This is a genomic window from Paracoccus sp. (in: a-proteobacteria) (assembly GCF_030538655.1).
Taxonomy (GTDB): domain Bacteria; phylum Pseudomonadota; class Alphaproteobacteria; order Rhodobacterales; family Rhodobacteraceae; genus Paracoccus.
This window is the reverse complement of record NZ_JAUNTO010000004.1, coordinates 54,890-111,528: the sequence shown is the minus strand read 5'-3', so window position 1 is coordinate 111,528 and position 56,639 is coordinate 54,890. Positions and strand designations below refer to the sequence as shown.

Sequence of the window (56,639 nt, the reverse complement as noted above, 5' to 3'; positions counted from 1 at the left end):
CGACAAAGGCGACCGCAGGGCTAAAGCTGAACAGCACGATGCCACCGACGGTCAGCAACGCGATACAGGTTATCACCTGCGCCGCGCCCAGGCCGAAAATCTGCCCGCGCATCCGCCACAGGGTCTGCGGGCGCAGTTCCAGCCCGATGACGAACAGGAACATGACAACGCCCAGTTCGGCGAAATGCAGGATCGAGGCCGGATCAGAGAACAGCCCGAACACCGAAGGTCCGACCAGCGCCCCGGCGGCGAAATAGCCCAGAACCGAGCCAAGCCCAAGCCAGCGGAACAGAGGCACCGCCGTGACCGCCGCGCCCATCAGCACGACCACCGGCCCGATCGTATGCGCAAGCCCTGCTGCCTCTGCCATGTTCGTCCCCCATCATTGTTTGCGTTATCAGACGTTAATTCCCAGACAACCGCAAGGGGGGAACAGCCCCCTCAGCCGCCATAAAGCCCCGTGGCCGCAACAAAAACAGCCGCCGCCACGGTGGCGGCGATCAGCGCCAGTTCCTGCCCGAACGGCGGCAGGTTGGGCATCCGCCGCCGCGCCCCTATAATCAGCAGCGGCGTGGCCCAGATCTGCGCCAGCGCGATCATGGTGATCGCCGCGGTCACGCCGAACTGCGTCAGCGCCAGCGGCAGGCCCACCAACATGACAGCCGCCGAAATCATCGAGACAAAGGCAACATTGCGGCTTTGCCCCTCGGCCAGAAGGAACATCGCATAGGGGGTCGTGCGCGCGCACAAAAAGCGGAACGACAGCAGCGAAACCATCCAGCCCGCCGCGTGATATTCGGGGGTATACAGCGCCTGGATCAGCAGCGGGCCGATAAAGAACCCGCCCAGAAATGTGACCAGAACCAGCGCCGCAAAGGCACGCATGACCTTGCGGAACACCTGGTCAAAATGATCGCGGGCGGTGCGCAGCTTTTCGGCAAAGCCCGCCAGCGCGATCTGCGATCCGACCATGGAAATCAGGTTCATCCCCGCCTCGATCCACAAAGCGGCGATGACGTAGATGCCAAAGGTGGTCTTGTCCAGAAACGCACCCAAAATCAGCCGGTCGCCCTGATTGGCCACAAAGGTTGACAGCGATGACACGATCAGCCAGCGCCCGTATTGCCACAGATCGGCAGCAATTTCGCGATCCCAGACCCAGCGCATCGGCGTATCGCGAAAGGCGATATGGGTCCAGATCATGCGCTGAAACGCGCCCAGCATCATCCCCAGCAACAGCACCCAGACAGTGGCCTTCCATTGCGCCAGCAGCACCATCAGGATGATGACGATGATCTGGTTGCCGATGTCGATCTGCGTGATCTTGCCCAGCATCAGCCGCCGTCTGGCCAGTGCGACCCCGGCCGATTCACAGCCCTTGAACAGCATCGCCAGCGACGACACCACGATCAGCCATGGCAGTTGCGGGTCGGCGTAAACACTGTCGGGCGGGGCCAAACGCGGCCCCAAAACCCCGATACCCAGCCCCGCAGCCGCCACCACTGCGGTAATCAACGTCGTTCGCACAATCTGCACCGACCATGCCGCGCGCAGGTAATACAGCTGATCGCCACGCTCGGACCGGATGATGCTTTGATGGACGCCGATGTCGGACAGCATCGTGACCAGAATATGCACCACCACCACCATCGCCATCAGGCCGAACGCCTCGGGCACCAGCAGGCGCGTCATGATGAGGTTGCTGACAAGACTGAGGCTGCGCTGTGTCACAATTCCGCCCACAGTAATAACCGAGGCGCGAATGCTGCGTGCCCGCAACGAACCGGAATCACCCGTCAGGCGGCGAAAGAACGATGGAATCTGCATGAAACGATGACGCACAAACTTACAGGAAAACAGCTTTCCGGCGCAGCTTGTGCCGCCTTTGCAGATCAAAGTCGATAGCCGATTGCCGGGGCAGGTAAACGATTGGCAAACATACGCGCAAGGTCACGGCGCTGCGCCCTCGATCACATAGATATAGGCCGACGCCCCCGGCAGCCCGCAATCCGGCGCACCACTGTCGGCCCCGCCGATCCTTAGCAGCCCGTCACGGATCAGGGCCGGGTCCAACGCGATTTCGTCGATCACCGGGGCGGGACCAGTGGTGAAGTTATCATCATAAGCCCCGCCGGTGCGGATCAGGCGCAGCGACCCGGCGCGCGTGACAGGCAAGGCCACCTCGACCGGGGTGCAGGCGTCGGTGCCATCAGGCGTGTCGGGCACCTGTCGCGACAACGCAAAAACGGTCAGTCGGTCATCATGACGGGCCGCGTAAACCGCGATTTGCGGCGCGCGGCGCACGGCGGCACGCCTTTCGGCCTTGCGCAGACGCTGAGTCGGCATATCGCCCGAGGCCGTAACGGCCAGCATCTCACCCGCGCCGTGGCGGTTCATGGCGGCCAGCAGGTTCCACGCCGGATAGCCCGCGCCGCCGTCATACCAGTTCTGATGCGAGCGCCAGTATTCGCCCGGACCAAAGGTGAAAAAGTTCTGCACCGTCATGCCCAATTGCCGCTGCATCAGGAAGGTATCCAGTGTCGCCACACCAGCGGCGCGGCTTTTCATCACCTGTTCCTGTTCGCGCTGCTGTTCGGGTGACAGCTTCGCGCCATTCAGCCCGTTCATCACATAGCCCGGCCCGGCCTCATACGTGCCGATCAGCGGGCGGCGCCCGGTCTGTGTGGAAACATCTTCAGCGCCCTTTGACACCTGTTCGATCCGCTGCGGCGTGACCTGAAGCACCTGATTGAGCAGGTTCATAAAGCTGGCCCTGTTGCGCCGCGGCGGGCCTTCGTTTTCATCCCAGCCGCCGTTATAGGCCGCAATGCTTAACAGATCGGCGGCATCGGCAGGCGCGGCCATCTGCGCCGCGCGACTGCCGAAATCGAAACCCGCGCGACCGCCGATGACGAAAATCATCTTGTCCTCAAGCCCTGCGCTATCCCACCATGGGCTGGACCGCAAAATCTGCGCCACATGGGCCTGAAACAGACCGTAAACCTGCCCGCTGTCATATTGCGTGCCGGTCGCAGCATCCGTCATGCCACGAAACACCCACGGGCGAAAAATCGGGTTCCAGGTTTCGTTGCCGACCTCGAAATAGATGCGGTCGAACTGATCGGTCCAGGGGGCTGCCCGCCCCTGTGCCGCCCGCAGCGCAGCCCAGGGCTTGTCAGCAGGGTCATCCGTCGCCGGATCAAAGGGGGCGGCCAGATATTCGATCAGTCCGCGCCATTCCTCATCGTTCAGATGCGGTTCGATCTGAAGCCATGGGTCTGCCGCCGCATCCTGCGCCCAGCCCAGAGAATCAGGCATTCCGGCCATCTGCTGATGCCGCAACCGGAACCCGCCGCTGCGCAGAAGCGCGGGCAGATCATAGGTGTCGGTCCCGGTGCGCACCATTCCGTGAAACCGCAGCGCCGAGATCCCGGCATCGTGCAGGGCTGTGCTGTCTTCGGCGCTCAGCGCCAGAAAGGGGATGTCGCTGCGGTGAACGCGCACATCATCCACATCGACCCAGCCCGGTCCCTGAAAGGCCAGCACCATCTGGCCGACAGGCCGCGCCTCGGTCAGCATCTCGGGCACGGTAAAGGTGGCGCTGACATTTGCCCATTCCGTGCCGTAATCCAGCGGCACGGCGGGCAAATCCTGATATGCGGTGCCCAGCAGGCGGAACTGCGCCCGGCCCGCACGCGCGCCGCGCAGACGTGCGGTCACGGTGTATTCCACGCCGGGGCGCAGCACCTGATACCAGCTTTGCCCGGTTCCCGCATGATTATACGCGCCAAGGGAAAACCGTGTCCGGCCCGGCAGTTCGACATGCAGATAGCTGCGCCCGCCCCATGTCCGCGCCGGATCGGGATCATGCGGGCGAAGCGACCATTTCGCATCACCCTGCGCATCATAGAAATCCGGCGTCATACGGCGCAGCCAACTGGAAGCGGCACCTGCGTTCCACACCCGGTCCGAGACCAGTTTCGTGCGGTCAGGCTGTTCGATCAGCTTGCGCAACACGATCAGATCGCCGCGTCGCACAGGCTCACCCGATGCGGCGTCGGTCAGGGTCAGGCCAAAGCCGCGCATCTGTTCGGGCGCGACATAGGACTGATAGACCATCACCCCCACAATGTCATCGTCATCGGCAGGCAAATCCCAGGTCAGCTGCACCTTGGCACCAGAGTCCATCCGCGCGCTTACCCCCTCGGGGGCAAGCGGCCCGCGCGGATCGGTGGCGGCATAGGGATCATCGACCGATGGCGGCCCTTCCGAGGGCCGGTCGGGATCGTCGCGGCTGGCCTGATCGCGCAGATCCTGTGGCACATCGACCCGTGCGGGAACGGCATAATCCGACAGGCGGCCCTGACTGTCATAGGTGCGCACGGTGAACCAGCGCGGCACGCCGGGGCGTTCCCAATCGGCGATCCAGACCGTCGCACGGCCCAGACCGGGATGCACCGAGATCATGCCGCCCGTCAGCGGCAACCACCCCGAAACCGCATGGCCGCCGGGGGCCACAGTGCCGCTGCGCACCTCGTGGAACCGGCCGTTCTCGACCCGCAATACCTGCACATCGGCAGCATCCAGCGCGCCATCGCGCAACACATCCCAACGGCTGACATCCTGCGCACTGACCACGATCCGTCCCGGCTGATCCACAGGCGAATCGTCCGCCGCATAGAACCAGTCGCGATGAATGATCGGTTCAAAGTCCCCGCCAGGGAAAAACGTGCTGCCCTCGCCCATGCTGTCAACCGTCGCCGTCACCCCTTGGGCGGCTGGCGCAACAACCTGATCGCTGACAGAAAAACGCGCCGGACCTGCGGACGCAGGCAACCCCGCCACAGCCAGAAGCGACGCCAAAGCCCCCCCAAGGCACAGCGCGCGCCACCATAAATGAAACAACATCGAACCGTCTCCGTCAGGTTGGGCATGCGACCGTTGCCCTAGCACAGGCACCCGCCACTGTCTTGCCGAGGCGGCGGCTTATCGCCGTAACACTGTCTGCTGCGGCTTAAAATCGCGTAAATTTGCAGGCAAACACTTCGTCTTGACGGCGATTGGTGGCATGATACGGCGTCCGCTGTCACCATTGGTCGCCCTTAGGTTCATTGTCATGGTCTATCTTGCCCTGTTCAGCTATCCGCTGGTGGCCATCCTGCTGTTCCGGCGGATGCAACTGGTGCCGGCGCTGATCTGGACATTCCTGTTGGGCCAGATGTTTCTGCCGCAAAGGTTTGTCATCAACATCCCCCTGCTGCCAGATCTGGACAAAACCACCATGCCCGCCGCCTGCGCGCTGGTGCTGGCGCTGAGCCGGGGGCGCGAAGAAATGCGCCGGGCCGCGCGTTCGACGGTTCGGGCCGCCGGATCGGTTCGCGAAACAGTCGCTGGAAAACTGGCGCATCGCAAACGGCATCCGATTTTTCTGCTGCTGATGCTGAGCTTTGTTCTGACACCGCTGGCAATCGCATTTACCAATATGGATGCGTTCAGCGTTGGCCCGGTAACAATGCTGCCAATGCGGATGTTTGACGGCTTTTCCATGATGCAGGACGCGATCATGACGCTGATCCCGTTCTTTCTGGCCCGCCGCTTTCTGGGCACACCCGAGGCGCAGCTGACATTTCTGCGCATCCTCGTGACCGCCGCGCTGATCTATTCGGTCTTCATGCTGTGGGAGGTGCGTTTCAGCCCGCAGTTGCACCGCCTGACTTACGGCTATCACCAGCACAGCTTTGTTCAGCATGTGCGCGATGGCTTTCGCCCGATGGTGTTCATGTCGCACGGGCTGGCGGTCGGTATTTTCTGCGCAATGTGCTGTCTGGCGACGGCGGCGCTGTGGCGGGTGTCATCGGATCGTCTGAAACAGGCGACCCAGGCGCGGCGCCAGAATCAACGCGGGCGCGCACCCGTGGCACTGGACGTCGCGGATGACACGGCAGCCGTTCAGGAAACCGCCGCGCGATCGAGGCGCGAAACGGCCCCGCGACGCGGCGCGAAACAGGCGCGTGATCCGCTGCGTAACCCGACACGCTGGGTGCTGACGCTGATGTGGCTGATGTTCATCACCTTTATCAGCCGGAATATGGGGGCAACCGCCATCGCGGCCGCGCTGTTGCCGTTTATCATTTTCGGCGGCATTCGCCTGCAACTGATGGCTGCCGCTCTGATCGGGCTGTTCATTCTGACCTTCCCGATGATGCGCAGTGCCGGGTTGGTGCCGCTGGATACGGTTCTGGAATGGTCGGGAAAAATCAACGAGCAGCGTGCAGATTCCCTAGCCTATCGTATCCGGAACGAGGATATGCTGCTGGAAAAGGCCAACGAACGGCCACTGTTCGGCTGGGGCAGCTGGGGGCGCAACCGGGTCCGCGATCAGGTCACGGGGCAAGACATCAGCGTGACCGATGGCGGTTGGATCATCACCTTGGGCACATCCGGCTGGGTCGGCTATCTGTCGTATTACGGCTTGCTGATCGTGCCGGTCGCGCTGCTGGCGCGGCGTCGCCGGGGGGATCTGGACACAGCATCCGCGGCGCTGTCGCTGATGCTGATCGCCAATATGATTGACGCGGTTCCCAATTCCAACATCACGCCGCTGACATGGTTGATCGCCGGATCGCTGGCCGGACGGGTGGAATTTACCTCTCGCGTTGCCGCACCGTCGCGTCGTGCCGCAGCAGCCTTGGTCGGCACCGCACGAGAACGGCACGCCGTGGCGTAAACGGGGTGAAGCGTCGCTCCCCGGCTGCCAGTCTTGAGCGGTGGCCGACGCAAAAGCAGCCCTTCGGTCCATCTGACCACTGCGCCACCCTTGCGCAGCCATGAAGTTATCTGGTGGGGCGTAAATCTTTACGATGCCACCGGCGGCCGCAGCGTCGGCGGCAGATCACTGGCCAGACTGCCCCGGAACAGATCCGCCAGCCATGCCGCTTCGGATGTGATAGCATAGTCGGCGCGCACCTTGTCGCGCCCGACCTGCCCCATGCGATCCCGCAGTTCGGGGTCAGACAGCAGCGCATCCAGCCGCGCGACCAGCGAATCCAGATCACCGGGCGGCACCAGATAGCCCGATGCGCCATCCTCGACCAATTCGCCAATCCCGGCGATGCGGGTTGTCACGACGGGCAGCCCTGCCGCCATCGCCTCCATCAGCACGACGGGCACACCTTCGGCAAAGCTGGGCAGCGCCAGCAGGTCGGCCTTGGCCAGATGCGCGGCGACCTGATCCTGTGTTTGCGTGCCGGTAAACGCCACCGCAGCATCGACCCCAAGCGTCCGTGCCTGCGATTCCAGCGCAGGCCGTTCCGGGCCGTCGCCGACCATCACCAGACGCGCATCGGGGTGCTGCGGCAACAGGGCGGCCAGCGCCTCGATCATCAGGGGCGCGCCCTTGACACCCGACATGCGCCCGATGAACACCATGGTCTTGCCCGGCGGGCTCACACGCGGCCCGGCATAGCGTTCGGGCTGAATGCCGCAATGCACGATCCGCATCCGGTTCCAGTGGCTGCGATCCGAAAACAGCATCCCCTGCGACCGGGCGAAGTGGCTGATATAGGCGGAAAAGGCGCTGCGGGCGATCTTTTCATCCAGACGCCAGCGGTGCGGCTCATACAGCTCGGTCGGGCCGTGCAGGGTAAAGCTGAACGGTGTGCCGTTCATTTCCGAAGCGAGCATTGCCACGGAACAGCTTGAATCCATGAAATGATTGTGCAGATGCCGTGCGCAGATCCGGTGCAGGTGATCGGCCAGCACCCCGGCTTCGAGGAAATAGAACATCTGCCACAGCGCCGCCTTGACCCCAGGCGAGCGGGTGCGCCAGGCCAACCCCAAGGCCCGCGCCCATCCACGCGGATTGCGCCGCAGCGCGCCCAGATGCGCGCCAATCAGCCGCAGCGGATGTTTTGCCTGCGACAGCACATAAAAGGTCTGCGCCAGTTCGGCCTGTTCGGCATCGCCCGCAACCTCATGCGCGGGGGGGCGGCGGATCGAACAGGTGCGGATGTCCAGCCCCAGATCACGCAGCGCCGCAACCTCGCGCTGAATGAACGTGTGTGACACCTTGGGGTAATCGCCCGTCAGATAGGCGATTGTCGGCGTTTCGGTCTGCTCTGTCATCACGGCCACCATTTACCTGAATACGCGCGGGCTGTAGCGCCTTTACCACCTGCCCCGCAACCCTAGCGCCCCCTGCTCCACCCGCCGTCACCGCGGCCTGCGCGGGTGGCGACATGCACAGCCAGATAGGTCAGCATCGACAGCGGCCGCGTCAGCCCCAGCCGCATCAGCAGGCCGGGGGTGACGCGGCCCTTACCCTCGTTTTGCAGCAGATCGGGCCAATGCTCGGCCAGTTGCGTGACACCGGCATCCTGACGCCGCCGCACACGCACCAGCGGCCCGAACCCCTCGATCATCGGCCAGATATAGCGGGCAGGCACCTCGACCCGCTCATCCGGGGTGAAGTGCAGCCGCACAAAGGTATCGTCGGAAATGATGTCGGGGAATGCCCCCCACCGTGCCCGCCCGGCGGCGTTGATCGCAAACAGCCCGGCACCGACCGCACCGCCCTTGACGAAGGGCAGCTTTGTCCAGATGCGGGCATAGCGACGGGTGGTGCCGGTGCGTGCCGGCGCGACCTGCAAGGTGCCGGTGGCATAGCGTGGCTGCGGCACCGCCAATGCGCCGCGCAACTGCCCCAGCAGGGCCGGTTCGCAGATCACATCGGCATCCAGAAACACGCGCGGCGCATCGGGGGTAGCCACCGCCTCGGCCCGGTTCAGCGCGTTCACCTTGCCCGGTTCGGGAATCGACAGCAGCAGCAAGTCCCATCCACGATCAGCAAAGCGCCCGGTCCAACCGCGCACCTTGTCCTCGGTCGCATCTTTGCAGGCGTTGGCGGCGACGATCACCTGCACCCGCCCCGCCGCCTGATCCTGTGCCAGCAGCGCGGCAAGGCAGGGGTCGATGTAATCCTGTTCATTGCTGGCCGGGATAATCACCGTCAGATCGGGGGAACCGGGAACCATTTGTCATAACCTCACTTTACCGCCAATGCGTCAGTTACACATATTTTCCGTTGCCATGGATCATGCTATCCGAGGATGCAAGACAGTTGCTGTCCGTGTTGATCTGTAAATATCAAGGGTAACCAAGTGATGAATCAGCGGCAAGAATCCGTGCGGATTCCGGTCTTTGCCAATGGCCGGTCCGAAACAATCCGCATAACCGCCCCCACCCGCGCCGGTTTGCTGGCCGATCTGGAACGGCTGATGGCGGCGCGACAGGGCTTTACGCTGGCGACGCTGAATCTGGATCATCTGGTCAAGCTGCGCAAAGATGCCGATTTCATGGCCGCTTATCAGGCACATAGCCATATCGTCGCCGATGGAAACCCGATCATCTGGCTGTCACGGCTGGCCGGGCAGCCGGTCGATCTGATTCCGGGATCGGAACTGGTGCAGCCGCTGGCCGCACTGGCCGCGCGCACCGGCACGCGGGTCGGTCTGCTAGGCTCGACCGACGAGGTGCTGGCGCTGACGGCGCAGCGGCTGGAATCCGCGCATCCCGGCCTGAACGTGGCGCTGCGTCATGCGCCGCCCTTTGGCTTTGACCCCACGGGGGCGGCAGCGGATCATGCGATCAATTTGTTGCGCGAACAGGATATTGGCCTGTGCTTTCTGGCCCTTGGCGCACCCAAGCAGGAAATTTTCGCCGCCTATGCCGCGCAATCCGTGCCGCAATGCGGCTTTGCCTCGGTCGGGGCGGGGCTGGATTTCATTGCGGGCAGTCAGGTCCGTGCACCGAAGTGGGTGCAGTCGATTGCGATGGAATGGGCCTGGCGCATGGCCAGCAATCCGCGCCGGCTGGCGCGCCGTTATGCCGATTGCTTTGCGATTCTGCCGGGCTTGGCCCTGCAAGCGCGCCGCAACCGGGCAGCCGCACAAAAGGAAACTTGATCGCATTTTCAGCATTTGCCGCTGTTTTTTTGCAGGACAAAGGTTTATGTTGCCCGCGTTTCAGAGTGCCGGAAAAGTTCCCAGATGACCGATACCACCGCCCCCCGCAGCAGTTTTGCGCTTGCCGACTGGATGCGCCCCGGCCCGTTCTGGCTGGTGTTGTCAATCGTGGCGGCCTTTGCCTTTTTCAGCGATGGCATCAACGCCCTGCTGCGCGCGTGGCAATTGCCGGAATACAGCCACGGGCCGCTGATCCCGGTGCTGTCGGCACTGCTGTTCCTGCGCCAGCTTAAGGAAGAACCCGTTCGCGATGGCCCGGTCACAGATCGCTGGCCGGGGGTGGTGCTGCTGATCGTGGCGATGTTGTTTGGCGCGCTTGGCACCTTGTCCGGAATCGACGACGTGGTGGCCTATGCGCTGATCCTGTGGGTCGGCGCGGTTCTGCTGATCTCGTTCGGCTGGTCGCAGGGCAAGCATTTCTGGCCGCCGGTGCTGCATCTGGTCTATATGCTGCCGCTGCCCGGTGTGCTGTATTTCAAGATGTCCACCTGGCTTCAGCTGATTTCGTCTGAACTGGGCGTGTTCTTCCTGCGCCTGATCGACGTGCCGGTGTTCCTTGAAGGCAATATCATCGACCTTGGCGTATATAAGCTGCATGTGGCCGAGGCATGTTCGGGCCTGCGTTACCTGTTCCCGATTCTGTCGTTCAGCTATATCTTTGCGGTGCTGTATCGTGGCCCGGTCTGGCACAAGGCCGTGCTGCTGCTGGCTGCGGCACCAATCACCGTGCTGATGAACTCGGTCCGCATCGCCTTTGCGGGCTGGATTGTGAATTATGTCGGGCTGGAACATCTGGAAGGCTTCACCCACTTTTTCGAAGGTTGGGTGGTGTTTCTGCTGTGCGTGCTGATGCTGTTCCTGCTGGCATGGCTGTTGCTGTTCCTGCGCCGCGACCGGCTGAGCCTGGTGGACGCGCTGGATCTGAACACGTCGGGCCTTGGCACCCAGTTCAGCCGTCTGCGCCTGATCGAGCCGTCCAAGGCGCTGATCGGGGCCACCGTCCTGCTGATCGCCGGTGCTATTGCGGTTCAGATGCGCCCGGAAATGCAGACCGTTCAGGTTGACCGCACGCCGCTGACGCTGTTCCCGACGCGGATCGGCGAATGGCGGTCGGACGGGCCAGTGCCGCTGGACCCGGCGATTGCGCGGTCGCTGGCCGCGGATGACTATATCTCGGCATCCTATGTGCATCCCGATTCCAGCACGCCGGTGCAGTTCTTTTCGGCCTATTACTACGATCAGTCCAAGGGCGGCATCCATTCGCCTGAGATCTGCCTGCCCGGTTCCGGCTGGGAAATCGCCTGGCTTCAACGCGAGGATATTGCACCGCAACTGGGTCTGGATCAGCCGTTCAATCTGAACCGCGCCATCATCCAGCAGGGCAATACGCGGATGATGGTGTATTACTGGTTCGAACAGCATGGCCGCCGCACGGCATGGGATTTCGCCGCCAAGATGTGGCTGCTGTGGGACGCGATCACCATTCAGCGCACTGATGGCGCCTTGGTGCGGATCATCACCCCGATCAATCCCGGTGAGTCGGATCAACAGGCCGAAGCGAGACTTCAGGAACTACTGAAAGACAGCCTGCCGCTGTTGCCACGCTATATCCCCGGCCTGTGACGGTTTTTGCCGTCACACTGGCATGGCAGCTTGCGATGGCCTCCGAATCTGGGTGATTTGATCCATTTGCCACTTGTGCATAACACACTTATCGGTTAGCATAACAAATGCTGCATTTGGCTGTTGTGCCAGAAGCGGCTGCTTTACGCCCGTTTCCGGGGTGACGCTTGGCAGAAATGCGCCGTTCAGGCGCAACATTCTGCCACGGTGATGGCTCTGAGCGCATTATTGTTGTCGCAGATTTTCCCGAAATCTACGTTGGCGCTGGGCAACCGCACGGTTGTTCACTGCTGTAACAAGATTGGGCAATTCAATGGTTCCTTCTATCTTCAAAACAGTAGCGGTCGCTGGCGCTGTGACGCTGGCATCTTTGACCGCGGCATCTGCGGCGACGACAATCGCCGCAGATAACACTTATCTCAGCGTCGGCGGCATTGTGTCGGCGCCGGGCACGTCGTTCCAATACGACTATATCGCGTCCGAGGATCTGACCGTCGATCAAATCGCGCTCAGCGCGGTTGGTGGGGCAACCGATGTCGGCAAAATCACCGCAACGCTGGTCGGCACGTCGCAAAGCGTGGTCATGTCGCCCTATACCAGCGGCCTGGTCTCGTTCGGCGGCGGCTTTTTGTCTGGCTTTGCACTGAAAGCGGGCGAAAGTTTTTCGATCCTGTTCGACGTGCTGGCAGGCAACACGCTGGCGAATGGCGTCGGGGTTCAGGTCAGCTTTGACACCATGGCCCCGGCCCCCGTGCCGGTGCCTGCAGCGGCTGGTCTGCTGGCGACCGCGCTTGGCGCACTGGGTTTTGCCGCCCGTCGCAAGCGCAAATCGGCCTGATCCCGACCCCACCCCGGCAAGGAAAGGCGGCTGTCATGGCCGCCTTTCGTCAATCCAGCGCCGCCATGCGTGACAACAGCAATTCCGATGAAATTTCGCCCACATGGACGCTGCGCAGCACCCCGTCGCGTCCGACAAACAGCGTCGCGGGCAGGCCGATGGCGGCATAATGCCGACCAAAGCGCCCATACCGATCCAGCACCACATTGGGCAGGCTGATCCCCTCGGTCGCCAGATAGGTGGCGATCCGGGCGGCATCCTCGCGCTGATTGACGAACAGAAACACCGTTTCGGGGTTGTCGCGCGCGACCTGCGCCATCATCGGCATTTCGCGTCGGCAGGGGCCACACCACGTCGCCCACAGGTTCACCACCACCGGCTGGCCGGTCAGACGGGCCGGGATCAGGCCCTGCCCGTCCAGCGTCTGAAACGGCTCATCCGGCAACACGGCAGGGGGGACGCTGCCGGTCCACAGGATCAGCACCACCGCCGTCGCCAGACCAGCGGCCGCAGGCGGAACCGCCCAGCGCAGCAAGGCCCCGTGCCGCCGCAGATAAACAAAGGTGAACACGATCATCGCGACAATACCGTTCGACACCTTGAACCCGCCCTGCCAAAAGGCCAGCGCGCGCCATGGTTGCGCGGCGAAGGTATCCAGATATTCCAGCACATGCCCGAACCGCGCCGCCAGCACAAAAACCAGCACCGACAGCCAGGCCCATGTCGCCAGCCGGGGGTGCACACGCCGCGCCAGCAATTCAGACAGCAGCACAAACACCGCCAGCGCGGCAATGGCGGTAAAGCGATCGGCGGAAAAGACCAGAGGACCAAGGGCAACAGCGTTCATGCCCCCGGCTTGGCCCGCCCCCCGCCAAAAGTCCACCCCCGGCCCGTTGACAATCGCGCCACCCCTGGCCTTTGATCCGCGCTGCACAAGGGGACGCGCATGGCCGATTTTCTGCTGCTGTTCATTGCCGGAATTCTGGGCGGTATCCTGAATGCCGTCGCGGGCGGTGGCACCTTCATCACCTTTCCGGCGCTGGTGTTCACCGGCGTGCCGCCCGTTGCCGCCAATGCCACCACCACGGTTGCGGCGCTGCCCGGCTATCTGGCCGCCGCCATCGGTTTTCGTCGCGACATCGCCTCTTTACCCAAAGCGCCGCTGATCCGGGTCACGGTCTGGACGATGATCGGCGGTGCTGTCGGCTCGGGCCTGCTGCTGGTCAGCTCGAACAAGGTCTTTGCGATTCTGGTGCCGTTTCTGCTGCTGGCCGCGACGCTGATCTTTATGAACGGGCCGCGCATCCGGCGAATGGCGGCGGGCTGGCGGCACGCAGTTGCGCCGTTCGGGCTGGGCACCCTGCTGCCGGTGGCGATCTATGGCGGCTATTTCAACGGCGGATTGGGGATCATTCTGCTGGCGATGTTTTCCATGTGGGGCATGACCGACTTGCATCAGATGAACGGGCTGAAAAGCTGGCTGTCTTTTGCACTGGCGGTGATCGCCTTTGCGGTCTTTGCAGCCGGGGGACAGGTGGTCTGGATACCGGCGGCGATCATGTCAGGGGGCACGATCATTGGCGGTGCCCTGGGTGCGCCAGTGGCCCGGCGCATCCCGATGCCCGCGCTTCGCCTGTTGATCGCCGCGGTCGGATTCGGCATGACAGCAATATTCTTTTGGCGCCTGTGGAGCGGAGCATAAACATGAGTGACATCAAACGGATCGAAACCGGCCAGCGGATGAGCCAGGCCGTCATCCATAACGGCATCGTCTATCTGGCCGGTCAGGTCGGAGAGCCGGGCGCGTCAGTGACCGATCAGACCAAGACTGTTCTGGCCCAGATCGACCGCCTGCTGGCCGAGGCCGGCACCGACAAGACCCGCATTCTGACCGCACAGGTCTGGATGGCCGACATGGCGGATTTCGCGGAAATGAACGCGGTCTGGGACGGCTGGGTCGCCCCCGGCCATGCACCTGCCCGCGCCACCGGCGAATCGGCCCTGGCTACGCCGGATTACAAGGTGGAAATCATCGTGGTTGCGGCGCAGTAATCGCCGCCAGAACAGATCGGGCCGCCCGATGGCCGGGCGGTTCGCCCCCCTGCCCCAGCCGCCGCATCGTCAGGGCCATGGCATCCAGTTGCGCCTGTCGCGCCGCCCCGCCGCGCAGCAGATCGACCAAGGCATCCGCCATCGGCGCAGGACGACAGTTTGCGGCGATGAATTCAGGCACGGCACGGGTCTCGCTGACCAGATTGACCAGCGTGACCGTATCGGTCAGCATCATACGCAGAATGATCCAGCGGCTGAGCGGTGCCATATCATAGGCAATCACCATCGGCACCGCATTCAGCGCCAGTTCCAGCGACACCGTGCCCGAGGCGGCCAAGGCCGCGTCCGCCGCCGCAAAAGCCGCCAGTTTGTCATCCGCGCCCGTGACAATCAGCGGGACGAGCGGCCAGTTCCGGGTCATGGCTTCGATCTCGGGGCGCAGATTATCCAGTGTCGGCAATACCACCCGCAGCCCCGGCACCTGCGCGGCCACCAGCCCCAACGTTTCGCCGAAGCGCGCCGTCAACTGCCGGATTTCGCCCCGGCGTGATCCGGGCAGGCACAGCACCAGCGGCGCATCTGCGGCGATGCCGTGGGCTGCGCGAAACGCCGCCGCTTGATCCGCGCTGGCCGGGGTTGCCGTGGCGATCGGATGGCCGACGAAATCGCAACTCATCCCGGCGGCCTGCATATAGGGCGGCTCGAACGGCAGCAGCGCCAGAACGTGATCGACGACAGGCGCCATCTTTGCCGCCCGCCCCGGCCGCCACGCCCAGACCGAGGGCGCGACATAGTGGATCACCCGCAAATCCGGCCACAGCGCCCGCGCCCGCCGCGCCACCCGCAGACAAAAGTCGGGACTGTCGATGGTAATCAGCGCCGCGGGCCGCTCCGCCGCCACCGCCTGCGCGGTTTCCTCGATCCGGCGTTTCAGGTGGAAATAGCGGGGCAGCACCTCGGTCAGCCCCATCAGCGTCAGTTCCTGCATGGGAAAGCGGCTGACCAACCCCTGTCCCTGCATCAGCGGCCCGCCGATGCCGTCAAAGGCAACCCCCGGCGACAGATCACGCAGCCCCGCCATCAGCGCCGCGCCAAGGGCATCGCCAGACGGCTCGCCCGCGATCAAAAAAAATCTCATGCCGATGGCCTCGTGGCGCCCAAAGTTGCGTATTCAGACAAACAGGAAGCGGGCTTCCTGCCTGGATAAAGGCCCATTATTCCGCCCGCGCCCACAAAAACAGCCCCTGCGCATCGGCACGGCGGATCGTTTCGTCGCGGTTCAGAACGATAACGCCCGCCGCCTGCCACGCAATGCCCGACAGCCCGGCGGCAGCGGCCTGATCGACGGTATCGGGGCCAATGGTTGGCAGGTCGACCCGACGGTCCTGCCCCGGTTTGGGGGCTTTATACAGCACGCCACCGCGCGGGTTTCTGCGCAGCGACTGATGGCGGACCACAAATTCCAGCATCGCCTGCGTGCCCGGCAGAGTTTCGATGGCAAGGCACAGCCCGCTCACCACAACACAGCCTTGCCCGATGTCCAACGGCCCGGTGGTGTTCAAAATGGTCGCGGCGCGTTCGGCATCGGCCGTGTCTTGCGAGGATGGGTCGCCGCACAGCAGGCCCCGCCCCGGCACCAGATCAGGGGCAATGTCGGGCAGCGCGCAGATGGTCAGGCCGGATTCCTCGAAAATCTCCAGCAGAGTCCGCAGCGCGGCGTCATCACCCGATTGCAGCGCCATCAGCATGCGCGGCACCAGCTGCGCGGTGCGCGGATCGAACATCTCGGGGTCAAGCCGTGGGCGCTGCACCGCCCCGGCAAAGATCACCCGCGTGATGCCGGTATCCGCCAGATGATCCAGAAACGGCACCAGACGTTCCAGCCGAAAGGGCGTGGCCGGAATCGATGGCGCAAACCCCTCTAGCGCATAGACCGGCGCATCGGGCAGTCGCGCGGCCAGATCAGGGGCCAGTGCCCCCTGCCCGGCGATGATGGCAAGATCGCTCATCCCGGATGCGGGGTCAGAAAGCTGCGGTCCGAGGGGCCGAGAATGAAATCCAGCACCTCGCGCTGCATCGGGGTCACGTTGTTACAGGCTGCCCCACGTGCCTTTTCGCGAAAACTGCCGCTTCCAAGCGCTGTCAGCAGGTCACGCAGCGCAGCAATGTCGGCACGCGTAGCGCCGCGCCGCTTTAGCCCGACAAGGTTCAGACCGTCCAGATGTGCACGCGGCCCCTGCACCAGACCATGCGGAATCACATCCGCCGTGACCATCGACAGCGCCCCGATCATCGCGCCACGCCCGATGCGCACGAACTGATGCACCCCCGACAGGCCGCCAACGATCACGTCGTCTTCCAGCACGCAATGGCCCGCGACAGCGACATTGTTCACCAAAATCACCCGGTCGCCGATCTGGCAGTCATGCGCGACATGGCTGCCCGCCATGAACAGCCCGTCATCGCCCACACGGGTCAGGCCGCCGCCGCCCCCGGTCCCCGGATTCATGGTGACATATTCGCGGATTCGGTTGCGCGCACCGATTTCCAGCCGCGTATTCTCGCCCCGGAATTTCAGATCCTGCGGCGCCTCGCCAATGCAGGCAAAGGGGAAGATTGCAGTCTCATCCCCGATCACCGTATCCCCCGCCAGAACCACATGCGATTTCAGCACGACACCACGCCCCAGCCGCACCTGCGGACCAATCACGCAAAACGGCCCGATGTGGCAGTCCGGGCCGATCACAGCCCCGTCCTCGATCACGGCCGAGGGGTGGATCACGGCCTCAGTCATCGGCCCTCAGCGCCATCATCGCGGTGAATTCGGCCTGCGCGGCCAGTTGCCCATCGACCAGCGCCCGGCCTTCGAATTTCCAGATCTTGCCGCCGCCGCGCTTGGCGGCGACATGCAGTTCCAGCACATCGCCCGGCACCACCATGCGCCGGAATTTGCAGGCGTCGATCCCCATGAAATAGGTCAAAAGCGGCTTGTCGATGATGTTCATGCTGATGCCGACCACCACAGCCGAGGTCTGCGCCATCGCCTCGATGATCGTAACACCGGGCATCACCGGCTCGGCCGGGAAGTGACCCTGGAAATGCGGTTCGTTGCAGGTGACGTTCTTGATCCCCACCGCCGACTCGTTGGGCACGATGTCGCGCACCTTGTCGATGAACAGGAACGGATAGCGATGCGGGATGATCCGCTTGATAAGGGCCAGATCGGCCTCGGTATAGGGGGCGGGGGTTGGTTTTGTATCGGCCATGATCCGTCCTTCGCGCGTTTCCAACCGACTAGCAAACCAAAGGTCAGGTTGACAAGGTTGTGTTATCAGAACCACAGCCCCCGCATCTTCTGTCCATAAATATCCTCTGGGGGTCCGGGGGGCGACGCGCCCCCGGCTTTGGGCGGCGACATCGCCCTGTCAGACCCGCCGCCGCGCCTCTGTCAACCAGCCCGCGACCAGCAGCCCGGCAATCACCACCAGCCAGACCCAGCCGGGCAACAGGGGCCGACGCGCAAGACCAGTCACCGTCGCCGCCTCGCGCGGGGTCAGGGCGATCCAGCGACCAAGGGCCGTTTCACCAAAAGCCTGCCGCCCGGCGCGCACGGTCCGCAGGTCGGGCACGCCGTCAGACAGGCGCAGCACCGCGCCGCCTGTGGCCTGCACCAATGGGCCAAGCGTCGTATCGCTGGCCACTGTCTGTTCAAATTCGCGCGGGGCGGCAGGGCCAAGCGCCAGCACCCGCGTCACATCACCGTCAGCCAGCCGATACAGCCCCGGCCCCGGCGCGATCCAGTCGGCCACGAACCGCCCCGGCCCGGCGGGCGTCAGCGGCAGGTCGGTCGCCAGCCCATCTGGCCCGGTAATACGCAGCGGCCCGGCCTCGTCCTGCATGGTCCGCCGCGTCAGCCGCACCCGCAGGTCGGCACCGACATCGGCCAGCAAGGTTTCCTCGTCCAGCTCGGGTTCCTTCATCGACCAATGCGCGATGCGGCGCAGCAGCTCAAGCTGCGGGCCGCCACCTTCAAAGCCGCGCCCCCACAGCCAGACCTGATCGCTGGTCATCTGCGCCACCCGTCCCTGCCCCACGCGATCAAGGATCAGCAGCGGGCGATCATCCGCGCCCGTCATCGCCACCACTCCGCGCGAAACGATGGTGTCGGCCATGCGCAGCCAGCGGCCCCAGGGCGCGGCGGGCACCTCATCCGGGCCAGCCGCGCCCGGCAGGCCCGAGGTTACGGGATGGCGCGCACCCTCGTCAGTCAGGCGCGGCAAAAACGGTGCGTCGATCACCCGCCCGGTGGGCCGCGCGGGCAGGATGCGGCCAAGCGGCGACAGGTTCAGGCTTTCGACACCTGCCATCTCTGGCCCGGCGGCGACCAGAATCGCACCGCCCTGTTCGACATAGCGGGCGATGTTGTCGTAATAATCGGCGGGCAGGATGCCCTGCACCCGATAGCGGTCAAAGATAATCAGGTCGAAATCGTCGATCCGCTGCATGAACAGTTCATGCGTGGGAAAGGCGATCAGCGCCAGTTCATCCACCGGCACGCCATCGAATTTATCCGGTGGGCGCAGGATGGTGAAATGGATCAGGTCCACCCCTGCATCCGATTTCAGCAGGTTGCGCCATGTCCGTTCCCCGGCATGAGGCTGCCCCGACACCAGCAGCACCCGTAGCCGGTCACGCACCCCGGTGATCGACAGAACCGCCGCGTTGTTCAGCACTGTCAGTTCCCCGCCCTCTGGCGCGTCAAAGCTGATCTGCACCACGTTCTGCCCGGCATGGGCAGGCACCACCGGCAGGTCCAGCGACGCGCCGACGGGGACGGCAAAGACCTGTTCCTCGCCGCCGTTCAGACTGATGCGCAGGTTCACGGGCTGGCCCGCCTCTTGGGCAGGGACGGCACCCTGATCCTCGATCCGCAGGCGGATGGTGGCGGGTTCACCGATCAGGCCAAAGGCGGGCGATTCTTCGATCACCAGCCGCCGGTCCCAATCACCGGGGGTGCCGGTCAGCAGCAGATGCACGGGCGCGGGTGCCGCCGACGGGATCATGGCGGCGTCATGCGCCTGCCCGTCCGTCACCGCGATCACCCCGGCAAGGCGCTGTTCCGGCTCGGCGGCGATGGCGCGGGTCAGCGCGGTGCCGATCAGGCTGCCGTTTTCATCATCACCCACGGTGATACGGCGCAGTTCGGTATCGGGCAGCGCGGCGATCTGGCGGGTCAGCGCGTCGATGGCGGCATCGGTCTGCGCCGCGCGGCCCGGCAGTGACTGGCTGGCGCTACGGTCGTCCAGCAGGATCACGATGTCGCTTAACCCCGCGCGCGTGCCAATTTCCAGCGCCGGTCCAGACAGCGCCGCCACAGCCGCCAGCCCGGCCAGCCCGCGCCACGCCCAGCCCCGCAGCCCGCGCCACAACGCAAACCCCGCCGCCAACAGCGCAAGCGCCGCCAGCGCGGCAATCAGCCACCAAGGCAGGGCGGGGTCAAAGCGCAGGGCGTTCATCGCTGCATCTCCTCGATGCGCAGACGGTCCAGCAGGGCGGGAACATGGACCTGATCGGATTTGTAATTGCCGGTCAGCACATACATCACCAGATTGACGCCGAAGCGAAAGGCCATCTCGCGCTGGCGTTCGCCCTCGAACCCGCGCCCCACGGGAAACACCGGCATCCCGTCATCGTCCAGCGCCCATGCCTCGGCCCAGGAATTGCCGCCGATGATGACGGGCGAGACGCCATCGTTCAGGTTGCGAAACGGCATCCCCTCATCCGCCGATGCCCCGGCGGGCGGCGCTTCGGCCCAGACCGGCGCGCCCTGCCAGCGGCCCGGAAAGCCTTGCAGCAGATAAAAGCTGCGGGTCAGCACGTGGTCATCGGGGATCGGGGCCAGCGGCGGCACATCCAGCGGCGCGGCCAGCGTGGCCAGATCGGCGCGTCCATCCGGCCCGCCAACGCCGGTCACATCACCGTCGCGGGTGTCGAACAGGATCATCCCGCCGGACCGCAGAAAGTGGTTTAGCCGCAAATAGGCCATGGGCGAGGGCGAAGGCTGGCCCGCCGTCACCGGCCAATAAAGAAAGGTCAGCACCGACAGATCGTCGCGATCCAGATCAATACCGACCGGCACGCCCGGCTCGACCGAGGTGCGCAGTGACAGCACGCGCGACAACCCGGCCAGCCCTTGATAAGAGGTCTCGTCCACAGCCTCGTCGCCGGTCAGCACATAGGCCAGCGCGACCTCATCGGCGGCGCGGATGGTTTCGGGCGGCACATCCTGCGCCATGGCGCGGGGGGCGGGCCATGCGGCCAGCAACAGCACAAGCGCGGCGGCGGTCGTGGTGGTCGCCACAGCAGATCGGCGGTGACGCGACAGCGCGGCGGTGGCCAGCGCATCCAGCACCATCAGCAGCACGGCCAGCGCGATCAACGGCGCGGCCAGCGCGCGGCCCGATTGCGCCGCCACATCCTCGATTGCCGCGCCGTCCCATGTCGCCGGGATCAGCGCCGTGCCCGCGTTCAGCGCCACGCGCCGTTCGCCCGCCGCATAGATGCCCGGCGGCTGTCCCGGCCCCGGCCCGCGCGCAAAATCATCCGCCGCGACCGGCACCGGATCGGCGGCGGGGCTGGCGCGGCCCCAGCCGTCCAGCAGCACCTGCGGCACCAAGTAATCCGCCGTCTCCGCCGCAGGCGCATCGCCGGGCGCGGCCCGTGCCGAACCGATCAGCCGATCCAGCATCTGCACGAACAGCCCCGACAGCGGCAGGTTCGACCATTCCGCATTCGCGGTGACGTGGAACAGCACCACCTGCCCCTGCCCCTCGGCCATGCGGGTTATCAGCGGCGTGCCGTCCACCAGCGCAGCAATCGTGCGTGCCGACAAATCGGGCGAGGGTTGCGCGATCAGTTGTGCGCGCACCGTCACCTCGTCCGGCGGGATCAGACCGGCGAACAGCCCCTGGGCGACAAAGGGCGCAATGCCACGCGGATCGCCCCATGACAACGCGCCGCCGACATCGCGCCCCCCAGGGCGCAGCGCGACCGGCAGCAGCGGTTCGGTATCCAGCCGGTCGCTGGCGGCCATGCGCGGTCCGGCAAAGCGGATCAGCAGCCCGCCCGCCTGCACCCATTCCGCCAACCGCCCGGTTTCGGGCAGGCCCACCTGATCGGCCAGCACGATCACATCGGGCGCAGCGTCCAGCACATCGGCAAGGCCGCCCTCGATCACATCGGCCACCGGGGTCAGCGCCCGGCGAAGATAGTGCATCGGTGACAGCAACTCCTGCCCCTCGGCCGCGCCTGCGGCATCACCGACCAGCGCCACCTTGTGCCGCCGCAGCCGGTCATCGGCCAGCACCACCACACCCGCATGGGCCACCCCCTCGACCTGATAGCGGGTGATGCGGTTGCGCAATTCCGGCGGCAGGTCGATGGCCACGGCGCGGCGCTGCCCCTGCCCTTCGGCCACCGGGGCACCGGGGGTCAGCCGGGCTAGCGCGCGGGGGGTGCCCTGCGGGTCAGGACCGATGGCCTCGATCTGCGGTGCATCACCGGCGGCAGAGCTGTGCAGCATCAGTGCGGGGGTCTCGCCGCCGTCCAGCGTCAGCGACAGCACCGGGGCGGCGGGCGGCACCACCGTCACCGGCCCGCGCATCGTCAGCGCCGCCAGCCAGCCTGCGCGGTTCGGGTGGTCCAACCCGTCGCTGATCCATAGCGTGGCCAGTTGCCCCGGCGGCGCGACGGACAGCGCCGCATCAGCATCGTCGGGCAGTATGCTTGGCCAGGCCGCAGGTCGCGCGGCACGCAAGGCAGGCAACAGATCGGTGCCGGTCTGAAAGACCAGCGGTTGCTGCGCCCCCACACCATCGGCGATCAGCAGCGCGGTGGGGCGGCCAGCGGCGGCGGCCTCGCTCAGCGCGCGTTCGGCGCGGGCCTGCCGCTGCGGCCAGTCAGGGGCGGCGGCCCAGCCAGCATCCAGCACCACCAGCAGCGGCCCGGTCTGCGCATCACGGGGCTGCGGTTTCCACACCGGCCCGGCAAAGGCAAGGATCAGCGCCGCCACCGCCAGCAGCCGCAGCAGCAACAGCCACCACGGCGTGCGCCGCGCCACCGGGTGCCGATCGACCAGCCCGGCCAGCAGCGCCACCGCCGGAAACGATTGCACGCGCGGCGAGGGCGGCAACGCGCGCAGGATCAGCCACAGCGCGGGCAACGCGACCAGCGCGGTCAGCACCAGCGGCGCGGTAAAACCAAGCGGACCAAGCATCAGCACCGGATCACCCCTCCAGCATCTGATACAGCCACATCAGCGCCTGCGCCGGCGCGGCTGCGGTGTCATGGGTGCCAAAGCGCCAGCCCGCCGCCGCGCAGGCTGCACCGATGTCGGCCCGCCGCTGCGCCAGCCGCGCCATATATTCGGCCCGCAGCCCCGCCGCATCGCGGGTATCGTGACGCGCGGCCCCGCCCGGTGCCTGAAACAGCACCGCACCGGCATAGGGGAAGGTCTCTTCGTCCGGGTCCAGCACCTGCAGCACCACGCCGCGCAGGCCCAAGGCGGCGGCACGGGCGATGTGATCCAGCAGCGGCTGAACCGGGGTCAGAAAATCACCGATCAGCACCAGCCGCTGACCGGGGCGCGCCGCGTCAGCGGGCGGGGTATCGTCCGCCGGATACAGCAGCAGTTCCTGCGCCAACCGCTCACCCTGCGCGCGCCCGGCCCGCGCCGGATCGCCGCCCGCCAGCCCGACCTTTTCGCCGCCACGCAACAGCACCAGCGCCAGCGACAAGGCCAGCACCTGCGCGCGCGTCTGTTTGCTGGGCCGGTCAGGCGCACCGGACCATGCCATCCCCGGCCCGCCCGCAACCCACAAAGACACGGCCTGCGCCGTCTGCGCCTCGCGGTCGCGGACAAAGCGGGCATCCGACCGGGCCGAGCGGCGCCAGTCGATGCTGCGCGCACTGTCACCGGGCTGCGCCGGGCGGTATTGCCAGAAATCTTCGCCCGGCCCCGCGCGCCGCAACCCATGCGCGCCGGGCGCGATCAGCGCCGCCAGCCGCTGCGCTGACAGAATCAGCGGCGGCAGGTGGGCCGAGGCAGCCTCGGCCCGTGCGCGCAGATCGGCAGGGGGCGTCACGCTCATGCGGCTTGCGTCAGCCCTGCACGGCCCGCCAGCAGACGGGCGATGATGGCATCCACGGTTTCGCCCCGCGCCCGCGCCGCAAAGTTCAGCGCCATGCGGTGCCGCAGCACCGGCGCGGCCAGCGCGGCCACATCGTCCAGCACCGGGGCAAAGCGGCCATGCAGCACCGCGCGCGCCCGCGTCACCAGCATCAGCGCCTGCGCCGCGCGCGGCCCCGGCCCCCAGATCAGCGACTCGGACACCCATGGCCCGGCCTCGTCCGCGCCGGGGCGGGCGGCACGCACCAGATCAAGAATGGCGTCCACCACCGTTTCGCCCACCGGCATCTGTCGGATCAGCCGCTGGGCCGCGATCAGCCCCGGCCCGTCGAACACGGCATGGGCCGCCCCCGCATCCACGCCGGTCGTGGCCAGCAGAATGTTACGCTCGGTGTCGCGGTCGGGATAATCCACGTCGATCTGCAACAAAAAGCGGTCCAGCTGGGCCTCGGGCAGCGGATAAGTGCCCTCTTGTTCGATGGGGTTTTGCGTGGCCAGCACATGGAACGGACGGCCAAGGTCGCGGTGCTGGCCCGCGACCGTCACCTGATGTTCCTGCATCGCCTGCAACAGCGCCGATTGCGTGCGCGGGCTGGCGCGGTTGATTTCATCCGCCATCAAAAGCTGGGTGAAGACCGGCCCCTCGATGAACCGAAACGCACGCGCGCCGGTGTCGGTCACGTCCAGCACTTCGGACCCCAGAATATCGGCAGGCATCAGGTCGGGGGTGAACTGGATACGCTGGCTGTCCAGCCCCATGACGGTGGCCAGCGTCTCGACCAGCATCGTCTTGCCCAGGCCCGGCTGACCGACCAGCAGCGCATGCCCGCCCGCCAGAATCGCCGCCAGCACCTGTTCCACCACATCATGTTGCCCGACAAACCGCTGTTCCACGCTAGCACGCGCCTGCGCCAGACGTTCGGCCAATGCGGTGACTTCGGCCACCAGATTTTCCTGCGCACCCATGACAAGCCCTTCTCGCTGTCGTATCACCCCTAGCTATAACAGTTGCAGAACGGACAACCACCGGGAATGGCCGATAAACCTGACAAAAGCGTGAGCACCGAAGGGCTTGCCGCCGCCGCGACCAAGGCGGCCAAGGGCGGATTACCGCCCGTGCATCTGTGGAATCCGCCCTATTGCGGCGAAATGGATATGGAAATCCGCGCTGACGGCACCTGGTGGCACGAGGGCAGCCCCATCGGTCGCCCGGCCATGGTGCGGCTGTTTTCCACCATCCTGAAGCGCGAGGGCGACCGGCATTATCTGGTGACTCCGGTGGAAAAGGTCGGCATCCGGGTGGTGGACGCACCCTTTGTCGTCACGGATGCTGACATCGGCGACAGCATCACATTCACCACCAATGTCGGCGATCAGGTCGTGGCCGATGCCGACAATCCGATCACCGTCGAATCGCACGGGGACGAACCGCGCCCCTATGTGCATGTGCGCGGCGGCATGGTGGCGCTGATCGACCGCAAGACATTCTACCGGCTGGCCGAGGCCGCCACCCCCGGACCGGACGGGCGCATGGGCGTCACCTCGGCCGGAGTTTTCTTTCCGCTGGAGCCGTGATGCCGCGTTTTGCCGCCAATCTGACGATGCTGTTCACCGAACTGCCGGTGCTGGCGCGCTTTGCCGCCGCGCGGGATGCCGGGTTTCAGGGCGTCGAGATGCTGTTTCCCTATGATCTGGCCCCGCGCGATCTGACCCGTGCCGCCCGTCAAAACGAACTGGATTTCGTGCTGCTGAACTGCCCGCCGCCAAATTGGGCGGGCGGGCCGCGCGGTTTCGCCGCCCAGCCGGGAATGGAGGATCGCTTTCGCCGCGATTTCGACCGCGCCCTGCGCTTTGCCGAGGCGTTAACTGCGCGTCATATCCACATCATGGCCGGCAAAGCCGAAGGCCCGCAGGCTCTGGACACCTTCCGCAGCAATCTGGACTGGGCCACCAAACGCGCGCCCCATGCCAGCCTGACCATCGAACCGATCAGCCAGACCGCGATGCCCGGCTATTTCCTGTCGGATTACGATCTGGCCGCGCGGATCATCACCGATCTGGCCGCGCCGAATCTGGGGCTGCAATTCGATACCTATCACGCACAGATCATCACCGGCGACGCACTGGCGGCATTCTCGGCGCACCGCCCGCTGATCCGCCACATCCAGATCGCCGGGCTGCCGGGCCGCAACGAACCCTTCAGCGGCGGCGGGCTGGACTATGCGGCATTTTTCGCCGCCGTCGATGGTTCAGACTATCGGGGCTGGGTCAGCGCCGAATATACCCCAAAATCTGTGACCGACACTGGGCTGGACTGGCTGAAAAACGCCGCAACCGCCTGAAAAGACGCCCGCCCTTCACAAAATCGGGAACCGGATGGCGTTCCGGGTGTTACCGCTTGGAACCCGCAAAGACGCCGCATGAGGTGGCGCCGGGAAGATATTAAGGAAGGAAAGGCCATGAACTCGATCATCTATATCGTCGGCCTCGTCGTGGTGGTGCTGTTTATTCTGTCGTTCCTCGGCCTGCGCTGAGGCAGACAGCCCGGTGCCCCGGCCAAGCCGGGCACCACACCGCCGCGCAGCGCGATTGTCGCTGGCGATCCGGGGCTTGCTGTTATAGGGGGTGCGGCGAACGCGCAATCTGACAGAACGGCCCCATGGACATTCGCAACATCGCCATCATCGCCCACGTTGACCACGGCAAGACCACACTGGTCGATAAACTGCTGCAACAGTCGGGCAGCTTCCGCGAAAATCAGGCCGTCGCCGAACGCGCGATGGACAGCAACGACATCGAACGCGAACGCGGCATCACCATTCTGGCCAAGGCCACCTCGGTCGAATGGAAAGGCACCCGCATCAATATCGTGGACACGCCCGGCCACGCCGATTTCGGCGGCGAGGTGGAACGCATCCTGTCCATGGTCGATGGCGTCTGCCTGCTGGTCGATGCCGCCGAAGGGCCGATGCCGCAGACGAAATTCGTGACCAGCAAGGCACTGGCGCTGGGGCTGCGGCCCATCGTGGTGCTGAACAAGGTCGATAAACCCGCCGCTGACCCCGAAAACGCGCTGAACGAGGTGTTCGACCTGTTCGCCAATCTGGGCGCGACGGATGAACAGCTTGATTTCCCGCATCTTTACGCATCCGGTATTGGCGGTTGGGCCGATGAAAGCATGGACGGTCCGAAACAGGATCTGTCGGCGCTGTTCGATCTGATCCTGCGCCATGTTCCCGCCCCGGCACAGCAAAGCCGGACGAACGAACCGTTCCAGATGATCGCGGTGACGCTGGCCGCCGACAACTTCCTTGGCCGTCTGCTGACCGGCCGGGTCGAGGCAGGCCGCGCCAAGGCGGGCGATACCGTCAAGGCCCTGTCCCGCGATGGCGAACGCATCGAACAGTTCCGCATTTCCAAAGTGCTGGCTTTCCGTGGCCTGACCCAGCAGCCGATTGACGAAGCGGTGGCAGGCGACATCGTGACACTGGCCGGCATGGCCAAGGCTACTGTCGCTGACACCATCTGCGCGCCCGAGGTCGAAACCGCCCTGCCCGCGCAACCAATTGATCCGCCGACCATCAGCGTCACCTTTGGCATCAACGATTCGCCGCTGGCGGGCCGCGATGGCAGCAAAGTGCAGTCCCGCGTCATCCGCGAACGGCTGATGAAAGAGGCCGAATCAAACGTCGCCATCAAGGTCGAGGACACGCCGGGGGGTGACGCCTTTATCGTCTCGGGCCGGGGCGAATTGCAGATGGGCGTTCTGATCGAAAACATGCGCCGCGAGGGGTTCGAGCTGTCGATTTCCCGCCCCCGCGTCATTTTCCGCGAGGAAGACGGGCAGCGGCTGGAACCCATCGAAGAAGTCATCATTGATGTGGACGACGACTATACCGGCGCGGTGATCGACAAGCTGACCGGCAACCGCAAGGGCGATCTGGTCGAAATGCGCCCCGCCGGTCACGGCAAGACCCGCATCGTCGCGCATGTGCCGTCGCGCGGGTTGATCGGCTATCAGGGCGAATTCATGACCGACACGCGCGGCAACGGCGTCTTGAACCGCATCTTCCATGACTGGGCGCCCTATAAAGGGCCGATTCAGGGCCGCCGCCAGGGCGTTCTGATCTCGATGGAAGACGGCGTTTCGGTTGCCTATGCGCTGTGGAACCTTGAAGAACGCGGCAAGATGTTCATCGGCGCGCAGGAACAGGTGTATCAGGGCATGATTATCGGCGAACATTCCCGCGACAACGACCTTGAGGTGAACCCGCTCAAGGGCAAAAAGCTGACTAACGTGCGCGCATCCGGCACGGACGAGGCCGTGCGCCTGACGCCCCCCGTCCGCATGTCGCTGGAAGAGGCCATCGCCTATATCGACGATGACGAACTGGTCGAGGTCACGCCGAAAAACATCAGACTGCGAAAAAGACACCTAGACCCGCATGAGCGCAAACGGCAGGCTCGGGCAGATGGTTAACAATCGGCATCATTTCCGGTTCATAGAGCGCAGAATTCTGCTAATTTAACGACATGCCTGACAACATACTTCCCCAGGGCGGCAGCCGTATTCGCGAACTTATCGAAGCAGCCGAACGGCTGATCGAACAGCATCGCCATACTCCGCTGACAATGGCGCAAATCGCGGCCGAGGCGGGGATGCCCGAATCGGTTGCGCGCGACATCGTGCCCGATGAAAAGGCGATGATCGACGTGCTGGCAGATATGGCAATCACGCATCTGCTGGATTCGATCTCGCGTCGGACAGTGGCCATCGACACGGGCGACGCGCTGGAACGTCTGCGCGCCATCGCCGAAGGCTTCATGGAATGGGCGATGCAGCGCCCGCATGAATTCCTGCTGGCCGCTGACCGCAATCTGGTGTCGATCAGCAATTCCGCCGCGCTGAAACGCCTGAACGATTCCGTGCGCGACCTACTGCATCGCAGCATGAAAGAGGCGCAGGCACAGGGCAAACTCAGCAACGCCTATGATCTGGACACGATGGCCGTCACTGGTCGCGCGCTGGTCTATGGCCTTGCCCGGATGAGCATTGACGGCCATTTCGAGGAATGGTCCATCGACACGCACGCCGAGCCGTTGGAAATCGCGCGCAAGTCCTTTGGCATTTATCTGAACGCAATGTCGCACAATGTCTAAGCACGCTTTTTGCGTGACGTGAAGTTTCTGTCGCACGGCAGTTTATCACCCATAAAACCATGCTATCCTGCCGTTAACACCTTCATCGACCACATGACTGGGCCAGGTATGGATAGCCGACATTTTCAAAGCCATGGCGCGGCAGCTTTGCTGGAGCTGATCGAAGAAACGCGGCTGGTGCCCCCAACCCCGACGCAACTGGCCGACAAGTTACATATCAGCCTGACCGTGTTGCAGGATTTTTATCCCGATCTTGACGATCTGACCCTGACCCTTGTGCAAGAGGCGATGGCCCGGATCAGTGACAATTGCGTCCGCTGGCTGGTGAAGGCCGATCAGGATCAGCCGCTGGAACAGGCGCGGGCACTGGCCTGCGGTTTTCTGGAATGGGCGCTGGATAACCCCGAACAGTTGCGATTGCTGGTCGATCAGCGAGTTCTGCGCTTTGCCGACGACCCCGGCATCATGCGTCAGGTGCTGGCGTTGTTCCGGCTGCTGGAAAAGCTGCTGTCGCGCGCCCACGAGATGGGCCATCTGCGCCCGAACATCGACATTCGCCTGACGGTGCTGTCGGGATTTAGTTTCGTTTACGGGCTGGCGCGGGTGGCGGATTTCAACCCGCTGGCGCGCTTTGTGGCCGAAGGCGCGGACCAGGGCGGTGATCTCAACATGATGCTGTTTCAGGCGCTGAATCGCTACGTCGATACCCTGCGCCAAGGTTGACGGATGCGGCGGGTCAGCCCGCCGCACATCCCGCGTCGCGATCAGCCCATCCGCTCGCTGGCATAGCCGCCGGGGCTGGCCGGGAAAACCACCGTGCGATCCACATTCAGGAACACGCGGTGGTGGATGTGGGCGTGGATGGCGCGGGCCAGCACCTGCGCCTCGACATCGCGGCCAAGGGTAACGTAATCGGCCGCCGACTGGGCATGCGTCACGCGCACCGTGTCCTGTTCGATGATCGGACCTTCATCCAGATCGGCGGTGACATAATGCGCTGTCGCGCCGATCAGCTTTACCCCACGCTCATACGCCTGTTTATAGGGGTTCGCCCCTTTGAACGAGGGCAGGAACGAATGGTGGATATTGATGATCCGCCCTTCCATCTTGCGGCACAGCGCATCGGATAGCACCTGCATATAACGCGCCAGCACCACCAGATCGGTCCGGGTTTCCTCGACCAGCGCCAGCAGCCGCGCTTCGGCCTCGGGCTTGTTTTCGGGGGTAACGCGGATGTGGTGAAAGGGGATGTCGTGGTTCACGACGACCTTTTGATAGGTCAGGTGGTTCGACACCACGCCGACAATATCCACCGGCAGCGCGCCGATCTGCCAACGATACAGCAGATCGTTCAGGCAATGCCCGAAATTCGACACCATCAGCAGAACGCGGGCGCGCTGCGACGCCTCATGGATGGCCCAGTCCATCGCAAACTGTTCAGCCACCGATGGGAAAGCGCCGCGCAGGTCATCCGCCACCGCCCCGGTTTCCGACCGAAAGCTGACGCGCATAAAGAACATGCCGTTATTCGCATCATCGAATTGCGCTGCATCGGTAATATTGCAGCCATTATCCGCCAGAAAATTCGCAATCGCGGCAACGATACCGCGGCGCGACGGGCAGGTGACGGTCAGGATCAGATCGGTCATCAGAAGGGTTCCCGCAATGGTCATGCCCGGACGCTAGCGCAACGCGGCGCGGCCCCGAACCGCGCCTGCGACAGCTTTGCGCCAAAAGGCGACGTCAGATTCTCAGATCTGCCGCTCGGGCAGTTGCACCACCAACCCGTCCAGTTCCGGCGTCACCTTGATCTGGCAAGTCAGGCGCGAGCGCACCGGATCGGGTTCATAGGCGAAATCCAGCATGTCGGATTCCATGTCATCGCGCGGCGGCAGCTTGTCCAGCCAAGCGTCATCGACATAGACATGACAGGTGGAACAGGCGCAGGCACCGCCGCAATCGGCCTCGATCCCCGGAACGCCATTGTCGCGCGCGCCCTCCATCACGGTCATGCCCGGCTTGACCTCGATTTCATGGCGGGTGCCGTTATGCTCGATATAGGTGATCTTCGCCATGCGTGGCTCCTTTTCGCTACGCCTGCGAGATAGGTCATCCGCACGACAAAGAAAAGGTCAGCGCGTGCGGCATCTCTGGTCCATAAATATCCCCGCCGGAGGCATCTTTGGGCAGTCCGTTGCGCCTGACGCGCGGCATGGCCGTTGCGGAACATACAGCAATGACTGCCCCGCGCCTTCCCAAAGGGCACCCTGCATCCGCTCAGGGCAGCGGGATGAATTCGTCGCGGTCGTTCCGCGGCAGATCGAACAGCCCCTGCCCCCAACGCCCGGCGCGCCATTCCTCTTTCGCGTGCTCGATCCGTTCTTTGGACGAGGCGACAAAGTTCCACCAGATATGGCGCGGCCCGTTCAATGTCGCCCCGCCAAGCGCCATCAGCCGCGCGCCCTGCGGACCAGCGGCAACGGTGATGCGGTCGCCGGGGCGGAACACCATCATCTGACCGGCGTCAAAGGTTTGCCCGGCGATGCTGACCTGCCCTTCGGTGATATAAAGGCCGCGATCTTCGTGATCATCGGGCAAGGGAAAGCGCGCACCTGGGATCAGCACAACGTCCAGATAGAAGGTTTCGGAATACATTTTGGCCGGGGCCTGTTCGCCATAGGCATTGCCAAGAATCAGCTTTGCCGTCACGCCCTCTGCCTCGATCACGGGCAGGGTTTCCTTGCTGTGATGTTCAAAGCTGGGGGCCATATCCTCTTGGTCTTCGGGCAGGGCCACCCATGTCTGGATGCCGTAAAGGCTGTGCGGGCCATGGCGGGCAGCGCTGCTGGTGCGTTCGGAATGGGTGACGCCCCGCCCCGCAACCATCCAGTTCAGCGCGCCCGGTTCGATCACCTGATCGGCCCCGGTGCTGTCGCGATGATGAAAATCGCCGCGATACAGATAGGTCACGGTGCCAAGGCCGATATGCGGATGCGGGCGCACGTCGATACCCTGCCCGGTCAGAAATTCGGCCGGGCCAGCCTGATCGAAGAAGATGAACGGGCCAACCATCTGCCGCGTCGGGGCGGGAAGGGCACGGCGCACCTCGAACCCGCCAAGGTCGCGGGCGCGGGGGATGATGAGGGTTTCGATGGCATCGACGCCGATCTCGTCGGGGCAACCGGGATCAAGGGCGGGGTTCCAGCTCATATCTTGTCCTTTCATCTGTTATACGGGATTCTAGGGCGCATGACCCTGCACTGCCAAGGCCGGATATGTTCGTCAATCGCGAACCCGGTGTCAGCGCGCCGCGCTGTGGGCCGATGCCATGTCGGTGCCATATGAAGCACAACAGAAAGGGGACCACCATGACCACCGGCATTCATCACGTCACTGCCATCACGCGCCGCGTGCAGGCCAATGTCGATTTCTACACGGGCTTTCTGGGCCTGCGGCTGGTCAAGCGCACCGGCGGGTTCGAGGATGCGGAACAGTTGCACCTGTTTTATGGCGACGCGCTTGGCTCGCCCGGTTCCATCATCAGCTTTCTGGTGTGGGAGGATGGCGCACCCGGCCGAACCGGCTTGGGTCAGGTGGCCGAGATCGCGCTGGCCGTGCCCGCTGACCGCATTGGCGACTGGCTGACCCGTGCCATGGCGGCAGGGGTGCCTGCCACGGGACCGGCGCGCGAATTCGGCGAGACCGTGCTGCGGCTGAAAGACCCGGACGGCATCATCGTCAAGCTGGTTGGTGTCGATCTGCCTGCCGCCGCGCCACTGCCTGACCCTATCGCGCCGACTCGGCTGCGCGGGGTTACGCTGCTGACCGATCAACCGCAGGAAACCGAGGCGTTCATCACCCGTTTCGGCTATCGCTTTGCGCGGGCCGAAGGGGCGGTGCGGCGGCTTGAGTCTGATACCGACAGCGTGGATCTGCGCGATGCCACCGGCTATTTTCCCGGCATTCCCGGCACCGGGATTCTGGATCACGTGGCGTTTCGCGCCCCGGATGTCGATGCCGTGCGGCGGATGCGGCTGGCGCTTGGCTCTGCGGCCACGACCAGCGTGCATGACCGGCGCTATTTCCTGTCGCTTTATGCCCGCGATCCGGCAGGCATTCTGACGGAATATGCTACCGACGCCCCCGGCTTTACCATCGACGAACCAGCCGAGACCCTGGGCCATCAGTTATTCATGCCGCCCCATGACCAGCATCGCATTGATGATCTGCGGGTGATGCTGCCACAATTCGCCCTGCCGGGCGAGGAAAGGACACCGATGCGCGACCTGCCCTTTATCCACCGCTTTCATCGCCCCAACGACCCCGACGGGCAGGTGATGCTGCTGCTGCATGGCACGGGTGGATCGGAAACCGACCTGATGCCGCTGGCCGCCCGGATCGCGCCGCGCGCAACCCTGCTGGGCCTGCGCGGACGTTCGAGCGAGGAAGGCATCAACCGCTGGTTCCGCCGCTTTGACGCGATGAGCTATGATCAGGCCGACATCCGGGCCGAGTCGGCGGCGCTGGCCGGTTTCGCCGCCGAACTGCCGCGCGCCTATGGCATCGACCCGGCGCAGGCGGTGTGGCTGGGCTATTCCAACGGCGCCAACCTGCTGGGCGCCGCCATGCGGCTGCATCCGGGCCTGGCCCGGCGCGCGATCCTGCTGCGCGGGATCGAGGTGCTGGAGCAACCGCCACAGGCCGACCTGAGCGGAACCTCGGCACTGCTGCTGTCGGGCGCGGATGACCCGTTTACGCGTCTGGCACCACCGCTGGAACGCAGCCTGACCGGGGCCGGTGTGGCGCTGGAAGCGCGTGTTCTGGCGACCGGGCATCAACTGTCGCCGGATGATCTGGCAGCTGCGCAGGATTGGCTGGCGCAAAACCCTTGATCTGCCCCATGACGGCCTGGCCCGCGCGTTCGGTTCCCCCGAACGCGCGGGCTTTCACATATCATCGCAGGGAACCCTGGCACGAGCGAGCCAAACATCGCCGTTGTCACCGGACCGCCCCTCAAGACCCGCCTTGCCGATCAGTCGATTGAATAGCTGATGGAAAAGGCCAAAGATCGCGACGGCATGAGCTTTGAATTTGTAGGTCCGCGCGATTTCGATCTGCCTTCCTTTGATGAGGCGGCATCCAATCTGCACACCCCGCCGCAAGACCCCAAGGCGGTAGCGTGGCAAAAGAAGATCAGTGAATTCGACAGTTATCTGTCCGTGGCGGCGAAATAGAACCACGCAATCACCGGCGCGTCGAAGAATGCGCTGGATCAGGCATATAAAGACTGGCTGCGCAAGCCGGTGGCGCCCTTTGGCTATGGCGGCGTCGGCGGCGCGAGGGCTGATGCCGGTGCGCAACGTCGTGCATCTGGGTGTCGGGGCGTTCATAAAGGAATCGCCCTTGGGCGAGGGCAAGCCGATGTCCGAAGTGGATGACATCCCGTTGCCCTCGTTGAAAGGGACGCTGGACGATCTGCACTGGTGGACACAGGCGACAGCGGCAGCACGGAGCAAAAACGCGGATTGATTGCGTCCCGCGACGCCGGGGGCATTCTGCCCCCGGACCCCCTGAGGATATTTTCAGACCGAAGATGCCGACAACGAAAATGGCCGCCCCGGAAGAGGGCGGCCTTGTTCTGACAGTTTTTTATAGCGGTTTGAGATTGGCTTCGATCTGGTCGCGGCGCGGTTCGAGGAACGGCGGCAGCGACAGACCTTCGCCAAGGGTTTCCAGCGGCTCGTCCACCGTAAAGCCGGGGGTATCGGTGGCAATCTCGAACAGGTTGCCGCCCGGTTCGCGGAAATACAGGCTGCGGAAGTAATACCGCTCGACTTCGCCCGAGGAGGGGATGCGGAACTCGCGCACCCGTTCGGTCCATTCCGTCAGCCCCACCGGATCAGGTGTGCGGAAGGCGACGTGATGCACCGCACCCGCGCCCTGCCGCGCCACCGGCAGGCCGGGCTGAACCGCGACGTGCAGTTCCGCCGCCGGGCCGCCCTGCCCCATCTCGAACACATGCACCTGCCCTTGCCCGTCGGGGCTGGGATAATCGCGGGTGCGGCGCATGTTCATGACGATGGTCAGGATCGCCTCGGTCGGGGCAAGATCAGGCACCGAGATGGTGATCGGCCCCAGCCCCCGGATCTGATGCTGCGCGGGCACCGGGCTGCGGTCCCATGGGTTCGCCGCGCCGGGCTGGTCGGCGGTCAGGCGGAAACGCTGACCTTCGCCATCCTCGAAATCCAGCGAGGCGCGGCCATCAGTCGTTGCCGGCTGGCCGGTCTGCACGCCTGCATCGCGCAGACGCGCGGCCCAGTAGTCAAGGCTGCCCTCGTCGATGCGCAGCCCTGTGCGGCTGATCGAATGGGTGCCGCGGCGTTCGCGTGCCACAGGCCAGTCAAAGAATGTCAGGTCGGTGCCGGGGCTGGCCAGCCCGTCGGCATAGAACAGATGATAGGCGGACGTATCGTCCTGATTGACGGTCTTTTTGACCAGCCGCAGCCCCAGCGTTTCGGTATAGAACCGCTTGTTCGCGGGGGCATCGGCGGTGATGGCCGTCAGGTGGTGAATACCGGTCAGATCCATGGTGATCTCCTTTCGCTTGGGACAGATATGGCATCTGCCGCGCCCGAGGCGAGGCCACGCACCCCGACCACCGCATTCGCATTTCGCGAACGGTCGTGTTGTGTCGGTTTGCATTCGGTTCTATTCAGCGATCATGCGTTACGAGCTGACCGACCTGCAAACCTTTCTGGCTGTGCTGGATCATGGCACCGTCACCGCCGCCGCTGCGCGGCTGAATGTGGCCAAATCGGTGGTCAGCAAGCGGATTGGCAATCTGGAAACCGCGCTTGGGGCGGCGCTGTTCCGGCGCAACGCTGGCCGTATCACACCCACCGAAGCCGCGCAGCGTCTGGCCGAGCGGTTGCGCCCCGTGCTGGCCGATCTGGCGGCTGCGGCTGAAAGCGCCGCATGGGGCATGGACGGCGTAGCGCCTCTGCGTGGCACGTTACGGATCGCCGCTCCGATGAGTTTTGGCACCCTGTATCTTGGCCCGATCATCGCTCGCTTTGCCGCCGCGAACCCGGAACTGGAAATCATCGCCGATTACGATGACCGCGCCCGCGATCTGCCGCGCGAAGGGTTTGATATTGGCATTCGTATCGGCGAGGCGCGCGACAGCGCCCTGAAGGCGCGCAAGCTGTGCGAGGATCGGATCATTTGCTGCGCCAGCCCCGACTATCTGGCGGCTTATGGCACGCCGACGACCCCGGTTGATCTGGCGCGGCATCAGGTCATTGGCTATTCCCACGTTCCCAACGCGCAGATGTGGCAGTTCCGTCAGGGCGACCGGATGATCGCCGCCCCGGTTCACAGCCGGTTGTCGCTGAACAATGGCGAGGCGATGCGCGACATGGCCGAAGCGGCACTGGGCATCGCCATGCTGCCCGGTTTTATCGCCGCGCGATCGCTGCACGAAGGGCGGCTGGTGCCGGTGCTGGCCGATTATGGCACCCGGCCTTTGCCGATCGCCGCCATCTGGCCCCCGGTCGAGCCGATGCCGCCCAAGCTGCGCCGCTTTGTCGATCATCTGGTGGGAGAGCTGGACGGCGGCAAGCCGTGGCAAGGTGCCTAGAACAGCCCTTCGACCAGCCCCAGATCATTCAGCCGGATCGATTCGGCGGCGGGCACGCGCGGCAGGCCGGGCATGGTCATGATCTGGCCGCAGATGACGACGATAAAGCCCGCCCCGGCGGACAGGCGCACCTCGCGCACGGGCAGCGTATGGCCTTGGGGTGCGCCGCGCAGGTCGGGGTCGGCGCTGAAGGAATATTGCGTCTTGGCGATGCAGACCGGCAGATTGCCATGGCCCGCCTGTTCCCATGCCTGCAACTGCGCCTGCACCCCCGGCGCGGCCTCGATCCGGGCGGCGCGATAGATGCGGGTGGCGATGGTTTCGATCTTGTCCCACAGCGGCATCTCGTCGGAATAAAGCAGCCGGAAATCCGCCGCATCACTGTCAGCGGCGGCGATGACGGCGCGGGCCAGATCCTCGGCCCCGACACCGCCTTCGGCCCAGTGGCGTGACACCACCGCCTGCACCCCAAGCGCGGCGCAATATTCCTGCACGGCGGCGATTTCGGCATCGGTGTCGGCGGTGAAATGGTTGATCGCCACCACCACCGGCAGGCCATAACCCTGCATGTTTTCGATATGCCGCCCCAGATTGGCGCAGCCATTCCGCACCGCGACGACATTTTCCGCCCCCAGATCGGCGCGGGCAACGCCGCCATTCATCTTTAACGCGCGCACGGTCGCGACCACCACCACGGCCGAGGGCATCAGCCCGGCCTTGCGGCACTTGATGTCCAGAAACTTTTGCGCCCCCAGATCGGCGCCAAAGCCCGCCTCGGTCACAACGTAATCCGACAGGCGCAGCGCGGCGCGGGTGGCGATGACCGAATTGCAGCCGTGGGCGATATTGGCGAATGGCCCGCCGTGGACAAGGGCCGGATTGTTTTCCAGCGTCTGCACCAGATTGGGTTGCAGCGCATCGCGCAGCAGCACGGTCATCGCGCCATCCGCGCCAATGTCGCTGGCCGTCACCGGCGCGCGGTCGCGGGTATAGCCGATGACGATCTGCCCCAGACGCGCCTGCAAATCGGCCAGATCGGTGGCCAGGCAGAGAATCGCCATCACCTCGGACGCGACGGTGATGTCAAAGCCGGTCTGACGGGTAAAGCCGTTCGACACGCCGCCCAGACCCACGGTGATGTCGCGCAGCGCACGGTCGTTCATATCGACCACACGCCGCCAGGTGATCCGGCGAGTGTCGATGTCCAGCGCATTGCCCCAATAGATGTGGTTGTCGATCATCGCCGACAACAGGTTATGGGCGCTGGTGATGGCGTGAAAATCGCCGGTGAAGTGCAGATTCATATCCTCCATCGGGACAATCTGCGCCATGCCGCCGCCCGCCGCGCCGCCCTTCATGCCGAAATTGGGGCCAAGGCTGGCCTCGCGGATGCAGATGGTGGCGCGCTTGCCAATGCGGTTCAGCGCATCGCCAAGGCCGACGGTGGTGGTGGTTTTCCCCTCGCCCGCGGGGGTGGGATTGATCGCTGTGACCAGAATCAGCCGTCCCTGATGGTCGGGCAGCGCGGCCAAGGCGTCATGGGTGATCTTGGCCTTGTCATGACCATAAGGCAGGATCTGGTCCGGCCCTAGCCCCAACCGGGCAGCGATCTGGGCAATCGGACGCTTGACCGCCGCACGGGCGATTTCGATGTCGGTTTTCATGATTCCCTCCCCCGGCTGGCGGCGCGATGTGCACCGTTCGCCAAGGGATAACATCGGGCGCGCAGCGGCGCGACACCCGATGTGGTTTATTCGTCGCGCAGCAGATCGCCCGCCTGGAAGTTGCCGATATTGCCCATCAACTGACCGATGAACGACACCGGGGTGATGCTGCCCTCGGTCACGCGGCGCGACAGAACCACCACGCGCCCACGTTCCAGCCCAAAGCGTTCGACATTCGTCACAACACCATTGGGGGCAAAGCTGATCGCCACGACCTGCCGTTCCACCTCGCGCGGGGGGGTGGGGCCAAAGTCGCGCCAACGCGACCCGACGTAATACCAGCCCGAGCCGGTCAGCAGCCCCTGCGCCGAGGGCCGCCCGATCGTGGCATCCAGCATATCCTGCGTGGTCTGCCCCACAACGACCTGTTCCAGATCCTCGGGCGGGGGCACATAGCCGTGGTTGCGATAAACCGGCGCACAGGCCGCCAAGGCCAGCAGCACAACGATCATAACCTGCCGAAAGGTCGCCATTCTTTTCCCGTCCCTTACCTGCGACGGTTGACGCCGCCCGCCCCGCTTAGCAAACTCGTCATCCGCGCTCAAGAAATTCGATCCGCTGCGCAGAAAGGCCGTGCCATGTCTGATCCGACAATTTTTTCCCACCGGCTGCGGGTGGCGCATCTGAATCCGCGTGGCGACAATGATTTCGACCTGCGCCCCGATCCCGATCAGCGCGCCGCCATCGCGCAGGAACTGGGCCTGCTGGGCCTGCCCGCATTGCATATGAGCGGCCGCATCCGTCCCGAAGGCAACGATTCCTGGCTGCTGACCGCCCGGATGGACGCGCGTGTGGTGCAGCCCTGCGTCGTCACGCTGGAGCCGGTGGAAACCGCCATCAGCGACGACCTGCGCATTCTGTATTCCCCCCACGCCACAATGCCGGATGAGGCCGAAACCGAAGTCCCCGACCAGGACATCGAACCGCTTGGCCAATATATCGACACCGGCGCCGCCATGATCGAGGCGCTGTCGCTGTCCCTGCCACTGTATCCGCGCGCCGACGGTGCCGCGCTGGACACGGCACCCGCGCAGCCTGAACAGGACGAAACCCGTCAGCGTCCGTTTTCCGGGCTGGCGGACCTGCTGAAACCGCGCAACTAGGACGAATCGCTTGCAGCCCCTTGCATGGCGGCGGCTCTTGGCGTATTGGCGCGGTTCGTTCCGAATTTTCATGGCGGCCGCCTGTAGGTGCCCGCAATATCAGACCCGAGGTTGAGACATGGCTGTCCCCCAGAATCGCGTGACCCGCTCGCGCCGCAACATGCGCCGCTCGCACGATGCGCTGGTCGCTGGCAACCCCAACGAATGCCCGAACTGCGGCGAACTGAAACGTCCGCACCACGTTTGCCCGTCCTGCGGCCACTATGCCGACCGCGAAGTGATCGCGCAGGCAAACGACGTCGATCTGGACGACGACGCCGCCTGATCCGGCGCGCGTCAGCGGCCTGATGTCGGTGGAATCCAGCAAGACAAATGCACCGCGCGCCCCCGAGCAAGGGGGTAGCGTGGTGATTTCGGTTGATGCGATGGGCGGCGACCGTGGGCCGACGGCAGTGATCGCCGGAATGGCGGCATCTGCCAGCAAAAACCCGGAAATCCGCTTTATCCTGCATGGTCCCAAGGACGAACTGACCCGCCTTGTGTCGCGTCGCAAAGGGCTGGCTGAGCGTTGCGACATCCGCGATGCGCAGGGCGTCGTCACCATGAACGACAAGCCCAGCCAGGTGATCCGCAACGCGCAGGGCACCAGCATGTGGTCAGCCATCGAATCGGTCCGCGCGGGCGAAGCGACGGTGGCGGTCAGTTGCGGCAATACCGGCGCGCTGATGGCCCTGTCGATGCTGCGGCTGCGCAAGCTGCCCGGCGTGAACCGGCCCGCCATCGCCTGCCTGTGGCCCTCGCGCAATCCTCAGGGGTTCAACGTCATGCTGGACGTGGGCGCCGACATCCGCGCCGATGCGCCCGACCTGCTGCAATATGCGATGATGGGCGCGTCCTACGCTCGCAACGGGCTGGGGCTGGATCGTCCACGCGTCGGCCTGCTGAATGTCGGCACCGAAGAACACAAAGGCCGCGCCGAACTGAAAGAGGCGCATGACCTGATCGGCAAGGTCGCCGCGCAGGCGCAGTTCGATTATGTCGGTTTTGTCGAGGGGGGCGACCTGCCCGGCGCGCGCGCCGACGTGATCGTGACCGACGGCTTTAACGGAAATATCGCCTTGAAGACCGGCGAAGGCACAGCCAAGCTGGTCGGTGATTTTCTGCGTGAGGCGTTCAACAACTCGATCATGTCCAAATTCGCGGCCCTTCTGGCGATGAGTTCGCTCAAACGCCTGCAAAAGCGCATCGACCCGCGCCGGGTGAATGGTGGCGTGTTTCTGGGGCTGAACGGCACGGTGGTGAAATCACACGGCTCTGCCGATGCGACGGGGGTTTCGGCGGCAATCAAGCTGGCGTTCCAACTGGCGCGATCCGGCTTTCAGGACCGGCTGGCGGCACGGGTGGCACAAGGTGCGGCCCTATCCTTGCCGCCCGGCGATAACAACAGCGAAGAAGGCGGGGCGGTCTGATGGCAATTCGGCGTTCAGTGATCCGAGGTGTGGGGCACTATCTGCCTGAGCGGGTGGTCGAGAACAGCCATTTCGAAGATACGCTGGACACCAGCGACGCCTGGATCCGCGACCGCACCGGAATCGAGCGTCGCCACTTTGCAGCCGAGGGGCAGACGACCAGTGATCTGGCCATCCGCGCCGCCCGCGCCGCGCTGGATAACGCCGGGGTGACAGCCGACCAGATCGACGCGGTTGTGGTTGCGACCACCACCCCGGACCTGACCTTTCCCGCCGTTGCGACCATGGTGCAGGCCGGGCTGGAGATGCACCACGGCTTTGCCTATGACGTGCAGGCGGTGTGCGCGGGCTTTATCTTTGCGCTGTCCAATGCTGACGGACTGATCCGCACCGGGCAAGCCAACCGGGTGTTGGTGATCGGGGCTGAAACCTATTCCCGCATCATGGACTGGACCGACCGCGGCACCTGTGTGCTGTTTGGTGATGGTGCCGGGGCCGTCGTGCTTGAGGCATCCGACCAGCCCGGCACCAATACAGATCGCGGTATTCTGTCCTCGGATCTGAACAGCGACGGGCGTTATCGCGATATTCTGTATGTCGATGGCGGCGTCAGCACCACGGGCACGGCAGGTTGCCTGCGGATGCAGGGTAATCTGGTATTCCGCCACGCCGTTGAAAAGCTAGCAAAAACCGCCCATGCCGCGCTGGACAAGGCCGGGCTGACGCCCGCCGATGTCGATTGGCTGGTGCCGCATCAGGCCAACAGCCGCATCATCAGCGCCACCGCACAAAAGATGCAGCTGCCGATGGACAAGGTGGTTCTGACCGTCGCGGACCATGGCAACACCTCTGCCGCCTCGATTCCGCTGGCGCTGTCGGTGGCCAACCGTGAAGGCCGGTTCAAGGCCGGAGACCTGATCGTGACCGAAGCAATTGGTGGCGGGCTGTCATGGGGCAGCGTGGTCCTGCGCTGGTAATATATTGACCCCCAAAAATAAAAACGCCGCGAAAGTCATCTTTCGCGGCGTTTTTCTGTTGTCAGGATCAGCCCTGATCCACTGGCAGCGCGACAAAGCGCGGTTCACCCGCGCGGCGGATCAGCAGCAGAACCGAGCGGCGCCCGGCATCGCGCGCCTCGCTGATGCGCGCTTCAAGATCAGCCAGCGTCTCGACGGGCTGCTGCCCCGCCTCGGTGATGACATCACCCGCAGCCAGCCCGCGATCAGCCGCCGCACCTGTGGAATCGACGGATTGGATAACCAGCCCCTTCATCTCGCGACCGACGCCCAGTTCGGCGGCAATTTCCGGGGTCAGCGGCGCAACCGTCATGCCCAGCAGCTCGGATTGAGTTTCCGAACCTGCCCCAACATCACCGCTGGCCGTGCCCTCGGCCAGTTCGCGACGACCCAGCGTCACGGACAGCGTAACGGGCTGGCCCTCGCGCTGCACGACAACATCAACCGCTTCGCCCGCCGGTGCATCGGCGACACGGCGCACCAGCTCGCGCGTGTCGGCCACCTCGCCCCCAGCAAAGCTGGTGATGACATCGCCCGCACGCATCCCGGCATCCTTGGCCGGACCATCAGGCACATCTGTCACCATCGCACCGCTTTGCGAGGCCAGCCCCAACGCCTCGGCCATGTCCGAGGTTACATCTTGAATCTTGACGCCCAACCAGCCGCGCCGGGTTTCGCCATATTCCCGCAACTGATCGACCACCTTGGACACGACATTCGAAGCCATCGAAAAGCCGATACCAATAGAACCGCCGCTCGGCGACAGAATGGCGGTATTCACACCGACCACCTCGCCATTCAGATTGAACAGAGGCCCACCCGAGTTACCCCGGTTGATCGCCGCGTCAGTTTGCAGGTAATCATCGTAAGTTCCTGACAATTCACGATTTCGCGCCGAAACAATCCCGGTCGAGGCCGAAAAGCCCTGCCCCAGCGGGTTGCCAAGTGCCAGCACCCAATCGCCAACCCGTGCCGCATCCGAATCACCAAACTTGACAAAAGGCAATGCTTTGTCACCGCCATCGACCTTCAGCACGGCAATATCGGTGTTCGGGTCGGTGCCGATCACCGTGGCAGGCAAACGTTCGCCCGAATAGAATTCGATCTCGATCTCGTCCGCGCCGTCGATGACGTGGTTATTCGTCACAATGACACCATCAGACGAAATCACAAAACCAGAGCCAAGCGCGTTCGACCGTTGCGGCATCTGACGACGCCCCTCTGGCCCCTGCGGCATATTCGGGAAACCAAAATCACGGAACAGATCAGAAAATGGGCTACCTTCGGGAAATCCGGGGCCGGTGCGTCCGGCGGGGGCCGCAACAACGGCGGTGGTGGTGATATTCACCACGGCGGGGGCGACACGCTCGACCAGATTGGCAAATGTGTCGGGCATTACCTGACCAACCGGCGAATCAGGCGCAGTCAGGGGCTGGTTGGCGTTTGCAGCGTCTTGCGCGTGCTGCTGCGCTTCGGGCGAAATTTCAGAGGTGGCGGTATCCTGCACCTGCTGCGCCCCCGCGACACTCAACCCCAGGGCGAGAGCAAGACCAGATGCGGTCACAAGATAGCGGGGAGAAAGACGTTTCATTCGGGAGAATCCTTTAGATGTCATCCGGTTCCGCCGGGCGGAACACGTGGTTATATGACGCGGATTTAAGTATGCGTTGCAAATAAATCACGCTCGCAGGTGGTGAACTGATCGTGATTATTATCAAAAAGGGCGGGCCAACCGGCACCGCCCCTTTTTATCGGTTTCAGTTGCCTTCAACTGGCGTTTCAGGCTCCGCCCCGTCCTCGGGCAGCGTAACTGCCGGGCCTTCCTCGGGTGGGGTGGTCAGGCTTTCGGGCATGGGCGTCAGACGCACCCCTGCGGCTGCCCCCAACTCGTTCCCGTCGCGGTCGGTGATCGTCGGCGTGACCAGTTCTTCATCCTCAGCCCCTGCGGCAGCTGCATCGCTTTGTTCAGCCTGCGACGGCGGAGGCGGGGCCGGGTTGGCATTCGCCGCGCCGTCCGATTTCAAATAGCTGAAGAATTCGCTGTCCGGCTGCATCACGATACTGCTGTTATCGCCCCGGATCGCGCGCTCATAGCTGGTCATCGACCGGGTGAAGGCAAAGAATTCCGGGTCGCGGCCAAAGGCGGCGGCGTAGATGGCGTTGCGTTCGGCGTCAGCCTCACCACGGACCACCTCGGCCCGTTTGCGCGCCTCGGAGGTCAGTTCAACCACGGTCCGGTCAGCCGCGGCGCGGACACGCTGCGCTGCCTCACCCCCGCGGGCGATTTCGTCGGCGGCCTCGCGCTCACGTTCGGCGCGCATCCGAGCATAAGTGGCGTTCAGGTTCTGCTCGGGCAGGTCGGTGCGGGTCAGGCGCACGTCGATCACCTCGACCCCCAGCCCCGCCGAATTGCGCCGCGCCTCGTCGCGGATCTGGTTCATCAGCACGGTCCGGTCATCCGACAGAACCGTGGTCGAGGGAACCGAACCCAGCACCTCGCGGATGGCGGCGTTGACGATAGGGTCAAGCCGGGTCAGCGCCGCGTCAATGCCGCCGGTGCCGACCGCCTGACGGAAGCGCACCACATCGGTGATCCGCCAGCGCGCAAAGGCATCGACGACCAGACGGCGGTCGTCCAGCGGCGTCACCTCAAGCGGGTTGGTCGGCAGGCCAAGGATACGGCTGTCATATTTCACCACGTCATCAAGGAACGGCACCTTAAAGCCGAGGCCCGGTTCTTCCTGCACGTTGACGACCCGGCCAAGGCGCAGGACCAGCGCCTTTTCCCGCTCATCCACGATAAAGATCGAGGACATGGCGACAACGCCGATCACGAACAGGGCTGGCAGCGCCAGTGCGGTCATAAAGTTGCGGCGTGCCATCAGTTCGATCCTCCGCTTGTGCTGGTCGGGCGCAGCTGATCCAGCGGCAGATAGGGCACCACGCCCTGCGTCGTGCTGCTGTCCTGATCCAGAATGACCTTATTCACGTCGCCCAGAACTTTCTCCATTGTTTCCATATACATACGACGGCGCGTCACATCAGGTGCCTTGACATATTCGTCATAGACCGAATTGAAACGTGCCGCCTCACCCTGGGCGGTATTCACCGCCTCGGCCCGGTAAGCCTCGGCCCCTTCAACAAGCGCGGCGGCTTCACCGCGCGCGCTGGCCAGAACGCGGTTGGCATAGGCGTCAGCCTCTTTTTCCAGCCGGTCGCGTTCCTGCTGGGCGGCCTGCACCTCGCGGAAGCTGTCGATCACCTCGCGCGGGGGGTCGGCCCGGTCGAGGTTGACCCGGATGACGTTGATGCCGGCGTCATAGGCATCCAGCGTCCGCTGAACCGCTTCTTGCAGATCGCTGGCGACGGCACCCCGGTCACGGTTCAGAATCGGCGCCAATTCCGAACGGGCGATAATGTCGCGCATGGCGGATTCGGCCACAGCGCGGATCGTGTCGGGCGGATCGGCCAGATTGAACAGATATTTTTCGGGGTCGGAAATGTTCCAGACCACCTGATATTCCATATCGACGATGTTCTGATCGCTGGTCAGCATCAAGCCGCTGTCCAGCGCGCCCTGACGCCCGGTGCCGATTTCAGTCACACGTTCGTTCGTCACCGGCAGCACCTCATGGGTGACGACAGGCCACGGGGCAAAGTTCAGACCTTCGGTGCCGACGGCAATCGCGCGGCCGAACAGAAACTCGACGCTCCGTTCGTTCGTCTGCACCCGATAAAAGCTGGCAAAGGCCCACATGGCCAGTAACACAAGCCCTGCAATCCCGAGGGTCGAGCGGTTCAGCCCCAGCCCGCCGGGCAGTTGCGGGCCACCGCTGCCGGGGCGACGCTGGTTGCCGCCGCCACCGCCTCCGCCCATCAGGACACGCAGACGTTCCTGCCCCTTTTTCATCAGGTCTTCGATTTCGGGAACCTGCGGTTCACCCTGCCCCGGACGGTTCGAGCCGCGCGGCGGCTCGTCATTGCCCCAAGGACGGTTTGGCGGGCGACGATCATCATCGTCACCGTTGTTGCCACCGCCGCCGCCGCCCCATGGGCCTTGATTTGCCATGCCTCCGCCTCTCTGCACTGGTCCTGACTGTTGTTGTGCAAACTGGTGTCAGGACATGAAATGTCAACCCTCGGCGGGCATTTACGGCCCGCCAGATCGGTCAAATGATTGTCGTTTTATGCGTCAACGGGCCAACGCCGCGCCGGACTGCGCATCGTAACCAGTTCCTCGGCCAGCGTGGGGTGAACGGCCATGGTGGCATCGAACTGCGCTTTGGTCGCGCCCATGGTGATGGGAATCGCCGCCAACTGGATCATCTCGCCCGCGTTGGGGGCAAAGATGTGGCACCCCAGCACCTTGTCATCCGCCGGATCGACCAGAAGCTTCATCAGCGCACGCGCGTCCGAGCCGGCGAACATCGACTGCATGGGCCGGAATTTACCGGCATAGACATCAACCGGGCCACGGGCGCGGGCCTGTTCTTCGGTCAGGCCGACGGTGCCGATTTCATGCGGGCGCAGATAAACCGCGCTGGCGACCGGATCGTGGCTGACCGTGCGCGGACGGGCACCGAATACGGTATCGGCAAAGCTGTGGCCTTGGCGGATCGCGACCGGCGTCAGGTTCACGCGGTCGGTTACATCGCCCACCGCAAAGATCGAGGGCACGGCGGTCTGCGACCATTCGTCAACCTCGATCGCGCCGTTCGGGCGCAGGTGAACGCCGGTGTTTTCCAGGCCAAGATCGCCCGTATAAGGCGCGCGCCCGGTGGCAAAGAACACCGCATCCACATCCTGCGTGCCGCCGTCCTGATAAGACACGCGAATGCTGCCATCCGCATTGCGGTCCAGACGTGCGGGGTTGCTGTTCAGGCGCAGATCAATGCCAAGCGCCGCGATCTGTTCGCCCGCCATATCGCGCAATTCACGGTCAAAGCCGCGCAGCACGGCATCGCCGCGATAAGCCAGTGTTGTCTGACTGCCCAGACCGGCCAGAATGGTTGCAAATTCGCAGGCAATAAAGCCGCCACCCACCAGCAACACCCGGCGCGGCAGACTGTCCAGCAGGAACAGATCGTCCGAGATCAGCCCCAGTTCCTGCCCCGGAATACCGGGCAGACTGGGCCTGCCACCAACCGCGATCAGAATATGCTTGGCCGTCACGCGGCTACCATCGGCCAGCTCGACGGTGTGGTGATCGGCCAGACGGGCGCGCTGATGGTAAATCGTCACCCCGGCGCGATCCAGCCCGCCGGTGTAAATCCCCTCAAGCCGGTTCAGTTCTGCATCCAGGGTGGTGCGGAACGCGTCCCAGTCAAAGTCACCCAGACTGGCACCCTGCCAGCCATAGCCGCGCGCCTCGGCCACTGCGGCAGGGGCGCTGGCGGCAAAGATCATCAACTTTTTCGGCACACAGCCGCGGATGACGCAGGTGCCGCCCATGCGGCTTTCCTCGGCCAGCGCGACACGGGCGCCATATTCGCTGGCCGCGATGCGGGCCGCGCGCACCCCGCCCGAGCCGCCCCCGATCACGAACAGATCATAATCATAGCTCATCCGTCTTCCCTTGTCTCATCTTCACGGAACACGGCCAGTTCCACCACGCCGCCATCCGGTTGGCCAATCAGGGCCAGATCGCACAAACCAATGAACAAACCGTTTTCAACCACGCCCGGAATCGCATTCAGCGCCCGGTTCAGCGCCACGGCATCGGGAATCGCCTCAAGCGACAGGTCCAGGATGTGGTTCCCCTCGTCCGTCACGAAAGGCGCACCGTCGCGCATCCGCAGCAACACGGGGCGACCGTCCAGATCCATCGCATCCAGCGCGGTCTTGATCCGCTCGCGCGTGGTTTCCCAGCCAAAGCGGATCACCTCGACCGGCAGATGAAAGGCGCCAAGCTGTTCGACCACCTTGGCAGGATCAGCGATCACCACCATCCGGTCGCTGGAGGCGGCAACGATCTTTTCGCGCAGATGCGCCCCGCCGCCGCCTTTAATCAGGTTCAGGTCCGGGTCAAGTTCATCGGCACCGTCGATGGTCAGATCCAGATGGCCGATGTCGTCCAGCGATTCGACCGACAGGCCAAGGCTGGCGGCCAGATCCGCCGTCACCTGCGAGGTCGCGGCGCAGCGCAGCGTCAGCCCTTCGGCCTGAACACGGGTGGCCAGTTCGCGCACCATGACGCTGGCGGTCGATCCGGTGCCCAGCCCGACGGCCATGCCGTCCTGAACCAAGGCAATCGCCGCACGGGCCGCCGCCAGCTTGGCGGCGTCAGAGGGGGACAGGTCAGACATCCGATTTCTCCGGTCTAGGGGTGCGGCTCAGCGCAGAGCACCGGCCTGCCGCAGTTGGTCCGCCTTTTCTGCGTTGAACCACCAGAAGTCCATCTCGCCCAAGGTAAAGGGTGGCAGATTTTCGGGGTGCTCATACATATCGTAATAGGCGACCAGATAGTTCGGGTTGAACCATTGCGGCACCCAGAACCGCAGGCTGCGCAAGGCCCGGTCCAGCGCGTGAACCGCTGTGACCATCTCATCATACGTTTCGGCACGTTCGACATGGCCGATCAGGCGGTCAATGGATTTGTTCGCCAGCCCCATGGCGTTAAATACATCACCCACCGAAGCCGAGCCGAAATACTGTTGCAAATCAGCTCCGGGGATCATGCTTTGCCCCAGATGGTCGCCGATCATGTCGAACTGCGCCGCGCGTTTGCGGTTTTCATATTCGGCATTATCGACCCGCGTGTTGCGGGCATTGACACCAAGGGCGCGCAGATTTTCGACGAAGGGGTTGATAACACGGTCAAAGGTCTGGCTGTCGTTCAGGATTTCCAGCGACAGGGTGCGGCCATCGGCGTTGCGGCGCAGCCCGTCCGGCCCGGTCAGCCAGCCCGCTTCGTCCAGCAAAGCGGCGGCGCGGCGCAAGTTGGCCCGGTCAAGTTGCCGGGCACCGCTGGTCGGCGACACGACGGCAGGCGCCGTCAGCACATCGTTGGGCAGATCGGCCGCGACAGGTTCCAGCAGCGCCAGTTCGCCGGCCGAGGGCGTGCCGGTCGCGGCCAGATCGGTGTTCCCCCAGAAACTGTCCACGCGCGTGTAAAGGCCATAGAACAGCGCCTCGTTCGACCACTCAAAGTTGAACATCAGCCTGATTGCCTGCCGCACGCGAATATCCTGCCAGTCGGGGCGACGCAGGTTCAGCACCCATGCCTGACCCGAGGCGACATTGCCATTGGGCAAAGTCTCGCGCAGGACCCAGCCATTGGTCAGCGCCGGAAAATCATAGCGGTTGGCCCAGATGATGCTGCTGACTTCGTTGCGGAAACCGTATTCGCCAGCTTTGAATGCCTCGAACGCGGCGTCATAATCGGCGAAATATTCGATCCGCAGCCGGTCAAAGTTGAACCGTCCCCGGTTGATCGGCAGATCAGCGCCCCAGTAATCGGGGTTACGGCGATACACGACGCGGCGGTTGATCTCGGCGCTGTCAAAGGCATAGGGACCAGACCCGACAAAGGCCTGCGTTTGCGTCTGTTCCAGATCACGATCATTGTCGGCAAAGTCCTTGCGGCTGAACACCGGCAAGCCGCCCACCGACTGAATCACATCGCGGCGCGGGTAATCGGCGGTAAAGGTGAAACGAATGGTGTGGTCGTCGATCACCTCGGCCCCGGCGACCTGCTGCGCAATAACCTGCCGGAACGACGACAGCCCCTTGTCGCGCAACGTCTCATAGCTGAACAGCACATCATGCGCGGTCAGCGGCGTGCCATCGCTGAAGCGCGCCTCGGGACGCAGGTGAAAGATCACCCAGTCGCGGTTTTCGGGATATTCCAGCGATTCACACAGCAGGCAATAAGCCGCCCCCACCTCATCCGCCGTGCCGGTCAGGATCGATTCGAACATGATCGAGGACAGCGCGGCGGCCCGCCCGCGAAAGGTGAACGGATTGTAATTGTCGAACCCCATCGAATTGGGAATCGACTGCGACATCTCGCCCCCCTTTGGGGCGTCGGGATTCACATAGGCCAGATGCTGAAAATCGGCAGGCAGGCGCAATTCGTCAAAGATGCCGATGCCATAGCTGCGGATCACCTCGCCTGTATCGGACGGCACCTGTTCCTGCGCGGCAAGGGGCGATCCAAGCACGGCAGCAAAAGCCACAGACGCGAACAGGCTGGCAAGACGCATGAAATTCTCCGCAGGGTTTATCAAAGGCTAGGGGGCCTGCCCCGCAGGTTCAAGCCGCGTTTTCGTGAAACCGCCATCAGACATGACAAAAGGCGCGACCTGTGGCCGCGCCCCGTCATCAGATTGGCCCTGAATGCAGATCAGTTCTGCGTTTCCAGATAGGCGATCAGGTTCGCACGCGCTTCGGCGGGTCTGATCCCGGCGAAGGCCATCTTGGTGCCAGGCATATAACCGCGCGGGTTTTCGATGAAGGCGAACAGGTTTTCCGGGGTCCAGACACCGGGCATATCCTGTGCCGCCTGCGAATAGCTGAACCCGGCGACCGATGCCTTGTCGCGGTTGACCACGCCGTTCAGATGCGGGCCGGTGCCGTCGGTGCCGTCCAGACGATGGCAGGCCTGGCATTTGCGGAATTCGGCCTCGCCCCTGGATACATCGGCGGCGGCAACCAGCGCGGCAACATCCACCTCTTCGACCGGGGCTTCTTCGGCAGCGGCGCCGGTATCGACCGGGATCGAATAGGCCTGCGCCTCACCTTCGGCACCGTGGCCGGACGAGCCGACATGCCACAGCCCGCTGGCGGCCCAGCTGGTCAGCAGCAGAAACAGCAGGGCAGACAAGAACCCGCCCGCAGCCTTGGTAAGGGTCATCGTATTGAACATCGGTCCAGCCCGTCCTTTGCCTTGGAAGTCGCCCGTATCTATCCGCTTTCGCTTTCAGGGATCAAGGTATAGTTATCTGCCGACGCCGAAATTTCCGGGCAACGCCCCCGGCACGACAGCACGACACGAGAACGCCATGACCTCTGCCCCGACCAACCGCATCGCCTTTCAGGGCGAACCGGGCGCCTACAGCCACGAAGCCTGCCAGAAAGCCCGCCCCGGCATGGAGGCGCTGCCCTGCCGCACCTTCGAAGACGTGATCGAGGCCGTGCGCAGCAAAAAGGCCGATCTGGCCATGCTTCCCGTAGAAAATTCGACCTATGGCCGCGTCGCCGACATTCACCACATGCTGCCTGAATCCGGGCTGCATATCGTGGACGAAGCCTTTGTGCGGGTGCGGATCGCGCTGATGGGCCTGCCCGGTGCGCGGCTGCAAGACATCCGCCATGTCCGCGCCCATCTGGTGCTGATCCCGCAGGCCCGCGCCTTTTTGTCGCGCCACGGCATCACCGCCTCGGCCGCCGCCGACAGCGCCGGTGCCGCCGCCGATCTGTCGCGCGAGCGCACTCCCGGCGAGGGCGTGATGGCCAGCGCACTGGCCGCCGACATCTATGGGCTGGAGGTGTTGGCCCGCGACATCGAGGATCACGGCCACAACACCACGCGCTTCCTGATTATGGGCCGTGAACCCGACATGTCGCGCCGGTCCGAACGGATGCTGACAACCTTTGTGTTCCGCGTCCGCAACATCCCCGCCGCGCTGTATAAGGCCATGGGCGGGTTTGCGACCAACGGCGTTAACATGACCAAGCTGGAAAGCTATATGGTGGACGGCAACTTCACCGCGACCCAGTTCTATGCCGACATCGAAGGCCATCCCGACGACCCCAACGTGCAGCTGGCGCTGGAGGAACTGGACTGGTTCACCGACTATCTGAACGTGCTGGGCAGCTATCCCGCCGACCCACTGCGGCAGGAACAGCGAACGGGCTGACCGGGCGCGCACCGGCTGGTTGCGGATCAGGCGGCCAGCAGCAATTCGTCGATGAATTCTCCAACCCGGCGGGCAAAACGGCGGTCAAGCTGCGCCTTGCCCAGACGTGCGGTCTGCAACAACAGCCGCGACTTCATGTTGCGGGGGCGCAGATCGGTTTCAAAGATCAGACGTGACCGCGTGCGGCTGAGCGCAACGATGGTCATGTTTATCATCATCTCGAACGGATCAGACATACCCGCGATACTGACCTGTTCAGGACGATCAAAGCGCGCGACATCCAGCCGCAGTTCGCGCCGCTTGGCCCGCCAGTCAAAGGCGATACGCCAGGCCATGCTGTGACCCGGTTCCTGCGCCGGGTCGATTCGCGCCACAGCAACACCGCGCCGCATCAGCATTCGTTCCATCCGGGGAAAGTCAGTGATAACAGCAAACAGATGTTCGGCGGGAACATCGGCATCTTTTCGGGTCGAGAATTTCATCTTTACCTTTCAATGCACAAAGTGAACCAACCTTCACGCTCATATCGGGCATATGCCAGACGCGCTTGTTTTTTCAACTGGAATTATGGACAGGTTTCAACCAGCCAACCATTTCGGACCGCTCGGTTCATATTATGCGAGTTTTCCACCATCACTCTGAACCGGACCGTCCAATTATGCCCTATGCGCCGCGGCCGTGACACGAAAACAATATCATTCAGGAAATTATGCTATGCGACACACAGACACCTTGAATGATCCAGCTCAAAGCGAATAACAATTCTGGGTTGTGTTGCGCCACAGAATGCCGGAATGACAACCGCCTCAACCTTTGGTGCCGGGCTGGGGCATGACATCACGACCGAACCTGTCATCATATCGGACAACTGAATGCTGAAATGGCCGACGGAAGCAGCACAGTGATGATCCCTGCCGTGACAGAGCATGGCACGGCCACACGCTTGTCGCTGCGGATCATGGCGACGACGGACCTGCACATGCATGTGCTGCCGTATAACTATCTGTCTGACCGGCCCAGCAATCAGATCGGACTGGCGCGCACAGCTTCACTGATCGCACTGCGGCGGCGCGAACACCCCAATTCTATCTTGCTGGATAACGGCGACTTTCTTCAGGGCAGTGCCCTGGGCGATTTCGCGGCGGCGATTGCAACCGGCAAAACGCCCGGCCCCCATCCGGCCATCACGGCGATGAATGCGCTTGGCTATGACGCGGCGACCCTTGGCAACCACGATTTCAACTATGGGCTGACGTTTCTGCGCCACGCCATCGCACAGGCGACCTTTCCCTTTACCGTCGCCAACGCCCGGTTCCGGCGCTGGTCGAATATGCCGCGCTGGCTGATCCTTAACCGTGATTGCACCGGCCCCGACGGGCGGCAAGCGCTGTTGCGAATCGGGATCATCGGTTTCCTGCCGCCACAAACCGCCGATTGGGACGACAGCCTGACCGGCCAGATGACCTGCGAGGACATCCTGACCAGCGCCCTGCGCGAAGTGCCGCTGCTGCGCGCTGCCGGGGCCGATGTGGTGATCGCGCTGGCCCACAGTGGCATCGGCACCGTCCCCGCCCGCCCGATGAGCGATAACGTCGCCGCCGCGCTGGCCGCCGTGCCGGGGATTGACGCGATTATCGCCGGGCATACGCATCAGGTCTTTCCCGGCCCGCAGTTTCCCGCCCTCGACGGAATCGACCCGCAGCGCGGCACCTTACACGGCAAACCGGCGGTGATGGCGGGCTATGGCGGGTCGCATCTGGGGATCATCGACCTTGAACTGTCGCGCCCTGTCGTCGCCATGCCATGGCGGGTGACAGGGTTTCAGGTGCGGACTGAACAGGTTGCGCCGCGCACCCCCGCCCTGCCCGAAGTCTCGCAGCCTGCCATGGCACTGCACCGCGCGGCGCTGCGCCATTATCGCCGCCGGATCGGGCGCACGGATCAGCCGCTGAACAGCTTTTTTTCCCTGATCGGAGAGGATCGCGCCCTGAAGCTGGTGCAGCGGGCACAACGCTGGCACGTCCGCCGGGCGCTGCGCGGCACCCATTGGGAAGGGTTGCCGGTGTTGTCCGCAGCCTCGCCGTTTCGCGCTGGCGGGCGTGGCGGGCCGTCGCATTACACGAATGTGCCAGCCGGGCCGCTGACGCTGCGCAGCCTGGCCGACATCTATCTGTTCCCCAACCGCATCCGCGCCATCGCCTTGACCGGCCACGACCTGACCGAGTGGCTTGAGCGCGCGGCAGGCCAGTTCCGACAGATCGCCCCCGGCGACCGCGATGCACTGCTGATTGACGATGATTTCCCCAGCTATAACTTTGATGTCATTGACGGCATCACCTGGGACATCGACCTGAGCGCGCCGCCACGCTTTTCCCCTGTGGGCGACCTGCTGACCCCTTCGGGCGGGCGGGTGCGTAACCTGCGCTATCAAGGCCGCCCGGTCGCGCCTGATGATCGCTTTGTGATGGCGACCAATTCTTATCGTATGGCAGCCTGCGGTCTGTATGGCCCGGTTGCCGCCCGCAGCGAAGTCCTGTTGAGCGAGCGCACCCTGACACGCGACCTGCTGCGCCGATACATCACCCACAACCGGGCGCTGAACATCCTGTCGGATCGAAACTGGCGCTTTGCCCCCCTGCCCGGAACGACGGCGCTGTTCGACACCAGCCCCGCAGCAATGCCGCACCTGCCGCAGATCAATGAACAGGAAGGGCTGCGGCTGGAATATCTTACCACAACAGATGATGGCTTTGCCCGGATGCGACTGTTTCTGTAACGGGTTGCAACCGCCCGCCGCATTGCCTATCTAACGCGGCGAGAGGTTGGCGCGGGCAGGTGCCTCGCCAACCCGGTCAGGACCGGAAGGTAGCAGCCGTAACGAGATCCGCTTGGGTCGCTGTCCAGCCTCTCACCCTTTTCCCGGCATCGGTTCGCATCCACAAATCGCAATGGATTTTTGCGGACAAGGCTGGCCTTTTGTCGATCTGCCTGCTGCGGTTAACATTGACAACGCGGTGTCCGAATAGCTTGCGCCCGCAGCGCACGGACGCCCCGCCATATGCCGCCCGAAAGCCAGATACGAACACCCCCATGGCGCGACGCCCCGATAACAGGCGACCGCGGCCCACCTGCCTTGCCCAGCACAAATCCGCGCCCGAACATCACACCGGGTCGCATCAGCGGACAGCCACCATCACCCCTCGCCAATCAGTCCCGCCGCTTGTCGCGACAGCAGCCAGCCCGCGATCGACCCTTGGCGCGGCGCCGAAATATGCGGATGAGTGCCCGCAATCACTGCGGCCAGTTCCCCGGCATCCAGCCACCGGGCATCCTCAAGCTCGGCCGCGTCAAGCTGGATGTCGTCGGTTTCCGCCTCGCCCACGCAGCCCAGCATCAATTGCGACGGATAGGGCCAGGGCTGGTTGGCGATAAACTGCACGGCCCCCACAGTGATGCCGGTTTCCTCGGCCACCTCGCGCCGGACAGCGGCCTGAATCGTTTCACCTGGCTCGATAAAGCCGGCAAGGCAGGAATACATCCGGTCCGGCCAGCCAGGCGACCGCCCGACCAGCACCCGCCCGCCGTGCCGGATCAGCATGATCGCCACCGGATCGGTGCGTGGAAAATGGCTGGCATTGCAGGCAGGGCATTGCCGCTGCCACCCTGATTGCACCGGCTGACTGGGCTGGCCGCAATTGGCGCAGAACCGATGCGTCGCGTGCCAGCCGGTCAGCGCACGGGCCGTCGCGGCGATTTCCGCGTGAAGCGGCGGCAAGGTCTGCATCACGCCCCGCAGCTCGACAAAGCGCGCGTCAGGGATCAGCGGATGCACCTGTTCCGTCGGGTCAAAGAACAGGCCCAGCTCCGGCAGGCTGGGCGGGGTCCATGCGGATATATCCACCGCCGCCACCGGCTGACCATCGGCCAACCCCAGAAATAGCGGCGGCTCGGCCCCCGACAATGCCGGATGACCGGGGTTCAACAGATGCAGGCCGCCATCGGCACCGACCAGCAACTTGCCGCGCCAGACCGGCAGCAGACGCATCCCACGCTGCCAGCCGTCACCGGCCCGCAGATGCGCCGCGCGATCCAGCCCACCACCAGCAAAGGCCATCGTTTCCATCGAAACCCCTCTCAGATCACCGACAATCCGGCACAGATGCCGATGATCCCAAGCGTCAACGGCAGCTCAACGTGACCTCGACCGGATTGGGGGTCAAGTCGCGCATCGCACCGCTGCTGGCATCGACACCGGCGCCGATGACGCCGCCAACCAGCACATTACCCGCCATGGCCGCACTGCCACCGCCCGCAATTTTGTTGGTGACACGCACCTGCTGCGGCTCGCAGCGGTCCTTTTTGACCAGCACATTCAGTTCCGATTTACGCGGCAATTTAAAGGTGCAGGGGGTGCCATTACAGGTTTGCCCATCGCTCAACTGAACCTGCGCGCCCGAGGGATTAGAGTTCACCACCAGAACATCCGTCGTCCCACGCGTAATGGTCGCACAACCTGCAATGGACAGGATGGAACACATAAGAAATATTTTACCAATCATGGCGTTACCCTTTATATTTCGAGTTCCTTCCCTAACCTGCGGCACCTGAATCTTCCATTATTTTATACTGAAAATCTGAACAAAACAGGAACAGAATCTACCCCGCAAACCGTTGCAGACATCGGCACGCCCAGCTAACATCACCCCGGTGAAAAGGGGCAGTATGACCGACAGCGAACAGACTTATCAGGTGCTGGCCCGGAAATACCGGCCCGAAACCTTTGCCGATCTGGTCGGTCAGGATGCGATGGTGCGCACCCTGAAAAATGCCTTTGCCGCCGACCGGATCGCGCAGGCGTTCATCATGACCGGCATTCGCGGCACCGGCAAAACCACCACCGCGCGGATCATCGCCAAGGGGATGAACTGCATCGGCCCCGACGGCAC

General features: G+C 64.1%; 52 protein-coding genes and 1 other RNA gene (2 of these 53 running past the window's edge). 23 read left to right on the top strand and 30 right to left on the bottom strand.

Annotated elements, in window-relative coordinates; genetic code table 11:
- From Q4G22_RS04370 to Q4G22_RS04360, 3 genes are all read right to left on the bottom strand, one after another.
- Positions 1-370 carry the beginning of a monovalent cation:proton antiporter-2 (CPA2) family protein gene (locus Q4G22_RS04370; RefSeq protein ID WP_303384678.1) on the bottom strand. It extends 1,418 nt beyond the left edge of the window, so only the first 370 of its 1,788 coding nucleotides appear in the window; its start codon is at positions 368-370; the stop codon falls past the left edge of the window.
- Positions 371-441: 71 nt separating this feature from the next.
- A complete protein-coding gene (locus Q4G22_RS04365; RefSeq protein ID WP_303384677.1) occupies positions 442-1,827 on the bottom strand; it encodes an oligosaccharide flippase family protein in 1,386 nt (461 codons plus the stop codon).
- A 123-nt stretch (positions 1,828-1,950) separates the two neighbouring features.
- On the bottom strand, positions 1,951-4,767 hold the full coding sequence (locus Q4G22_RS04360) for a hypothetical protein (protein ID WP_303384676.1): 2,817 nt from the start codon (positions 4,765-4,767) through the stop codon (positions 1,951-1,953).
- 349 nt (positions 4,768-5,116) lie between these two features.
- Between Q4G22_RS04360 and Q4G22_RS04355 the strand changes: the two genes are divergently transcribed.
- On the top strand, positions 5,117-6,727 hold the full coding sequence (locus tag Q4G22_RS04355) for a hypothetical protein (RefSeq protein ID WP_303384675.1): 1,611 nt from the start codon (positions 5,117-5,119) through the stop codon (positions 6,725-6,727).
- Between the two features lie 128 nt (positions 6,728-6,855).
- On the opposite strand, the gene Q4G22_RS04350 is transcribed toward Q4G22_RS04355, so the two are convergent.
- Positions 6,856-8,124, bottom strand: coding sequence for a glycosyltransferase family 4 protein (locus Q4G22_RS04350; protein WP_303384674.1), 1,269 nt, complete (start codon positions 8,122-8,124; stop codon positions 6,856-6,858).
- 62 nt (positions 8,125-8,186) lie between these two features.
- Entirely contained in the window at positions 8,187-9,032 is an 846-nt protein-coding gene (locus Q4G22_RS04345; RefSeq protein WP_303384673.1) for a glycosyltransferase, read from the bottom strand.
- A 129-nt stretch (positions 9,033-9,161) separates the two neighbouring features.
- Here Q4G22_RS04345 and Q4G22_RS04340 point away from each other — a divergent pair, with 129 nt between their 5' ends.
- The 3 genes from Q4G22_RS04340 to Q4G22_RS04330 all read left to right on the top strand — a co-directional run bounded on the left by Q4G22_RS04340 (position 9,162) and on the right by Q4G22_RS04330 (position 12,483).
- Entirely contained in the window at positions 9,162-9,962 is an 801-nt protein-coding gene (locus Q4G22_RS04340; protein WP_303384672.1) for a WecB/TagA/CpsF family glycosyltransferase, read from the top strand.
- A gap of 84 nt (positions 9,963-10,046) precedes the next feature.
- Positions 10,047-11,645: a VPLPA-CTERM-specific exosortase XrtD gene (gene xrtD / locus Q4G22_RS04335; protein ID WP_303384671.1), complete on the top strand. Its 1,599-nt coding sequence runs from the start codon at positions 10,047-10,049 to the stop codon at positions 11,643-11,645.
- 370 nt (positions 11,646-12,015) lie between these two features.
- Positions 12,016-12,483, top strand: coding sequence for a VPLPA-CTERM sorting domain-containing protein (locus Q4G22_RS04330; RefSeq protein ID WP_303384670.1), 468 nt, complete (start codon positions 12,016-12,018; stop codon positions 12,481-12,483).
- A 49-nt stretch (positions 12,484-12,532) separates the two neighbouring features.
- On the opposite strand, the gene Q4G22_RS04325 is transcribed toward Q4G22_RS04330, so the two are convergent.
- On the bottom strand, positions 12,533-13,330 hold the full coding sequence (locus Q4G22_RS04325) for a TlpA disulfide reductase family protein (RefSeq protein ID WP_303384669.1): 798 nt from the start codon (positions 13,328-13,330) through the stop codon (positions 12,533-12,535).
- A 99-nt stretch (positions 13,331-13,429) separates the two neighbouring features.
- Between Q4G22_RS04325 and Q4G22_RS04320 the strand changes: the two genes are divergently transcribed.
- Positions 13,430-14,185 (top strand): sulfite exporter TauE/SafE family protein, encoded by a 756-nt coding sequence (locus Q4G22_RS04320; RefSeq protein WP_303384668.1) that lies wholly within the window; start codon positions 13,430-13,432, stop codon positions 14,183-14,185.
- 2 nt (positions 14,186-14,187) lie between these two features.
- Positions 14,188-14,535 carry a RidA family protein gene (locus Q4G22_RS04315; protein WP_303384667.1) on the top strand — a complete coding sequence of 116 codons (348 nt, stop codon included), beginning with the start codon at positions 14,188-14,190 and terminating at the stop codon, positions 14,533-14,535.
- Here the strand turns inward: Q4G22_RS04315 and lpxB are convergent.
- The 8 genes from lpxB to Q4G22_RS04275 all read right to left on the bottom strand — a co-directional run bounded on the left by lpxB (position 14,513) and on the right by Q4G22_RS04275 (position 24,688).
- The gene (gene lpxB / locus Q4G22_RS04310) at positions 14,513-15,673 is read right to left on the bottom strand and encodes a lipid-A-disaccharide synthase (protein ID WP_303384666.1); all 1,161 of its coding nucleotides are present in this window, start codon (positions 15,671-15,673) and stop codon (positions 14,513-14,515) included. The two genes, Q4G22_RS04315 and lpxB, sit on opposite strands and share 23 nt — an antisense overlap.
- 76 nt (positions 15,674-15,749) lie before the next feature.
- On the bottom strand, positions 15,750-16,544 hold the full coding sequence (locus Q4G22_RS04305) for an LpxI family protein (protein WP_303384665.1): 795 nt from the start codon (positions 16,542-16,544) through the stop codon (positions 15,750-15,752).
- Positions 16,541-17,329 carry an acyl-ACP--UDP-N-acetylglucosamine O-acyltransferase gene (lpxA, locus tag Q4G22_RS04300; RefSeq protein WP_303384664.1) on the bottom strand — a complete coding sequence of 263 codons (789 nt, stop codon included), beginning with the start codon at positions 17,327-17,329 and terminating at the stop codon, positions 16,541-16,543. Before lpxA ends, Q4G22_RS04305 begins: the two co-directional genes overlap by 4 nt.
- On the bottom strand, positions 17,322-17,801 hold the full coding sequence (gene fabZ, locus Q4G22_RS04295) for a 3-hydroxyacyl-ACP dehydratase FabZ (protein ID WP_303384663.1): 480 nt from the start codon (positions 17,799-17,801) through the stop codon (positions 17,322-17,324). The genes lpxA and fabZ overlap by 8 nt, the downstream gene beginning before the upstream one ends.
- Before the next feature lie 159 nt (positions 17,802-17,960).
- Positions 17,961-20,051: a hypothetical protein gene (locus Q4G22_RS04290; protein ID WP_303384662.1), complete on the bottom strand. Its 2,091-nt coding sequence runs from the start codon at positions 20,049-20,051 to the stop codon at positions 17,961-17,963.
- A complete protein-coding gene (locus Q4G22_RS04285) occupies positions 20,048-22,816 on the bottom strand; it encodes a DUF4159 domain-containing protein (protein WP_303384661.1) in 2,769 nt (922 codons plus the stop codon). Before Q4G22_RS04285 ends, Q4G22_RS04290 begins: the two co-directional genes overlap by 4 nt.
- Positions 22,817-22,820: 4 nt before the next feature.
- A complete protein-coding gene (locus Q4G22_RS04280) occupies positions 22,821-23,684 on the bottom strand; it encodes a DUF58 domain-containing protein (protein WP_303384660.1) in 864 nt (287 codons plus the stop codon).
- Positions 23,681-24,688: a MoxR family ATPase gene (locus Q4G22_RS04275; protein WP_303384659.1), complete on the bottom strand. Its 1,008-nt coding sequence runs from the start codon at positions 24,686-24,688 to the stop codon at positions 23,681-23,683. Before Q4G22_RS04275 ends, Q4G22_RS04280 begins: the two co-directional genes overlap by 4 nt.
- Before the next feature lie 66 nt (positions 24,689-24,754).
- Here Q4G22_RS04275 and Q4G22_RS04270 point away from each other — a divergent pair, with 66 nt between their 5' ends.
- The 5 genes from Q4G22_RS04270 to Q4G22_RS04250 all read left to right on the top strand — a co-directional run bounded on the left by Q4G22_RS04270 (position 24,755) and on the right by Q4G22_RS04250 (position 29,605).
- The gene (locus Q4G22_RS04270) at positions 24,755-25,297 is read left to right on the top strand and encodes a DUF1285 domain-containing protein (RefSeq protein ID WP_303384658.1); all 543 of its coding nucleotides are present in this window, start codon (positions 24,755-24,757) and stop codon (positions 25,295-25,297) included.
- The gene (locus tag Q4G22_RS04265; protein WP_303384657.1) at positions 25,297-26,064 is read left to right on the top strand and encodes a hydroxypyruvate isomerase family protein; all 768 of its coding nucleotides are present in this window, start codon (positions 25,297-25,299) and stop codon (positions 26,062-26,064) included. Before Q4G22_RS04270 ends, Q4G22_RS04265 begins: the two co-directional genes overlap by 1 nt.
- A 317-nt stretch (positions 26,065-26,381) precedes the next feature.
- Positions 26,382-28,202: a translational GTPase TypA gene (gene typA / locus Q4G22_RS04260; RefSeq protein ID WP_303384656.1), complete on the top strand. Its 1,821-nt coding sequence runs from the start codon at positions 26,382-26,384 to the stop codon at positions 28,200-28,202.
- Positions 28,203-28,255: 53 nt separating this feature from the next.
- The gene (locus Q4G22_RS04255; protein WP_303384655.1) at positions 28,256-28,882 is read left to right on the top strand and encodes a TetR/AcrR family transcriptional regulator; all 627 of its coding nucleotides are present in this window, start codon (positions 28,256-28,258) and stop codon (positions 28,880-28,882) included.
- A gap of 108 nt (positions 28,883-28,990) precedes the next feature.
- Complete coding sequence (locus Q4G22_RS04250) at positions 28,991-29,605, top strand: WHG domain-containing protein (protein WP_303384654.1); 615 nt, start codon at positions 28,991-28,993, stop codon at positions 29,603-29,605.
- A 41-nt stretch (positions 29,606-29,646) separates the two neighbouring features.
- Here the strand turns inward: Q4G22_RS04250 and purU are convergent, their stop codons facing one another.
- The 3 genes from purU to Q4G22_RS04235 all read right to left on the bottom strand — a co-directional run bounded on the left by purU (position 29,647) and on the right by Q4G22_RS04235 (position 32,092).
- Entirely contained in the window at positions 29,647-30,531 is an 885-nt protein-coding gene (purU, locus tag Q4G22_RS04245) for a formyltetrahydrofolate deformylase (RefSeq protein WP_303384653.1), read from the bottom strand.
- A 102-nt stretch (positions 30,532-30,633) separates the two neighbouring features.
- Positions 30,634-30,957 carry a 2Fe-2S iron-sulfur cluster-binding protein gene (locus Q4G22_RS04240; protein ID WP_303384652.1) on the bottom strand — a complete coding sequence of 108 codons (324 nt, stop codon included), beginning with the start codon at positions 30,955-30,957 and terminating at the stop codon, positions 30,634-30,636.
- 202 nt (positions 30,958-31,159) lie between these two features.
- On the bottom strand, positions 31,160-32,092 hold the full coding sequence (locus Q4G22_RS04235; protein WP_303384651.1) for a pirin family protein: 933 nt from the start codon (positions 32,090-32,092) through the stop codon (positions 31,160-31,162).
- Positions 32,093-32,250: 158 nt separating this feature from the next.
- Here Q4G22_RS04235 and Q4G22_RS04230 point away from each other — a divergent pair, with 158 nt between their 5' ends.
- The 3 genes from Q4G22_RS04230 to Q4G22_RS15695 all read left to right on the top strand — a co-directional run bounded on the left by Q4G22_RS04230 (position 32,251) and on the right by Q4G22_RS15695 (position 34,320).
- Positions 32,251-33,774: a VOC family protein gene (locus Q4G22_RS04230; RefSeq protein ID WP_303384650.1), complete on the top strand. Its 1,524-nt coding sequence runs from the start codon at positions 32,251-32,253 to the stop codon at positions 33,772-33,774.
- A 159-nt stretch (positions 33,775-33,933) separates the two neighbouring features.
- Complete coding sequence (locus Q4G22_RS04225; RefSeq protein WP_303384649.1) at positions 33,934-34,116, top strand: hypothetical protein; 183 nt, start codon at positions 33,934-33,936, stop codon at positions 34,114-34,116.
- 9 nt (positions 34,117-34,125) lie between these two features.
- Positions 34,126-34,320 carry a hypothetical protein gene (locus Q4G22_RS15695; protein WP_368661457.1) on the top strand — a complete coding sequence of 65 codons (195 nt, stop codon included), beginning with the start codon at positions 34,126-34,128 and terminating at the stop codon, positions 34,318-34,320.
- 211 nt (positions 34,321-34,531) lie between these two features.
- Here Q4G22_RS15695 and Q4G22_RS04215 read toward each other — a convergent pair whose 3' ends face one another.
- Positions 34,532-35,470: a ring-cleaving dioxygenase gene (locus Q4G22_RS04215; protein WP_303384647.1), complete on the bottom strand. Its 939-nt coding sequence runs from the start codon at positions 35,468-35,470 to the stop codon at positions 34,532-34,534.
- A 133-nt stretch (positions 35,471-35,603) separates the two neighbouring features.
- On the opposite strand from Q4G22_RS04215, the gene Q4G22_RS04210 reads away from it, so the two are divergent.
- Positions 35,604-36,521, top strand: a complete 918-nt coding sequence (locus Q4G22_RS04210; RefSeq protein WP_303384646.1) for a LysR family transcriptional regulator — start codon at positions 35,604-35,606, stop codon at positions 36,519-36,521.
- On the opposite strand, the gene Q4G22_RS04205 is transcribed toward Q4G22_RS04210, so the two are convergent.
- On the bottom strand, positions 36,518-38,185 hold the full coding sequence (locus Q4G22_RS04205; RefSeq protein WP_303384645.1) for a formate--tetrahydrofolate ligase: 1,668 nt from the start codon (positions 38,183-38,185) through the stop codon (positions 36,518-36,520). The genes Q4G22_RS04210 and Q4G22_RS04205 overlap by 4 nt on opposite strands.
- Positions 38,186-38,271: 86 nt before the next feature.
- The gene (locus tag Q4G22_RS04200) at positions 38,272-38,718 is read right to left on the bottom strand and encodes an outer membrane protein assembly factor BamE (protein WP_303384644.1); all 447 of its coding nucleotides are present in this window, start codon (positions 38,716-38,718) and stop codon (positions 38,272-38,274) included.
- A gap of 105 nt (positions 38,719-38,823) precedes the next feature.
- Between Q4G22_RS04200 and Q4G22_RS04195 the strand changes: the two genes are divergently transcribed.
- The 4 genes from Q4G22_RS04195 to Q4G22_RS04180 all read left to right on the top strand — a co-directional run bounded on the left by Q4G22_RS04195 (position 38,824) and on the right by Q4G22_RS04180 (position 41,794).
- Complete coding sequence (locus tag Q4G22_RS04195; protein WP_303384643.1) at positions 38,824-39,348, top strand: DUF177 domain-containing protein; 525 nt, start codon at positions 38,824-38,826, stop codon at positions 39,346-39,348.
- A 118-nt stretch (positions 39,349-39,466) separates the two neighbouring features.
- Entirely contained in the window at positions 39,467-39,673 is a 207-nt protein-coding gene (rpmF, locus tag Q4G22_RS04190; RefSeq protein ID WP_303360159.1) for a 50S ribosomal protein L32, read from the top strand.
- Between the two features lie 22 nt (positions 39,674-39,695).
- Entirely contained in the window at positions 39,696-40,817 is a 1,122-nt protein-coding gene (gene plsX / locus Q4G22_RS04185) for a phosphate acyltransferase PlsX (protein WP_303384642.1), read from the top strand.
- On the top strand, positions 40,817-41,794 hold the full coding sequence (locus Q4G22_RS04180) for a beta-ketoacyl-ACP synthase III (protein ID WP_303384641.1): 978 nt from the start codon (positions 40,817-40,819) through the stop codon (positions 41,792-41,794). The genes plsX and Q4G22_RS04180 overlap by 1 nt, the downstream gene beginning before the upstream one ends.
- A 67-nt stretch (positions 41,795-41,861) precedes the next feature.
- Here Q4G22_RS04180 and Q4G22_RS04175 read toward each other — a convergent pair whose 3' ends face one another.
- The 7 genes from Q4G22_RS04175 to Q4G22_RS04145 all read right to left on the bottom strand — a co-directional run bounded on the left by Q4G22_RS04175 (position 41,862) and on the right by Q4G22_RS04145 (position 50,699).
- Positions 41,862-43,424 carry a DegQ family serine endoprotease gene (locus Q4G22_RS04175; protein WP_303384640.1) on the bottom strand — a complete coding sequence of 521 codons (1,563 nt, stop codon included), beginning with the start codon at positions 43,422-43,424 and terminating at the stop codon, positions 41,862-41,864.
- 166 nt (positions 43,425-43,590) lie between these two features.
- Positions 43,591-44,715, bottom strand: a complete 1,125-nt coding sequence (gene hflC / locus Q4G22_RS04170; RefSeq protein WP_303384639.1) for a protease modulator HflC — start codon at positions 44,713-44,715, stop codon at positions 43,591-43,593.
- Complete coding sequence (gene hflK, locus Q4G22_RS04165) at positions 44,715-45,902, bottom strand: FtsH protease activity modulator HflK (protein ID WP_303384638.1); 1,188 nt, start codon at positions 45,900-45,902, stop codon at positions 44,715-44,717. The genes hflC and hflK overlap by 1 nt, the downstream gene beginning before the upstream one ends.
- Positions 45,903-46,018: 116 nt before the next feature.
- Positions 46,019-47,398: a glutathione-disulfide reductase gene (gorA, locus tag Q4G22_RS04160; protein ID WP_303384637.1), complete on the bottom strand. Its 1,380-nt coding sequence runs from the start codon at positions 47,396-47,398 to the stop codon at positions 46,019-46,021.
- Positions 47,395-48,138 (bottom strand): ribose-5-phosphate isomerase RpiA, encoded by a 744-nt coding sequence (rpiA, locus tag Q4G22_RS04155; protein WP_303384636.1) that lies wholly within the window; start codon positions 48,136-48,138, stop codon positions 47,395-47,397. The genes gorA and rpiA overlap by 4 nt, the downstream gene beginning before the upstream one ends.
- Before the next feature lie 27 nt (positions 48,139-48,165).
- The gene (locus tag Q4G22_RS04150; protein ID WP_303384635.1) at positions 48,166-50,037 is read right to left on the bottom strand and encodes an extracellular solute-binding protein; all 1,872 of its coding nucleotides are present in this window, start codon (positions 50,035-50,037) and stop codon (positions 48,166-48,168) included.
- A 140-nt stretch (positions 50,038-50,177) separates the two neighbouring features.
- The gene (locus Q4G22_RS04145; protein ID WP_303384634.1) at positions 50,178-50,699 is read right to left on the bottom strand and encodes a cytochrome c family protein; all 522 of its coding nucleotides are present in this window, start codon (positions 50,697-50,699) and stop codon (positions 50,178-50,180) included.
- Between the two features lie 136 nt (positions 50,700-50,835).
- On the opposite strand from Q4G22_RS04145, the gene Q4G22_RS04140 reads away from it, so the two are divergent.
- Positions 50,836-51,693, top strand: a complete 858-nt coding sequence (locus Q4G22_RS04140) for a prephenate dehydratase (RefSeq protein WP_303384633.1) — start codon at positions 50,836-50,838, stop codon at positions 51,691-51,693.
- A 26-nt stretch (positions 51,694-51,719) separates the two neighbouring features.
- Here Q4G22_RS04140 and Q4G22_RS04135 read toward each other — a convergent pair whose 3' ends face one another.
- Positions 51,720-52,175, bottom strand: coding sequence for an SRPBCC family protein (locus Q4G22_RS04135; RefSeq protein ID WP_303384632.1), 456 nt, complete (start codon positions 52,173-52,175; stop codon positions 51,720-51,722).
- A 398-nt stretch (positions 52,176-52,573) separates the two neighbouring features.
- Between Q4G22_RS04135 and Q4G22_RS04130 the strand changes: the two genes are divergently transcribed.
- Together Q4G22_RS04130 and ffs are read left to right on the top strand one after the other, a co-directional pair.
- Entirely contained in the window at positions 52,574-54,469 is a 1,896-nt protein-coding gene (locus Q4G22_RS04130; RefSeq protein WP_303384631.1) for a bifunctional 2',3'-cyclic-nucleotide 2'-phosphodiesterase/3'-nucleotidase, read from the top strand.
- Between the two features lie 40 nt (positions 54,470-54,509).
- Positions 54,510-54,606, top strand: an RNA gene (ffs, locus tag Q4G22_RS04125) — signal recognition particle sRNA small type.
- Between the two features lie 280 nt (positions 54,607-54,886).
- Here the strand turns inward: ffs and nudC are convergent.
- Both nudC and Q4G22_RS04115 read right to left on the bottom strand, forming a co-directional pair.
- Positions 54,887-55,816: an NAD(+) diphosphatase gene (gene nudC / locus Q4G22_RS04120; protein ID WP_303384630.1), complete on the bottom strand. Its 930-nt coding sequence runs from the start codon at positions 55,814-55,816 to the stop codon at positions 54,887-54,889.
- Between the two features lie 55 nt (positions 55,817-55,871).
- The gene (locus Q4G22_RS04115; protein WP_303384629.1) at positions 55,872-56,252 is read right to left on the bottom strand and encodes a translation initiation factor 2; all 381 of its coding nucleotides are present in this window, start codon (positions 56,250-56,252) and stop codon (positions 55,872-55,874) included.
- A gap of 148 nt (positions 56,253-56,400) precedes the next feature.
- Between Q4G22_RS04115 and Q4G22_RS04110 the strand changes: the two genes are divergently transcribed.
- Positions 56,401-56,639, top strand: partial view of a DNA polymerase III subunit gamma/tau gene (locus tag Q4G22_RS04110; RefSeq protein ID WP_303384628.1) — the beginning only. Its footprint extends 1,537 nt past the window's final position; only the first 239 of its 1,776 coding nucleotides appear in the window; it begins with the start codon at positions 56,401-56,403; its stop codon lies off the right edge, out of view.

What these genes read in the sequence shown, in the direction of transcription:
- Q4G22_RS04250 (WP_303384654.1), top strand. Translation starts at nt 28,991, where the DNA reads ATGGATAGCCGACATTTTCAAAGCCATGGCGCGGCAGCTTTGCTGGAG.
- typA (WP_303384656.1), top strand. Translation starts at nt 26,382, where the DNA reads ATGGACATTCGCAACATCGCCATCATCGCCCACGTTGACCACGGCAAG.
- Q4G22_RS04200 (WP_303384644.1), bottom strand. Translation starts at nt 38,718, where the DNA reads ATGGCGACCTTTCGGCAGGTTATGATCGTTGTGCTGCTGGCCTTGGCG.
- Q4G22_RS04240 (WP_303384652.1), bottom strand. Translation starts at nt 30,957, where the DNA reads ATGGCGAAGATCACCTATATCGAGCATAACGGCACCCGCCATGAAATC.
- Q4G22_RS04290 (WP_303384662.1), bottom strand. Translation starts at nt 20,051, where the DNA reads ATGAACGCCCTGCGCTTTGACCCCGCCCTGCCTTGGTGGCTGATTGCC.
- Q4G22_RS04350 (WP_303384674.1), bottom strand. Translation starts at nt 8,124, where the DNA reads ATGACAGAGCAGACCGAAACGCCGACAATCGCCTATCTGACGGGCGAT.
- Q4G22_RS04345 (WP_303384673.1), bottom strand. Translation starts at nt 9,032, where the DNA reads ATGGTTCCCGGTTCCCCCGATCTGACGGTGATTATCCCGGCCAGCAAT.
- xrtD (WP_303384671.1), top strand. Translation starts at nt 10,047, where the DNA reads ATGACCGATACCACCGCCCCCCGCAGCAGTTTTGCGCTTGCCGACTGG.
- Q4G22_RS04195 (WP_303384643.1), top strand. Translation starts at nt 38,824, where the DNA reads ATGTCTGATCCGACAATTTTTTCCCACCGGCTGCGGGTGGCGCATCTG.
- rpiA (WP_303384636.1), bottom strand. Translation starts at nt 48,138, where the DNA reads ATGTCTGACCTGTCCCCCTCTGACGCCGCCAAGCTGGCGGCGGCCCGT.
- Q4G22_RS04305 (WP_303384665.1), bottom strand. Translation starts at nt 16,544, where the DNA reads ATGAGCGATCTTGCCATCATCGCCGGGCAGGGGGCACTGGCCCCTGAT.
- Q4G22_RS04140 (WP_303384633.1), top strand. Translation starts at nt 50,836, where the DNA reads ATGACCTCTGCCCCGACCAACCGCATCGCCTTTCAGGGCGAACCGGGC.
- Q4G22_RS04135 (WP_303384632.1), bottom strand. Translation starts at nt 52,175, where the DNA reads ATGAAATTCTCGACCCGAAAAGATGCCGATGTTCCCGCCGAACATCTG.
- Q4G22_RS04205 (WP_303384645.1), bottom strand. Translation starts at nt 38,185, where the DNA reads ATGAAAACCGACATCGAAATCGCCCGTGCGGCGGTCAAGCGTCCGATT.
- Q4G22_RS04225 (WP_303384649.1), top strand. Translation starts at nt 33,934, where the DNA reads ATGGAAAAGGCCAAAGATCGCGACGGCATGAGCTTTGAATTTGTAGGT.
- Q4G22_RS04275 (WP_303384659.1), bottom strand. Translation starts at nt 24,688, where the DNA reads ATGGGTGCGCAGGAAAATCTGGTGGCCGAAGTCACCGCATTGGCCGAA.
- Q4G22_RS04315 (WP_303384667.1), top strand. Translation starts at nt 14,188, where the DNA reads ATGAGTGACATCAAACGGATCGAAACCGGCCAGCGGATGAGCCAGGCC.
- Q4G22_RS04215 (WP_303384647.1), bottom strand. Translation starts at nt 35,470, where the DNA reads ATGGATCTGACCGGTATTCACCACCTGACGGCCATCACCGCCGATGCC.
- hflK (WP_303384638.1), bottom strand. Translation starts at nt 45,902, where the DNA reads ATGGCAAATCAAGGCCCATGGGGCGGCGGCGGCGGTGGCAACAACGGT.
- plsX (WP_303384642.1), top strand. Translation starts at nt 39,696, where the DNA reads ATGTCGGTGGAATCCAGCAAGACAAATGCACCGCGCGCCCCCGAGCAA.
- Q4G22_RS04180 (WP_303384641.1), top strand. Translation starts at nt 40,817, where the DNA reads ATGGCAATTCGGCGTTCAGTGATCCGAGGTGTGGGGCACTATCTGCCT.
- purU (WP_303384653.1), bottom strand. Translation starts at nt 30,531, where the DNA reads ATGACCGATCTGATCCTGACCGTCACCTGCCCGTCGCGCCGCGGTATC.
- Q4G22_RS04340 (WP_303384672.1), top strand. Translation starts at nt 9,162, where the DNA reads ATGAATCAGCGGCAAGAATCCGTGCGGATTCCGGTCTTTGCCAATGGC.
- Q4G22_RS04210 (WP_303384646.1), top strand. Translation starts at nt 35,604, where the DNA reads ATGCGTTACGAGCTGACCGACCTGCAAACCTTTCTGGCTGTGCTGGAT.
- nudC (WP_303384630.1), bottom strand. Translation starts at nt 55,816, where the DNA reads ATGGAAACGATGGCCTTTGCTGGTGGTGGGCTGGATCGCGCGGCGCAT.
- Q4G22_RS04265 (WP_303384657.1), top strand. Translation starts at nt 25,297, where the DNA reads ATGCCGCGTTTTGCCGCCAATCTGACGATGCTGTTCACCGAACTGCCG.
- Q4G22_RS04280 (WP_303384660.1), bottom strand. Translation starts at nt 23,684, where the DNA reads ATGAGCGTGACGCCCCCTGCCGATCTGCGCGCACGGGCCGAGGCTGCC.
- Q4G22_RS04150 (WP_303384635.1), bottom strand. Translation starts at nt 50,037, where the DNA reads ATGCGTCTTGCCAGCCTGTTCGCGTCTGTGGCTTTTGCTGCCGTGCTT.
- Q4G22_RS04320 (WP_303384668.1), top strand. Translation starts at nt 13,430, where the DNA reads ATGGCCGATTTTCTGCTGCTGTTCATTGCCGGAATTCTGGGCGGTATC.
- Q4G22_RS04230 (WP_303384650.1), top strand. Translation starts at nt 32,251, where the DNA reads ATGACCACCGGCATTCATCACGTCACTGCCATCACGCGCCGCGTGCAG.
- Q4G22_RS04355 (WP_303384675.1), top strand. Translation starts at nt 5,117, where the DNA reads ATGGTCTATCTTGCCCTGTTCAGCTATCCGCTGGTGGCCATCCTGCTG.
- fabZ (WP_303384663.1), bottom strand. Translation starts at nt 17,801, where the DNA reads ATGGCCGATACAAAACCAACCCCCGCCCCCTATACCGAGGCCGATCTG.
- Q4G22_RS04365 (WP_303384677.1), bottom strand. Translation starts at nt 1,827, where the DNA reads ATGCAGATTCCATCGTTCTTTCGCCGCCTGACGGGTGATTCCGGTTCG.
- Q4G22_RS04325 (WP_303384669.1), bottom strand. Translation starts at nt 13,330, where the DNA reads ATGAACGCTGTTGCCCTTGGTCCTCTGGTCTTTTCCGCCGATCGCTTT.
- Q4G22_RS04175 (WP_303384640.1), bottom strand. Translation starts at nt 43,424, where the DNA reads ATGAAACGTCTTTCTCCCCGCTATCTTGTGACCGCATCTGGTCTTGCT.
- lpxB (WP_303384666.1), bottom strand. Translation starts at nt 15,673, where the DNA reads ATGAGATTTTTTTTGATCGCGGGCGAGCCGTCTGGCGATGCCCTTGGC.
- gorA (WP_303384637.1), bottom strand. Translation starts at nt 47,398, where the DNA reads ATGAGCTATGATTATGATCTGTTCGTGATCGGGGGCGGCTCGGGCGGG.
- lpxA (WP_303384664.1), bottom strand. Translation starts at nt 17,329, where the DNA reads ATGACTGAGGCCGTGATCCACCCCTCGGCCGTGATCGAGGACGGGGCT.
- Q4G22_RS04145 (WP_303384634.1), bottom strand. Translation starts at nt 50,699, where the DNA reads ATGTTCAATACGATGACCCTTACCAAGGCTGCGGGCGGGTTCTTGTCT.
- Q4G22_RS04115 (WP_303384629.1), bottom strand. Translation starts at nt 56,252, where the DNA reads ATGATTGGTAAAATATTTCTTATGTGTTCCATCCTGTCCATTGCAGGT.
- rpmF (WP_303360159.1), top strand. Translation starts at nt 39,467, where the DNA reads ATGGCTGTCCCCCAGAATCGCGTGACCCGCTCGCGCCGCAACATGCGC.
- Q4G22_RS04270 (WP_303384658.1), top strand. Translation starts at nt 24,755, where the DNA reads ATGGCCGATAAACCTGACAAAAGCGTGAGCACCGAAGGGCTTGCCGCC.
- Q4G22_RS04255 (WP_303384655.1), top strand. Translation starts at nt 28,256, where the DNA reads ATGCCTGACAACATACTTCCCCAGGGCGGCAGCCGTATTCGCGAACTT.
- Q4G22_RS04130 (WP_303384631.1), top strand. Translation starts at nt 52,574, where the DNA reads ATGGCCGACGGAAGCAGCACAGTGATGATCCCTGCCGTGACAGAGCAT.
- hflC (WP_303384639.1), bottom strand. Translation starts at nt 44,715, where the DNA reads ATGGCACGCCGCAACTTTATGACCGCACTGGCGCTGCCAGCCCTGTTC.
- Q4G22_RS04235 (WP_303384651.1), bottom strand. Translation starts at nt 32,092, where the DNA reads ATGAGCTGGAACCCCGCCCTTGATCCCGGTTGCCCCGACGAGATCGGC.